The 57,671-nt window shown below is 59.9% G+C and carries 49 protein-coding genes and 1 pseudogene (2 of these 50 cut by a window edge); 24 read left to right on the forward strand and 26 right to left on the reverse strand.

Annotated elements, in window-relative coordinates:
* Nucleotides 1–90 carry the beginning of a hypothetical protein gene (locus ACOZ4I_RS14300; protein WP_424000674.1) on the reverse strand. Its footprint begins 372 nt before the window's first position, so only the first 90 of its 462 coding nucleotides appear in the window; the start codon lies at nucleotides 88–90; its stop codon lies beyond the left edge, outside the window.
* Nucleotides 80–538: a hypothetical protein gene (locus ACOZ4I_RS14305; RefSeq protein WP_424000676.1), complete on the reverse strand. Its 459-nt coding sequence runs from the start codon at nucleotides 536–538 to the stop codon at nucleotides 80–82. Before ACOZ4I_RS14305 ends, ACOZ4I_RS14300 begins: the two co-directional genes overlap by 11 nt.
* Nucleotides 539–1,068: 530 nt before the next feature.
* On the opposite strand from ACOZ4I_RS14305, the gene ACOZ4I_RS14310 reads away from it, so the two are divergent.
* On the forward strand, nucleotides 1,069–1,668 hold the full coding sequence (locus ACOZ4I_RS14310; protein ID WP_424000678.1) for a hypothetical protein: 600 nt from the start codon (nucleotides 1,069–1,071) through the stop codon (nucleotides 1,666–1,668).
* 102 nt (nucleotides 1,669–1,770) lie between these two features.
* Here ACOZ4I_RS14310 and csa3 read toward each other — a convergent pair whose 3' ends face one another.
* Nucleotides 1,771–2,430, reverse strand: a complete 660-nt coding sequence (gene csa3, locus ACOZ4I_RS14315; RefSeq protein ID WP_424000680.1) for a CRISPR-associated CARF protein Csa3 — start codon at nucleotides 2,428–2,430, stop codon at nucleotides 1,771–1,773.
* 439 nt (nucleotides 2,431–2,869) lie between these two features.
* On the opposite strand from csa3, the gene ACOZ4I_RS14320 reads away from it, so the two are divergent.
* Genes ACOZ4I_RS14320 through ACOZ4I_RS14350 form a run of 7 tightly spaced genes read left to right on the forward strand, consistent with a single transcriptional unit; the run spans nucleotide 2,870 to nucleotide 21,578 of the window.
* A complete protein-coding gene (locus ACOZ4I_RS14320; RefSeq protein ID WP_424000682.1) occupies nucleotides 2,870–3,736 on the forward strand; it encodes a hypothetical protein in 867 nt (288 codons plus the stop codon).
* Nucleotides 3,733–4,659: a hypothetical protein gene (locus tag ACOZ4I_RS14325; protein ID WP_424000684.1), complete on the forward strand. Its 927-nt coding sequence runs from the start codon at nucleotides 3,733–3,735 to the stop codon at nucleotides 4,657–4,659. The genes ACOZ4I_RS14320 and ACOZ4I_RS14325 overlap by 4 nt, the downstream gene beginning before the upstream one ends.
* The gene (locus tag ACOZ4I_RS14330) at nucleotides 4,656–7,781 is read left to right on the forward strand and encodes a hypothetical protein (RefSeq protein ID WP_424000686.1); all 3,126 of its coding nucleotides are present in this window, start codon (nucleotides 4,656–4,658) and stop codon (nucleotides 7,779–7,781) included. The genes ACOZ4I_RS14325 and ACOZ4I_RS14330 overlap by 4 nt, the downstream gene beginning before the upstream one ends.
* Before the next feature lies 1 nt (nucleotide 7,782).
* A complete protein-coding gene (locus ACOZ4I_RS14335) occupies nucleotides 7,783–8,613 on the forward strand; it encodes a hypothetical protein (protein ID WP_424000688.1) in 831 nt (276 codons plus the stop codon).
* Between the two features lie 2 nt (nucleotides 8,614–8,615).
* Nucleotides 8,616–14,135, forward strand: a complete 5,520-nt coding sequence (locus ACOZ4I_RS14340; RefSeq protein ID WP_424000690.1) for a DEAD/DEAH box helicase — start codon at nucleotides 8,616–8,618, stop codon at nucleotides 14,133–14,135.
* A gap of 26 nt (nucleotides 14,136–14,161) precedes the next feature.
* Nucleotides 14,162–19,612, forward strand: a complete 5,451-nt coding sequence (locus ACOZ4I_RS14345; protein WP_424000692.1) for a DEAD/DEAH box helicase — start codon at nucleotides 14,162–14,164, stop codon at nucleotides 19,610–19,612.
* Entirely contained in the window at nucleotides 19,605–21,578 is a 1,974-nt protein-coding gene (locus ACOZ4I_RS14350) for a hypothetical protein (protein WP_424000694.1), read from the forward strand. Before ACOZ4I_RS14345 ends, ACOZ4I_RS14350 begins: the two co-directional genes overlap by 8 nt.
* A 55-nt stretch (nucleotides 21,579–21,633) precedes the next feature.
* Here ACOZ4I_RS14350 and ACOZ4I_RS14355 read toward each other — a convergent pair whose 3' ends face one another.
* From ACOZ4I_RS14355 to ACOZ4I_RS14380, 6 genes are all read right to left on the reverse strand, one after another.
* A complete protein-coding gene (locus ACOZ4I_RS14355) occupies nucleotides 21,634–21,909 on the reverse strand; it encodes a hypothetical protein (RefSeq protein WP_424000696.1) in 276 nt (91 codons plus the stop codon).
* A gap of 226 nt (nucleotides 21,910–22,135) precedes the next feature.
* Complete coding sequence (locus tag ACOZ4I_RS14360; RefSeq protein WP_424000698.1) at nucleotides 22,136–22,462, reverse strand: DUF7344 domain-containing protein; 327 nt, start codon at nucleotides 22,460–22,462, stop codon at nucleotides 22,136–22,138.
* A 250-nt stretch (nucleotides 22,463–22,712) separates the two neighbouring features.
* Complete coding sequence (gene queC / locus ACOZ4I_RS14365; RefSeq protein WP_424000700.1) at nucleotides 22,713–23,408, reverse strand: 7-cyano-7-deazaguanine synthase QueC; 696 nt, start codon at nucleotides 23,406–23,408, stop codon at nucleotides 22,713–22,715.
* A complete protein-coding gene (gene folE / locus ACOZ4I_RS14370; protein WP_424000702.1) occupies nucleotides 23,405–24,013 on the reverse strand; it encodes a GTP cyclohydrolase I in 609 nt (202 codons plus the stop codon). Before folE ends, queC begins: the two co-directional genes overlap by 4 nt.
* A 1-nt stretch (nucleotide 24,014) precedes the next feature.
* Nucleotides 24,015–24,788 (reverse strand): 7-carboxy-7-deazaguanine synthase QueE, encoded by a 774-nt coding sequence (locus ACOZ4I_RS14375; protein WP_424000704.1) that lies wholly within the window; start codon nucleotides 24,786–24,788, stop codon nucleotides 24,015–24,017.
* Nucleotides 24,788–25,243 carry a 6-pyruvoyl trahydropterin synthase family protein gene (locus ACOZ4I_RS14380; RefSeq protein WP_424000706.1) on the reverse strand — a complete coding sequence of 152 codons (456 nt, stop codon included), beginning with the start codon at nucleotides 25,241–25,243 and terminating at the stop codon, nucleotides 24,788–24,790. Before ACOZ4I_RS14380 ends, ACOZ4I_RS14375 begins: the two co-directional genes overlap by 1 nt.
* Nucleotides 25,244–26,114: 871 nt before the next feature.
* On the opposite strand from ACOZ4I_RS14380, the gene ACOZ4I_RS14385 reads away from it, so the two are divergent.
* The 5 genes from ACOZ4I_RS14385 (at nucleotide 26,115) to ACOZ4I_RS14405 (ending at nucleotide 32,877) form a co-directional block, all read left to right on the forward strand.
* Nucleotides 26,115–29,018: a DUF6884 domain-containing protein gene (locus ACOZ4I_RS14385; RefSeq protein ID WP_424000708.1), complete on the forward strand. Its 2,904-nt coding sequence runs from the start codon at nucleotides 26,115–26,117 to the stop codon at nucleotides 29,016–29,018.
* A 141-nt stretch (nucleotides 29,019–29,159) separates the two neighbouring features.
* On the forward strand, nucleotides 29,160–30,194 hold the full coding sequence (locus ACOZ4I_RS14390) for a tRNA-guanine transglycosylase (protein WP_083870249.1): 1,035 nt from the start codon (nucleotides 29,160–29,162) through the stop codon (nucleotides 30,192–30,194).
* Nucleotides 30,191–31,087, forward strand: a complete 897-nt coding sequence (locus ACOZ4I_RS14395; protein ID WP_424000710.1) for a hypothetical protein — start codon at nucleotides 30,191–30,193, stop codon at nucleotides 31,085–31,087. Before ACOZ4I_RS14390 ends, ACOZ4I_RS14395 begins: the two co-directional genes overlap by 4 nt.
* Complete coding sequence (locus tag ACOZ4I_RS14400; RefSeq protein ID WP_424000712.1) at nucleotides 31,087–32,244, forward strand: BREX system ATP-binding domain-containing protein; 1,158 nt, start codon at nucleotides 31,087–31,089, stop codon at nucleotides 32,242–32,244. Before ACOZ4I_RS14395 ends, ACOZ4I_RS14400 begins: the two co-directional genes overlap by 1 nt.
* Before the next feature lie 249 nt (nucleotides 32,245–32,493).
* Entirely contained in the window at nucleotides 32,494–32,877 is a 384-nt protein-coding gene (locus tag ACOZ4I_RS14405; RefSeq protein WP_049914304.1) for a DUF7344 domain-containing protein, read from the forward strand.
* A gap of 28 nt (nucleotides 32,878–32,905) precedes the next feature.
* Here the strand turns inward: ACOZ4I_RS14405 and ACOZ4I_RS14410 are convergent, their stop codons facing one another.
* The gene (locus ACOZ4I_RS14410; RefSeq protein WP_424000714.1) at nucleotides 32,906–33,361 is read right to left on the reverse strand and encodes a hypothetical protein; all 456 of its coding nucleotides are present in this window, start codon (nucleotides 33,359–33,361) and stop codon (nucleotides 32,906–32,908) included.
* A 1,292-nt stretch (nucleotides 33,362–34,653) separates the two neighbouring features.
* Between ACOZ4I_RS14410 and ACOZ4I_RS14415 the strand changes: the two genes are divergently transcribed.
* The 7 genes and pseudogenes from ACOZ4I_RS14415 to ACOZ4I_RS14445 form a co-directional block, all read left to right on the forward strand.
* Nucleotides 34,654–35,025 (forward strand): hypothetical protein, encoded by a 372-nt coding sequence (locus ACOZ4I_RS14415; protein WP_424000716.1) that lies wholly within the window; start codon nucleotides 34,654–34,656, stop codon nucleotides 35,023–35,025.
* Nucleotides 35,025–35,369 carry a hypothetical protein gene (locus ACOZ4I_RS14420; RefSeq protein ID WP_424000718.1) on the forward strand — a complete coding sequence of 115 codons (345 nt, stop codon included), beginning with the start codon at nucleotides 35,025–35,027 and terminating at the stop codon, nucleotides 35,367–35,369. Before ACOZ4I_RS14415 ends, ACOZ4I_RS14420 begins: the two co-directional genes overlap by 1 nt.
* A gap of 37 nt (nucleotides 35,370–35,406) precedes the next feature.
* Nucleotides 35,407–35,703 carry a hypothetical protein gene (locus ACOZ4I_RS14425; protein WP_424000720.1) on the forward strand — a complete coding sequence of 99 codons (297 nt, stop codon included), beginning with the start codon at nucleotides 35,407–35,409 and terminating at the stop codon, nucleotides 35,701–35,703.
* A gap of 69 nt (nucleotides 35,704–35,772) precedes the next feature.
* On the forward strand, nucleotides 35,773–37,005 hold the full coding sequence (locus ACOZ4I_RS14430) for an MBL fold metallo-hydrolase (RefSeq protein WP_424000722.1): 1,233 nt from the start codon (nucleotides 35,773–35,775) through the stop codon (nucleotides 37,003–37,005).
* A gap of 30 nt (nucleotides 37,006–37,035) precedes the next feature.
* Entirely contained in the window at nucleotides 37,036–37,779 is a 744-nt protein-coding gene (locus tag ACOZ4I_RS14435) for a DUF429 domain-containing protein (protein WP_424000724.1), read from the forward strand.
* Between the two features lie 440 nt (nucleotides 37,780–38,219).
* Nucleotides 38,220–38,663, forward strand: coding sequence for a hypothetical protein (locus ACOZ4I_RS14440; RefSeq protein WP_424000726.1), 444 nt, complete (start codon nucleotides 38,220–38,222; stop codon nucleotides 38,661–38,663).
* 363 nt (nucleotides 38,664–39,026) lie between these two features.
* Nucleotides 39,027–39,374, forward strand: a pseudogene (locus ACOZ4I_RS14445) (MBL fold metallo-hydrolase RNA specificity domain-containing protein); the annotation flags it as partial.
* A 21-nt stretch (nucleotides 39,375–39,395) separates the two neighbouring features.
* On the opposite strand, the gene ACOZ4I_RS14450 reads toward ACOZ4I_RS14445, so the two are convergent.
* On the reverse strand, nucleotides 39,396–39,599 hold the full coding sequence (locus ACOZ4I_RS14450; RefSeq protein ID WP_424000728.1) for a ribbon-helix-helix protein, CopG family: 204 nt from the start codon (nucleotides 39,597–39,599) through the stop codon (nucleotides 39,396–39,398).
* A gap of 223 nt (nucleotides 39,600–39,822) precedes the next feature.
* Between ACOZ4I_RS14450 and ACOZ4I_RS14455 the strand changes: the two genes are divergently transcribed.
* Complete coding sequence (locus ACOZ4I_RS14455) at nucleotides 39,823–40,998, forward strand: hypothetical protein (RefSeq protein ID WP_424000730.1); 1,176 nt, start codon at nucleotides 39,823–39,825, stop codon at nucleotides 40,996–40,998.
* A 78-nt stretch (nucleotides 40,999–41,076) separates the two neighbouring features.
* Nucleotides 41,077–41,379 (forward strand): cupin domain-containing protein, encoded by a 303-nt coding sequence (locus ACOZ4I_RS14460; protein WP_424000732.1) that lies wholly within the window; start codon nucleotides 41,077–41,079, stop codon nucleotides 41,377–41,379.
* Nucleotides 41,380–41,384: 5 nt separating this feature from the next.
* Here ACOZ4I_RS14460 and ACOZ4I_RS14465 read toward each other — a convergent pair whose 3' ends face one another.
* From ACOZ4I_RS14465 to ACOZ4I_RS14475, 3 genes are all read right to left on the reverse strand, one after another.
* Nucleotides 41,385–42,170, reverse strand: a complete 786-nt coding sequence (locus ACOZ4I_RS14465; protein ID WP_424000734.1) for a hypothetical protein — start codon at nucleotides 42,168–42,170, stop codon at nucleotides 41,385–41,387.
* A 39-nt stretch (nucleotides 42,171–42,209) separates the two neighbouring features.
* Nucleotides 42,210–43,286: a CNNM domain-containing protein gene (locus tag ACOZ4I_RS14470; RefSeq protein ID WP_424000736.1), complete on the reverse strand. Its 1,077-nt coding sequence runs from the start codon at nucleotides 43,284–43,286 to the stop codon at nucleotides 42,210–42,212.
* 81 nt (nucleotides 43,287–43,367) lie between these two features.
* Entirely contained in the window at nucleotides 43,368–44,447 is a 1,080-nt protein-coding gene (locus tag ACOZ4I_RS14475) for an oxidoreductase (protein WP_424000738.1), read from the reverse strand.
* Nucleotides 44,448–44,526: 79 nt separating this feature from the next.
* On the opposite strand from ACOZ4I_RS14475, the gene ACOZ4I_RS14480 reads away from it, so the two are divergent.
* Entirely contained in the window at nucleotides 44,527–44,775 is a 249-nt protein-coding gene (locus ACOZ4I_RS14480; RefSeq protein ID WP_424000740.1) for a glutaredoxin family protein, read from the forward strand.
* A 50-nt stretch (nucleotides 44,776–44,825) separates the two neighbouring features.
* On the opposite strand, the gene thiE is transcribed toward ACOZ4I_RS14480, so the two are convergent.
* From thiE to ACOZ4I_RS14515, 7 genes are read right to left on the reverse strand one after another with little or no spacing between them, the layout of a single operon-like run.
* Nucleotides 44,826–45,470, reverse strand: coding sequence for a thiamine phosphate synthase (gene thiE / locus ACOZ4I_RS14485; RefSeq protein ID WP_424000742.1), 645 nt, complete (start codon nucleotides 45,468–45,470; stop codon nucleotides 44,826–44,828).
* Between the two features lie 51 nt (nucleotides 45,471–45,521).
* The gene (locus ACOZ4I_RS14490) at nucleotides 45,522–46,580 is read right to left on the reverse strand and encodes a PhoU domain-containing protein (RefSeq protein ID WP_424000744.1); all 1,059 of its coding nucleotides are present in this window, start codon (nucleotides 46,578–46,580) and stop codon (nucleotides 45,522–45,524) included.
* A 1-nt stretch (nucleotide 46,581) separates the two neighbouring features.
* Nucleotides 46,582–47,259, reverse strand: a complete 678-nt coding sequence (gene phoU / locus ACOZ4I_RS14495; RefSeq protein ID WP_424000746.1) for a phosphate signaling complex protein PhoU — start codon at nucleotides 47,257–47,259, stop codon at nucleotides 46,582–46,584.
* Between the two features lie 5 nt (nucleotides 47,260–47,264).
* On the reverse strand, nucleotides 47,265–48,212 hold the full coding sequence (pstB, locus tag ACOZ4I_RS14500) for a phosphate ABC transporter ATP-binding protein PstB (RefSeq protein WP_424000748.1): 948 nt from the start codon (nucleotides 48,210–48,212) through the stop codon (nucleotides 47,265–47,267).
* The gene (gene pstA / locus ACOZ4I_RS14505) at nucleotides 48,205–50,859 is read right to left on the reverse strand and encodes a phosphate ABC transporter permease PstA (protein ID WP_424000750.1); all 2,655 of its coding nucleotides are present in this window, start codon (nucleotides 50,857–50,859) and stop codon (nucleotides 48,205–48,207) included. Before pstA ends, pstB begins: the two co-directional genes overlap by 8 nt.
* On the reverse strand, nucleotides 50,856–51,977 hold the full coding sequence (pstC, locus tag ACOZ4I_RS14510) for a phosphate ABC transporter permease subunit PstC (protein WP_424000752.1): 1,122 nt from the start codon (nucleotides 51,975–51,977) through the stop codon (nucleotides 50,856–50,858). Before pstC ends, pstA begins: the two co-directional genes overlap by 4 nt.
* 59 nt (nucleotides 51,978–52,036) lie before the next feature.
* Nucleotides 52,037–53,203, reverse strand: coding sequence for a substrate-binding domain-containing protein (locus ACOZ4I_RS14515; RefSeq protein ID WP_424000754.1), 1,167 nt, complete (start codon nucleotides 53,201–53,203; stop codon nucleotides 52,037–52,039).
* A gap of 333 nt (nucleotides 53,204–53,536) precedes the next feature.
* On the opposite strand from ACOZ4I_RS14515, the gene ACOZ4I_RS14520 reads away from it, so the two are divergent.
* On the forward strand, nucleotides 53,537–54,541 hold the full coding sequence (locus tag ACOZ4I_RS14520; RefSeq protein ID WP_424000756.1) for a PhoU domain-containing protein: 1,005 nt from the start codon (nucleotides 53,537–53,539) through the stop codon (nucleotides 54,539–54,541).
* Nucleotides 54,542–54,626: 85 nt separating this feature from the next.
* Here the strand turns inward: ACOZ4I_RS14520 and ACOZ4I_RS14525 are convergent, their stop codons facing one another.
* From ACOZ4I_RS14525 to ACOZ4I_RS14545, 5 genes are all read right to left on the reverse strand, one after another.
* Nucleotides 54,627–55,412 (reverse strand): DUF7260 family protein, encoded by a 786-nt coding sequence (locus ACOZ4I_RS14525; protein WP_424000757.1) that lies wholly within the window; start codon nucleotides 55,410–55,412, stop codon nucleotides 54,627–54,629.
* Nucleotides 55,413–56,028: 616 nt separating this feature from the next.
* A complete protein-coding gene (locus tag ACOZ4I_RS14530; protein ID WP_424000759.1) occupies nucleotides 56,029–56,412 on the reverse strand; it encodes a rhodanese-like domain-containing protein in 384 nt (127 codons plus the stop codon).
* A gap of 38 nt (nucleotides 56,413–56,450) precedes the next feature.
* Nucleotides 56,451–56,993, reverse strand: a complete 543-nt coding sequence (locus ACOZ4I_RS14535) for an NUDIX hydrolase (protein WP_424000761.1) — start codon at nucleotides 56,991–56,993, stop codon at nucleotides 56,451–56,453.
* Nucleotides 56,990–57,403, reverse strand: a complete 414-nt coding sequence (locus ACOZ4I_RS14540; protein ID WP_424000763.1) for a hypothetical protein — start codon at nucleotides 57,401–57,403, stop codon at nucleotides 56,990–56,992. The genes ACOZ4I_RS14535 and ACOZ4I_RS14540 overlap by 4 nt, the downstream gene beginning before the upstream one ends.
* A protein-coding gene (locus ACOZ4I_RS14545; protein WP_424000765.1) for a DUF5809 family protein crosses the window boundary here: on the reverse strand, nucleotides 57,403–57,671 show its 3' portion. It continues 145 nt past the right edge of the window; only the last 269 of its 414 coding nucleotides appear in the window; its start codon lies off the right edge, out of view; it ends in the stop codon at nucleotides 57,403–57,405. Before ACOZ4I_RS14545 ends, ACOZ4I_RS14540 begins: the two co-directional genes overlap by 1 nt.

Genomic DNA, 57,671 nt, shown 5'->3' on the forward strand with positions numbered 1-57,671 from the left:
CTGGTTCAGGCGGTACCGCGAAGGCACCTCCTCGAGTCGTTTGTAGACGCCGAGGCGGTCTTCCGGATCTTCGGAGAGTTCACGCGGCATCCGCCACCCCCTCCTGTGGCTTCATCGTTGCAGGATAGTACCGATCACCAACGGTCTCTATCGAGTCGCCCTGCAACGCATCCAGATGCCCGTTTATACGATCTGGAGCAGTGTCGATGATATGCTGCGTGACTTCCTCGTATGTTGCTCCAGGGTTTTTCTCGACGTAGGTCCGGATCGTCTCGCGCTCCGTTCCATGGAGTTGATCCTCTAGCGTGTCGATGCGGTCTCGGGCGCGTTCGAGTTCGTCTTTTATATCGTTACGTTGCTCTCGCAGCTCACGATGAGATTCGTCAGGTTCGACGCAGGCATCGAACTTCTTCAATCCGGCTTCCACCATCGCTTGAATAAATTCGCTGATGCTCATCCCGTACTCTTCCGCACGGTCTGCCCAGCGATCGTACTGCTCTTCGGTCGGATATGCGGTAGCGGGCTGCGACTCAGACATCCTTCCGAGGTTCTGGACCGGTACGTGACGATCTCACTTCGGCAAATCGAAGCTGGCCGTTCTCTACCCAGTAATCGAGGGCACGGACGCCGTCAAGCTTGACTCCAAGCAGATGCAACTCGGCAGCACTCAGCGTAATCGCGATACCGAGAGGATCGCCGTTCGCGTCTCGATTTACGGTTGCTTGCCGTTGGTCCGAACCATTTCCGATGGCCTGTACTTTGGACCAATCGTCTGGATCGCCGTAGGGACTGTTCGTGCACTCGTTACTGGGAGACCAATCTGGCCAGGCTACCTGCTCTTCCGTATTGTGCCAGGTCCCAGAAGAGCCGATTTCACTCCCCACAGCCTATTTCACCTCTATTCAGGGTACATCGATCATCTTCATACATCGTTTCCATCTCCAGATTATGGCCAGTAGTATATAAAAGTGATCCACAATTTGGTCATATAGGTAGAGTACATAATAGCCACAACTGCGAATCGATAGGGGACACTAATAAAAAGGCAACGTGCGTACGATTGCGAAAATGCGTCGTATCCAGCCGAACTGGCTGAATGAAAACGATGATCTAATCCTCGAATTACTGGGAAAGAGCGGTGTTGCTCTCAATAAGCGAGGGATTGAGTTGAACCTCGAACTTAGCGACAAGTCCGTCTCGTATTCGACGATCAAGAGGCGAATCGATAAATTGGCTGAAGCAGGCTTTGTGGAACAAGCTCGCGAGGAGGGGTCCTATTATCGCATCACAGGAAAAGGAGTCAGCTATCTCACTGGCTCTCCATATGGGGCGTCCACAGCGGGAGATGAACCCGTAGAAGCAACAGAAATTGAACCACTAGACTATGAAATACTCGATGCAATACATAGCAGCGACGAACCTCCGGAGATTGACGAGGTTATTGCAGTCGTCTCCGCTAATCCGGAGCGTATACGAGATCGAATGGAGGGTCTCATCTCAGATGGAACTGTTACTGAAACATCGGAGAACCAGCTCAAATTGTCGCTGGGTGGTCAATATATACTTCAAATGTTCCGATTGGGTTCAAATGTGGAAGAACAAATCGACCGATACGGCATCGTAGATTTAGACGATGGAACGAACCAACGACAGAGTCGCGAGAGTTGAGATCGGCGAGTACGGGACAGTTGTCGATATAATCGGGTGCGAAGTGTGGGGAAATCCCGTAACAAGGGCAGTCGGTCCATTATCGAGAACATGGTCTTATTCCTAGTGTAGCCGACAATCTGATTCTCTACTACTCAGATAAATCCGTCCGCTATCAGTTGGCTCTACAGTCTTCGTTCGTCCCTGTTTAGTGGTCTTAACAAACCCCTCAGATTCTAGACTATCGACGTGTCGCGCAATAGTGCTTTTTGACTTCCCGAGCTCGGTGGCGATGTCACTGATAGATAAAGGAGTGTCTAATTCTGTGAGATCCCCAAGTAACGTTGCTTCAGCATTTGAAATATTCCCTCGAAGGTTCAAACGAGGAATTCGGCGCACGCTACTGTCAATATCACCGACTTGGAGGACGGTGTCGATGTGATTCTCGTTGGAGAACGTAGCAACCGTCAACGGAAGTAGGATCTCTCGCGCACCGCCACCGAGAACGACTATCGTTTCTCCTTCCGCCGCCTGCATGAGGTCTGCGCAGAGAAGCGTCGTTTCTACAAAATCTGTATACGGAAGATGCTCTGATTCCAACTCGAGGTCCGGGACGACCTGCGTCAACACTTCTGCCACCTCTTCGAATGCATCCTCGCTTTGGTCGGAACTATCCGCGGGTTGGAGGAGTACAACCCGATCCGACTGGTCTAGTCCTTCACTCAATACCGGTCGAACGACACGCCGACTGTCGAACCCTAGTGGCGCGAGATACGTTCTCATGCATGAGACATTAGGTCGAACCCTCGTCACTGTTCCGGAATAGCGCAACAGACATCGCGATATTAGGATAGAAATGCGGTTCAGAGGCGTCTAACTCAGCAGTTCCCTGGACGGACCTCTGAACTGTTCCAGATCAATGCAATCAATGGCGAACTGTTTCATCGACGATAATTACTTGACGCCTGGCTATAAACTGGTGATCGTTCGCACACTTTGTGCCGGGTGATGGCCACCACCGGCACAAAGAGAGGCATCTCTGTAATTATAATCTATCCGACACATTTATGGTATCGGGAGCATGATTGTCTCACGGAAGCATCCATCACGAGCAGGCCGGAGAAGGCCTGTATCCCGTAGATACGGCTATGGGAATGAGTGCAAACGAACGGCGTCAACCATCCCACACGGACGCCGCTAACAACCCAAGCACCCCAGGAGAATGACAGACCCACCCGACTCAGAGACGCCAGCACTCGCAGATTTCATCGGAACACGAGATTCGTTTCTCGTGGTTCGAGATCCACAACTCTCGAAGACTGGCTCACAGGCCCGCGCACAACTCAGGTCACTGCCGTTCCTCGCACAGTTCGGTCTCCGGCACGTCGCCCATCCCGGCATCTACGATAACGGCCTGCGACTCGTCGAATACGACCTCATGGCGAACGAGAACCTACGGGCGAACGGGGTGAGGAACGTCGAATTTCCCTTAATTCACTACGTCAGCCAAGAGATGCTGACTGGCGAGTTACGGGATAGGGAGAGAACCTTCGACGATCAGGACGTTGTGCGGCGACTCCTCCGGAAGCGACCCGAAGGAGTCCCGTATGTACTTGTTACCGACACCAGCACGCCCCGGATGCCCCGTCACACGCAGAAGCCCGGAAAGTCGTTTATCGACGAGTTCGAGTGCACCGTCACTGAGTATAAAGGGTTGCTGAAGCGCTATCTTCAGTACAATCTTCACTCGGACTTACCACTCTCGTCGACGCAGAACCTGTACTTCCACCAGATTTCTGCTCATCACAAGCAAGCCGGTCTCAAAGCTAGTACCATTCCCGCGCTCTTCGACTACACAGAAATTCCAGCGGACAGCCCGGCATGGGACCCGCTATACTACCTAATCCGGGAGGATGTCGAACAAGTGCTTGAGGACTACTCTGAGCGCATTCGAGAGGCGCTTCGTTCATGGACCGAGTGGGGGCCGACACAGGAGATCGCGAACAGCATGCTCGACGCGCTCGAGCGGGTGGACTTCGAGGAAAACCGGCTCGACGACTACCGCTACCGCCACCAGGAGAACACATGAGCACGACATACACACCAGCTAACTCAAAGCCAGACCAGCTACTCACCGGGTACATCTCGGTGCGGGCGCCTGAGCTAAAACACATCTACAACGCCATACAGGGCGCCACCAGCGTCAACGAACTAACAAACAAGTTTGGGCGTCCGACCGCGGAGGGACTCCAAACCGACCACGTGGAGGAAACGGTTCGATTCCTGAATGCGGTCGATCTAGTCGAAAGCCCGTCAGGTGACATCAGGAGCACTGTAGAACGAATCAACCAGGAGCGTTTCAGGGAGCTTCCATTCGAGGCTCGTCTACTGTATCACTGTAGCCAGCAAGAAGGACGGCAGACGCATTTTGCTGCCGTCTACCGCGCTCTACTGAGTGAAGAGAGTCGAACGGTGAGTGTAGGCCGGGACGACTTGAAAACCGTCCTGAAGCGTGAAACAGACTACGACTTTAGCTGGACTAAAAAGAAAATCGACATGTGGGTGACGCTGTGTGATCAATTGGGTCTGATAACGGAAACCGATCACGACCTCATCCTAAGTCCCTGCCGTGCTCTGCTCCACGACGCACTCGTACTCGCCCCGACTGAAGCCGACGAAGAGCCAGACTACGACACCGTCGAGGTCGAGAACGGCGATTTCCGCCGCGCGCTCGACTGGATCAATGATAACCTGTTCGCCATATACGAGGAGCGAGCAGGCACCCCTCGCGTACACCCGGCCATCGCGGACGTCCTACGCAATATGGAGAACGACGGCGTAATCTCCCTGTCAAGTCCTGGCGACTCGCAGAACGCCGTGGAAATTCCACCCGAAGACCTCGATGACGACGTTCGTGGAAATCGACGGGACGCGACACGCATCTCAATCCACTCACGTCCCGACGAAACGGCATACCAGTACCCTCTCACTCAGCACCTTACCCGACAATGAGCCAGAACGTTCAGAAACCATCGACCGGCGGAGAGATGCCTCGTCACTGGGACGACGATGAGGTCGATCACTTCATCACCTCGGAAGCCCATACGGCGAAGAAGACGCCAGAGCAGTTCAGGGAGACCCACGTCGACATCGACCGGATATACGCGGATACGCTAACTCCGTTAGGCATCTCTGGCGACTTCGTCACCCAAGAGGACGTCCTCAACTCTATCACAGCCTCTACTGTCGGAGGGCCTGATAGTGATGATGACCCCGACCCGAACCGCATCTTCATCGTCCGCGGCGAACCCGGCTCAGGGAAGAGCCAGCTCTGCGAATGGACGAAATACCAGATCAACGGCTATGGAGAGGACGACGAGGGCATCGAGGACTACGTGGCACTTCACGTGTCCCGCAGTCAGACTCGGATGGACCAAATCATCGACGTCCTCACCGATCCGCTCGAGGTTGATCCCGATGTCCAGAACATCGATGACCTCGACCCGGACGACGCCGCGAGCGCCATCGTTGAGTACATGCGTGGCATCTGGTCGACCGACCACTTCAGCGATGAGGAGGTCCGGGAACTCACCGAAAAGCGCGGCGATAAGAGCGACCTGCGCAGCATTTTCGCGAAGAACATTCAAGAGTACCAAGAGGCTCTCGAATCCCGCGACGAAAACCCCGATTTCAACCTCCTCACCCGTTCTGACTTTCGGGATTTCCGGCTCCAGATGAGCTTCAGCGGCAAGCTCACCGAAAACAAGGATCTACTCTACTCAGTCCTCAAGAACGAAGCCCACGAGTACCTCTCGCGCAACCTCGTGGGCGATTTCAAGGAACAGCTTCAGGAATACTCGGAACTGTATCAGGAGAAGGGTATTCGGCCGGTCCTCATCTGTGAGGACCTCACGACGTTCAGCGTCCTGAAGGAGCAACTCCTCGACCATATCTTTGAGCTCAGTAGCAGTCACTACGACATCGTCCTCGGTTGGACGATCGGGTGGGAGCAGGACAACATCGACGACGCGATGACTCGCTCGGACGCGGCTACGTACATGAAAGGTCGCTCCGAGGGGTATTTGACAATGACCGACGAGAACGGCGAAGCCTATTTCTTAGACGATGACGCTTCTGTCGAGCTCACTCGCTCATACCTCAACGCGATCAAGCGGCACTCTAGCGCAGACGCAGCACCGGGCAATCTCGAGGACGCGTTCGACGGATTGTACCCGTTCAACGAGCGGTTCATCCACGTCGCCTACCGCCAGTTGAATGACGAGGGGAGTAACCGCAAGACGCCCCGGTTGCTCCTCCTGCGGGTCGTGAAACACTGCCTGAAATCGACGTTGCCCCCCTACGAGGCGATGAAGTCGAACTCGTTTGTCGATCGGCCAATGCTGGACATCGACTCCGAATACCGGCCAGTACATCAGGACATCAGTCGCTGGTATGGAGTCTCTAAGAAGGGAGGTGTTGGTGTCCAAAAGGACATATTCGAGGCCTTCGACGTTTCTCCCCCGAACGAGAATGTTGAGGAATCGGGCGAGTATATCATCTTCGAGAAGGGGCAGTGGAGTGGCCTCGAGAAGAAAATTAACCCGGACCTGGACGAACGGGAGGTGAAATCTGACAACGATACGGAAGACAGCGAAGAAGAAGATAGCGACGAAGCGCAGGAAAGTGATGAATCAGAGGAATCGAAGGAAAGTGACGAAACAGAGGAAGAACAAGACTCCGGATCAGAACTCACCGAAGAACAGCGGGAGAAGCGACGGAAGGTACAGGAATTCCAAGACTGGGTAACTAACGGCGAGGAGTATCCGAGTTCTGATACACTTCACGACGGGGCTGTCGAAGCCCTCGAGCGCTGGCACGAGCCAACTCGCCTCGGGAACCCGAACGCGTCAACCCGTTACACAGGCGGTATCTACTACACCAGCGGTGACGAAATTCCGGTATCGATTCAGGGGGATCAACAGCGGCAGGCGAATATCGACATCGAACTCGAATGGGGGCCTGAGCACGCTGACCTCTACACCCCGATGCTCGAGTACGGACTCTTCGGTACGTTCGAACCCACTGACACCAACTTCGACCAGTTGCGAGCATGGGCTGACACCAATGTTGCTCAGTTCAAACGAGAGATGCGCGAGGAGATAGAAGACGCACTTCCTCCTGAACTTGACATTGAGAAGACGCTGGTGTTGGCCCAATTCTTCCTAATTAACGCCGCCGACGGGGTTGAGGAGGGGGATCTGTCCACAGAGCTACTATTTAGAGAATACGATGCCAACTGTGACTACGAGAATCCGATTGGAGAACACTTTGATAGAGACAGTGCATTCGGGCAAGCGTTCAATGGATTAGCCACCAAGAGCTCCGATGTTTCTGACCTGGTTGAGGGATTCTTCCTCCTGAAGGAAAAGGTCGTAGACTATAGCCGTTTATCTGAGGCACGCCGAGAGGTCGCATCTAACTTCGAAGACTATGTCGACGCTGCGATGATGATTGATGGCGCTGAGCTACCAGCCGCCTACAAAGTTGGAACCACACGGAGGCAAGCAGGTACCTCACTTGGAACCTACGAGAAAAGTAACGATGAGAAAGTTACCGGCCTGCTCGATAGAATATCAAACTACGCAGCGGAACTCCAGCGTCTCACCGCTGAGGAAGACGCGTCACACATACAGGAAGCTCTTGGGCCCGTCGAGCGCTGGTACGACAGTAGTCATACAGTGAATGATCTCGCTGGATGGTTCGAGACCCTGCACAAGTGCGCCGGTGCAATGGATGTCCCAATAAAGTCGAGTTACGAAGACGCCTACGAAACGCTCACTGAGTCGCCTGAGAAGGTGAAACTCACGGCCTTCCAGGAGGACGTTGAGCGGTTCCAAAATATGGACGGTGTCGACGGTGTGACACTCATCGCACGCCTGCATGACTTCGCTCGCAGTCAACACGAACAAGCAGCCTGGGAAATCTACGAGGCCCTCGATTCCCTGATCGACGACCTTCAGGACCAGGAGCATTCGACCGGTGTCGACCTCGAACACAGGGTCAAGCAACTCAGTGAGTTCACCGAGTACGAACAGAAGCGGCAGGAAGTCACCGACATCACGGAGAACCTATAAAATGTCCAGCACTCAGTCACTACCCACGGTCGTCAGGGCGCTCGAAGACAAGGCCAAGGAGCACAAGCAGGCGGAGAACACCCAGTTCCACGTCTCGGTGGCGCGGCACAACATTAGCGAGGTTAACGGGGAACTCGACGATCTCGTCGAAAGTCTAGAAGACCTACGGTACTACAAGACCGTACTCGAGAAGGCCTTCGAGGGTTCTGTTCCAACGATGACCAGCAGTGCCGTACAGGCCGCCGAGAAGGCAGTCAAGACGACACAGGACGATCTGTTGGAGAATGTCCAGAGTGGCGAAGTAGGCGATGACGAAGCTGACCTCGACTCGGACGAGGACCAGAGCGATCTCGAGGTTCAGTTGACCTCCGAGGTCCAAAAGCAAATTCAGCAGATTCAGTCAGCGAAGCGGCAAGTCGATAACGTCAGAGAGACCATCGAAGGCGAACTTGAGGCCGAGCAGGAGGAGTGGAACGAGAAGATCAACGCTGCCGAGGAACTCCAGAAGATTCTGGGGGGCCAGAATGGCGACTTCTCGCGCACGCTCAACCACATGCATAAGCTCCTAAACCGGAAGCTGATGAAGTCGACCGGCACAGGTTCAGCATTTGTGTCCAAGTGGGAAAACGCAGTCAGCAACTGGGAGGAGCACCAGTCACTCCAGAGCTTCGAGGATTTCCAAGAGAAGCACAACCTCTCCGACTCGACCGTTGAGGACGTAAAGACGCTTAGCAAGTCTCAGCAACTCACGCTGGCTGATGTCTCCCTCGACTCCCTCGAGGAGATGAAGCGCGTCGACGAACTCGAATCGGCGGTCGAGCTGAGTCTCTAACCATGAAAGACCCCGTCACCCGCGCGGAACAGATGCAAGAGGCCTACCACGACTACTTCATCGGTCGTGGTGGGCGAGCAGCGCGCAGCGTCGCCAATCGACTCGTCGACGGCGAGGACGACCTCACGGGGATGCGGGGGCCGTACCTCCAGGCGCTCGACATCCCGAACTGGAGCGGCCGTTCATGGGAGGCCTTCGCCCGGTCGGCACGCCTCGAGCCGCACATCCGTCGTGCTTTCACGAAGATCGGCTTCGAGCGGCTCTATGACTTCCAGGAGCGCAGCATCGAGGCCATCCTCGACGGCGACGACACCGTCATCACCGCCGCAACGGGACGGGGAAAGACCGAAGCGTGGCTCATCCCGATCCTCAACCGTATCCTCGAAGACAAGCGGTACGGCGAGGATGGCAACGACACAAGCGTCAAGGCCACGCTCATCTACCCGACGAAGGCGCTCGCACAGGACCAGCTGAAGCGCCTCCTCCAGTACCTCTACCTGATCAACAAGCAACTGACATCAGAGCAGCAGATAACGGTCGGTATCTACGACGGAGACACACCCCGGAACGTCGGTGAATCAGGGTCCGAGGGATACCTCAACGCGACGTTCCGACACTTCGAGTGTCCAGGGTATAACGACGAACTCGACAAATGCCAGGACTGCGGTGGTGGTGTCCGAATCCGGAACACCGGTTCCCGGTTTAAGCTTATTCCGGAGAAGGCCCACTGCGAGGACGACGACCCGAACGACGTTCCCCTCGATTTCCTGCGACTGACGAAGAACGACATCCTCGAGAATGGCGTCGACATCCTACTGACCAACCCGGACACGATTAACTACCGGCTCATCAACACCAACGCGGAAGACGAGCACGAACGCTTCGTCTATGAGCCAGAGTTCCTCGTCTTCGACGAGGTGCACACTTACGACGGGATCTTCGGGAGTTACACGTCGACGCTGATGAAACGGATTCAGTCGCTCCGCGAGGATCGGGGCGTCGACGACCTCCAACTCATCGCGAGCAGCGCGACCGTCGAGAACGATGTCGAGTTGTTCCAAAAGGTCAGTGGTGCCGTCGATGTCAATCAGGTGAGTGAGTCACCGCGAGACCTCGACGGTACCGTCCCGACGGAGGTACCCGAAGAGCTGACGTCGCACAGTCTGTCCGTCGACCGCATTCTGCGTGCGACGGCCGGCCCCGACGACGCGGTTCCGGGGCTCGACGCGTTCGACTACACCCTGAACGATGCGTCGAGCTACGACCGCGATAGGCGGGAGACGCTGGTGAGCGACGCGCTCTTCGACCATCTCACCGAGGTCGAGGACGACGCGGGCGCACAGGTCGTGCGCTACGTCCACCAGCTGCTGTACGACGAGCCGCTTACGCGCTCGCAGTTACACGACGAGTTAGCGGCGACGCTGAACCTCAGTGGCGAGGAAGCGTCGACGCTGGTGTCGAACGTCCGCACGCTCGGTGAGTTCTCCGGGATGCTGGAGAACCGGAGCCACGTGTTCTCCTGGCCGATCGACGGCTTCTACGCGTGCCCGTCGTGTGACGCGATGTATCGGTCACCGCAGGACGACTGTCGCGAGTGTGGGTTCGACTTCGTCACCCGGTCGACGTACTGCCGCCACTGTAGTGACGAGCATCTCGTCGGCTGGTACTGCCCGAGCTGTGACCAGCTGGAACCGTACACCCCGACAGAGCACGGGTCGGTCGACCAGGACGAGACGCACGTCTGCCGACGGTGCGAGGAAGCGCGCGACGACGTCGTCCAGATGGTCCGCACGACGTTCCAGCCGCTCCTCGAGTGCCTCGATTGCGGGCACCATACCGAGCGAACGACGACGCGCGAGTGTCCGGAGTGCGGTTCCAAGACGATCAGGACCGACGACGAGACGTTCACCTGCGTCAACCCACAGTGTGAGTCGACTCACGAAGTCAAGCGTACCTGCGACCACTGCGACGGGACCGACTTCGACCTCGTCACTACGGAGGGACGGTTCGACTGCCCGGACTGTGGGGCGTCTTACGAAAGCGCCGAATGGGCTCCGACCGAGTGTGTCGACTGCGGTGCGTCGCTCACGTCGACGCGGTACCTCCCGTGGGTCTGCGACAGTTGCGACCGGCTTCACTTCGAGGACGACCCCGGCCAGTGCGACTGCGGAGAGATCACGCTCGTGAAGCGCGGACTCTTCGAGATTCGCCACGACCAGCACTGCCAGTCGTGTGAGACGGCCTTCCTCGGCGACAAGGGCTGTGACTGCGACGACCCAGATGTTCACCCGCGGACCGGCCACCACCAGGCCTACAAGACGATCGACACCCGCGGCTGGATTCACACGATGAGTTCGCAGCGGTCGGCCGTCCCGTGTCCGCACTCCTACGCACGGTACGAAATCGGTCGTCGGTTCGACGAGCTGATGCGGGGCCCGAGCAACCTCGCTGTGACGACCTCGCAGTACATGCTGCGCGCCGTCGCCGACGAGGAAGGCCAGCAGGCCGCGAAGCTCCTGTCGTTCGCCGATTCTCACCGCGACATGAAGGAGCTCAGCCGAGACTTCTCGGAACCCGAGGTCGAGACGCTCCTCGACCAACTACTGATCGAGAGCGCCTCGTCCGACGACGAGAACCCGTGGGTGCCGTTCGACCGAGTTCTTGAAAACGCAGACGGCATCGTCGACGAGGTCAACGACGCACTCGAACCCCCGCGGGTCGCGAGGAGCGTCGAGTTCGACCTGAAGTCGCGGCTGAAGGACCAGCCTCGGCAGCGGTGGGACGACGACGACGCGCTTCGGGACCGACTGACTCGGCGTGCACTCAGGCACACCTATAGCCAGCGTTTCGGCGAACGAGACGGGTCCCTCGCCGAAGAAGGACTGCTCGACGTCCGATTCGCGCCCGGACTCGACGAACTCGACAGCGACGAGCGGGCAATCGTCCGCGAACTCGTCGAGAACGGCAACGGCTACCGAGTCGAGAGCCTCGACGACCCGAACCCCAACCGACCCGCCGAGGATGTCGTCGATGAACTGGCCGAGAGGGGCATTCTCGCCTACGGGCACTCAGAGGAGTACGTCTCGTTCGACCCCTCTGCGCTCGTCGTCACCGTCGCCGGCGATGGGGACGGTATCCGGTTCGACCCGTCCACAGAGCGGTACTACACGACGCTCCAGCACCAGTTCGGCTTAGATACCCAGTCGGCTGTCCGGTCGGGGACGTCGCTCTCGGAACGAGCGTCGGTCTCGCACCCACGGTTCACGCAGCGAGCCCACCGCGCCGAATACTCGCAGACGCGAGTCCTCATCTCCGAAGAGTACCTCGGAGCGACGGACAAGCGGAAGCGACGGGAGTTGGAGTACCTCTTCCGCGAGGAGAACTACCCGCACCACCTCTCCTCGGGCCCGACGATGGAACTCGGCGTCGACATCGGTGACCTCGACGCGCTCCTGCTGTACGGGACACCCCCGAACATGAACGCGTACCTCCAGCGAGTCGGGCGTGCAGGCCGGAGTTCGCACTCCTCGATGGTTCACTCGGTCAGCCAGCGCAACCCCATCGACTACTACTACTACGACCACCCGAGCGAGCTCATCGATACGGAACCGACGCCCGTGCCGCTCAACGAACACAACGAGGAAGTCCTTCGTGTCTCGCTCTCGTGGGGCATCTTCGACTACGTTGCGGCCAACTTCACTATCCCGTGGGACGTCAGCCGCCACGGCCGAGCACGCTCGATCGATGGTGGTGATACCTACCACCGCCACAGCATGCTCGATGCGACTGAACGCGAAGACGCCAGCAAGTTGACCCACGTAATGTCGCTCGACGCAGATACGCTGTCGCTCGGGCGTGACGACTCGAAGCTCGAGATTCTCAGTGAGGTCGTGGACGACCACGAACGCGACATCGCCGACTACCTCGAGTCGCTCCTCGATTACCGCTACTGCGAAGAGTGTGAGCGACGGTATGCCGCCGATGACGAGCGCGAAACGTGCGGAGGAAGCGACTGTAATGGCGTAATCCGTTACGCTCGGGACGAGTTCGGCCATCTCGTCAACGAAGTGCTTACGAACTTCGACGATCGATACATCACGGGATACCGTGACTACAAGCGGGCACTCGAAGACGAGCGGTCTAACCTGAAGCGACGGAACAACAAACTACAGCGTGAGATGCGGCGCGCCGGGACGGACGAGCGCCGACGTATCAAGCGGGAGCGCCGTGGGCTGAAGAACCGTATCGAAGTGCTCGAGGACTACCTGTCGGACTTAGGTGGGTCGAGTTACTTCGACTTTCTCAGAGAGTCTCGCGAGAGCAAGTACGACTTCTCTATGAGGAGCGTCGCAACGACGGCGGGTCTGACCCTGGTTGACGAGGGATACAACCGACGGAACGTCGGGGATCAAGAGAGCGGCCGCGCGATGCAGATGGCGTTGTCCGAGCTCCACCCCGGCGCGGCCTATCTTGACGGTGGCAATACGTACACGGTGTCCCGAGTTCGACTCGACGACAAAGCAGGGTCGGACCTTCGTGACGTCGTGAGTGGAGCAACCGATGGTGAACACTTAGCCGAAGAACTCGTTTGCCCGGCGTGTCACGCCACCTACGATCTCGACGCCGATGGATGCGACTGTGAGACCGATGCACCGCTCAAGCGGCGTCGACTCGTGATGCTTGACTCGGTCGACGCCTACCACGATAACCTCCAGCTGACCGAGGACGGCGACGAAGCACGGTACCTTCACGACGAACCGAACAACCCGGTGCAGAACACCTACGCCGAACGCGAAACGTCAATACTCGAGTTTACCCCCGACCGAACGTTCGAACTCCAGACTGCCGACGGGGAGCGGCTCGGGACGCTCGCGTACGGTGACTATTCGGTCCTACTGCACACGGAGAGCTACAAGACGAAGTACAAATCCGGCGAGGTAGACCCACAGGAAACGCTTTTCGAAGTCTGTGGTGAGGAGAACTGCTCTGGCGTTATCTACCAGGACGATGTCGACCGTCACCGGTGCAGCGCAGATCCCAATCACTTCCCTGAGGGCCGCGGCGTTGATTCCGAGTTCATCCGACTTGGGTATCAGTACGACACCCAGGGAATTCGGGTCGAACTTGAAGAGCGGGACCTGTCACATACGCTCGCTCACGGGCTTCGAGTCGCATTACAGTACCTCGGTGGTGTCAATATCCGTGATCTCACCGAATACGTCGGGGAAGATCACGTCGACGTCTTCGAATCACAAGAGGGGGGTTCCGACATCGCTCGACTCCTCTTTGAACAGATCGACGGCGAATTCCGCGCATTCGGTCGTGCGGTTGGCCTCATGAGAGACCAATTCGACTGCGATTGTGAGAATGGGTGTCCGTCCTGCCTGTATCAGTATGGCTGTGACGTCAGGAACGACCCGCGTTCCTTCGACCGTGACCGACTCCAGAACGAGCTCGCTCGTGGTGACGTGTCCATTCGATCCATCGAGACCCTCGAAACGAACGAACCGCTCACCGACTGACCAACATCCCACATAAACTGCCACCGATGAACTTCGACCCAATCGCTCTTGCCAATTCGATGCGAGAATCGTACGCTGAACACTACGCCGGCTCTCAGCCACAACGGGCCGTGAAGAATCTCGTCTCCCGGTACCACGAGGGATCGGGAGAGTCGCTGGAGAGTGACCTCCCGGAGTTCATCCGGACGAAGGGGCCCTATCTCCAGGTATTGGACCTACCCCGGATGAGTGACACTCCGTGGGAAACGTTTGCCGACGACCACGGACTCCACGACGACATCGCCGAGACGTTCACGGCGGCCGGCTTCCGGTCACTGTACGAGTTTCAGGAAGATGCGGTCGAGTCAGTTCTCGAAGACCATCACACGCTACTGACCGCGAGTACCGGCCGTGGGAAGACCGAAGGGTGGCTCATCCCCATCCTCCAGTTCATCACAGAGGCGAAGGCTGGGGAACACGAAAATCACCCGCCAGATAGTGTCAAGTGCGTCCTCACGTACCCTACGAAGGCGCTGGCACAAGATCAACTGAAGCGGTTGATCGACTACCTCTTCACGCTTAACCGGGGTCGCGCCCCCGGTGACCAGGTAACGGTTGGTATCTACGACGGCGACACCAAGCGACGGGATCCAGACGAACTGTCGTACCTCCAGACGACGTTCCAGTATTTCGACTGCCCGTGCGGGGAATGCGACTCGTCCCTGACAGTTCGTCAGCGTGACGACGACTCGTTCGTGGTCGAGCCGATGGTAGATCATGAGGACGACATCACGTTCGACTTCATCCAGGTGACCCGGGACGCGATCGTCGAGTCTCCATCCGACATCCTACTAACCAATCCTGACACGATCAACTACCGGTTGTTCAACGTCAACGAGGGCGACGAGCAGTGCCGTTTCGTCGCCGAACCGAAATACTTCGTTTTCGACGAGATTCACGAGTATTCCGAGCTCTTCGGTTCCTTCACTTCGACACTTATGCGGCGGTACATTCGAGAACGCCAGGAGCTCAACGGGTACGATACCGAGGACGAGGACGACCTCACCATCGTCGGTGCGTCCGCAACCGTCGAGAACAAACGGACGGTTTTCCAGCGCATCAACCCCTTCGTCGATCCCGATGTCGAGGTAATCGAGGAAGAGGAACGGACAATTGACGCCCCGTTCCCGACCGACATCCCTGACGACTACCTCTCATCAGAAGTATCGGAAGACGAACTTCGAAGTGGAGAGACGACGGCTGCTGCCCAAGCCCTCGATGCTGCGGGAGTTTCAGGGGACCAAGAGGATGTCGACGATGCACTCTACGAGCTCCTCGTAGAGGAGGACGGCGGTCCCCTGGAGTTCGTCCGCGGTATCTACGCGGCGCTCCGTGAGAAACCGCTTCGGCCCGTCGGTCTCCGTGACCGTCTCGTCGACGAGACTGGTCTCACAGAGAACCAGGCAGAGACAGTGGTGGCGAACTTCATGACGATCGGAGAGGTGGCGGGGATTCTAGAGCGACGGGCACACCTGTTTAGCTGGCCGCTCGACGGTTACTACACGTGTATCAATTGCGGAACGGTGTACGATACACCCCAGTCGTCCTGTACCGAGTGTGATCACCACTTCGTGACGAAACTCTCCCTGTGCAACGAGTGTGGCGAGGAGTCACTTGAGTCCTGGTTCTGCCCGAACTGTGAGCGACTCGCACCACACACTGTCACGTCAGAGGAAGGCCGTTTCGAGTATTTCCAGCGGGAAGAGTGTCAGTGTGAAACCGTCGATGGTGAGACGCCAGAGATGGTGCGTGTCTACTGGCGGCCGTACTACGAATGCACTGACTGTGGTGAACGCCAGAAGATCGATCATCAGCACGACTGCCCAGTCTGTGACGCCGCACTGGTCCTCGACGATTCGATGGAGAACCACGTCTGTACCAACCCTGACTGTGATGGGGAACTAACTGTCGAAGAGGCTCAGGAGCCCGAATGCCACTCCTGTCACTCCGCCGCTCTGGAACCGCTCGCAGACGAGGATGTTAAGTATTGCACCGAATGCGGCGAAGTGTATGAAGATCCGGAGGGCCAGGAGTGTACCGCCGAAGACTGCGACGGCGACCTTACACCGAAACGGTTCCTCGGATGGACGTGTGGCGATCCCGGGTGTGACGAAGTGTACTTCGGCCGCACTCCGGCGTCGTGCAGTTGTGGCAAGCGGAAGTTCGTCCGGTCGGCGTTGTTCGATGTCAGTATGGTCGATGAGTGCCAGTCGTGTGGACACGAGTTCCTGCCTGATGGCCCTCACAACTGTAACTGCGATACTCCTGAAATCAGCCGGCGAGCGAGGGGGTATGGGAACTTCCGCATAGTCGACGACAACGGTCGGTTACGAGAAGCGAGCCAGTTCCTGGGCGGACTCCCGTGCTATCACGAAGACACGAGAGAGACGTACTCGAAGAACCGTCGGTACGAGCCGATGCTCCGCGGTCCGGCCAACGCTGCGGTAACCTCCAGTCGCTATCTGCTTCGATCCCTGGCTGACCGCGACGAGCCCGATACCTTCTCAGAGTCGAAGGTGCTCTCGTTCGCGGACAGTCAGTCCGACATGAAGGAACTGGAGCGGAACTTCCGCGAGCCCGAAGAATCGTTCTTCTTCGACCAGTTGTTCGTCGATAGCATCAGGTCTGAGGCCGACGAATCGGGCTGGGCACCACTCTCCGACATCGTTGAGCGCGGAGTGAGTGACGCACAGCAGTACGAAGAGGAGTTGACGGGAGAAAATGGGAACACACCGAGGATGTACGAATCTCTGACTGGGTACGACCAGTCCGTCAGCGAGTACCTGAAAGAGGAGATGATCTCTCGTGCGTTCAACGGCAAGTACAGCAACCGTTACCGCAGTAACCGGCTGAGTGAAGAAGGCCTCGTCGACCTTCGGCTGACTGTCGACATAGAGGACCTTGACGAAGGCGAGCGCGAACTACTTGCCGAAGCGGTCAACCAGAACCATCGCTACGAACCCAGCCTCCTCGACGAAGTTGAAGATGGACATGATACTCTTGCTTCACTCGTCGACCAAGGGGTTCTACGCCGCGTCGAGGACGATGGGAGTCGGTACGTGATGGTCGCCGAGGAGGTGGTTGAGTGTGCGGTCGTCGACGACGCGACGCCTACGAACTTTAGCCCTGATGAGGAAGAGTACGCGACGACTCTCGATGTCTCTCTCGGGGAGGCTCCCGATGATGTCGTCGAATTCTCAGCGACCATCGAGGAGCGTGCCGAATTCTCGCATCCACACTACTCTCTGACGGCACAGCAGGTCTCGACATCCGATCCGATGATGCTCCTCGCGCGGGCGTACTACGGCGAGACCGACCGTGATGAACGGCGAAAACTCGAGTATCAGTTCCGTCAGGGACGGTATCCGCATTTCCTCTCGTCGGGCCCAGCGATGGAACTCGGCGTCGACATCGGCGACCTCAACACGCTTCTCCTCTACGGGACGCCACCGAACGCCAACTCGTACCTCCAGCGAATCGGCCGTGCGGGACGATCTTCAGGTAATTCGCTGATTCACTCGGTTAGTCAGCGCAACCCCATCGATTACTACTACCACGAGCACCCCGAGGAACTCATCGCTGCGGATCCACAACAGGTTCCGCTTAATGAAGTGAACCGAGAGGTCCTCCACCAGTCGCTCACCTGGGCCGTTCTTGACTGGGCCGCGACGACCCGCTGGGTGCCGTGGCGTCGCGAACAGAGTGGGCTCGAAGACCTCGTTGTCTGCCAAAATGACCCGACTCCGCGGACAGACTCTCGGCCAAATGACGTGATTCGGTTCACGGGACTCCTGTCGTCGACGAACTTTGAGGTCCAGAGCTTCGACGACGACGCGCCACTCGAGGCCCTTCGGTCACTGCTCAACGAGAACCGAAGTGAAATCGAACAGTGGCTACGAGACGTCCTCTCGTTCGGAGTCTGTTCCTCGTGTGGCCGGAAACATGCGGCAGGCTACGGCGGAGTATGTCAACGGGAGGGGTGCGAGGGTGTGGTCGAATCAGTTCTGGATGAACACGGCGACCTTATCGAATCGATCCTCTCGGGGAACGGTGAAGAGCCGAGTTTCGAGGAGACCATCATCGACATCTATCACGACCAGCAGGACGCTATCTACGATGACATCGACGACCTCGAAGACGAACTGGACGACCTGAGACGGAAAGAGCGTAAAACCCGAGACCGCGACGAGAAACGACGACTCCGGGAACAGCGAGATCAGGTCGACCGTCAGCTCGACCAATTGTATGACTACCTCGACCGGCTCGAAGACATGGACTACGGTAGTTACCTGAGTCAGGAAAGTCCCGCCGCTTTCGGCCTTCGATCAGTCGGGGACTCCGTCGATTACCAACTGTTCGGTGAAGACTTCGAGCGTGTTAGCGATGGGTCGCGCGACCGGCGCATCGCGCTCTCTGAACTCCACCCCTGCGCTGCATATCTCCATGACAGCGAGACGTATGTAGTGACTCAGTTGTCCTGGGAGCCACTGGAGTCAGCACAGATTAGTGATGATCTTGAGGACGCGGCAATCTGCCCGACGTGCGCCGCCGAGTACGACAGCGACACAGCTAACTGTGAGTCATGTGGCACGCGACTGAAGCCGCTGATTACGCAAGTCCCCGAGCGAGTGACTGCGTATCAGCACGACCTCCCCCTCAGCTCAACACCAAGCACAAAGCAACTTCGCCCGTCGACGGTCTATCAGAACGATAGCGAACCACAGAACACCTACGCTCCCGTTGAAACTGATGCCGGTGATTCGTTTGAACCGACGTTCGCACGAAATATCGTAGACGAGAACGGGACCGTTCACGGTCAGTTCGAATACGGTGACGTCACCCTCCTCGCATCGACGAACAAATACTGGGCGACCTACAAAGACGGCGGTTCAGACCCGCTTCCCAACGTGTTCGAGATGTGTGGTGTCGATGGGTGTAACGGCGTGGTTGCGAGGGCAGGGGACTCGGCGTACTGCACGAAAAATGTTGAGCACCCCGCTGAGGAGAGCGTCGCTGTACGGCCCGCAACGAAGTTCGCAACCAAGGCGGCTCGTGTCCGGTTCGACAGTGAAGAACTGGAACATGGCTTCGCTCACGGACTCCGAGTCGCGCTCCAGTACATCGGCGGTGTCAGTGTGAGACAGGTCCCGGAATCTATCGAGGATGAAGGGACACTCGTGTACGACTCTGACGAAGGTGGGGCCGGAATCACCGTCTTGTTGACCCAGGACGATGGCGAGAAGTTCGAGAGAGCCGTCCGACTCATGCGCGAGGCATTCTCACCGGCCGAGTCGAAGTGCAACTGTGAGAACGGCTGCCCGTTCTGCATCTTCCAATACGGGTGTGTGGAGCAGAACGATCCTGACTCGTTCGACAAGGAGGAACTCCTCGAACTGCTGTCGCACGACCTACACCTCGAGCCACGAAACAATGAGTGACATAATCGACATCGCAACCGACCTTCGGACACGGTCACCAGAACGTGTCTGGGGGGTATCAGCTGGGAGTGTCTACTCTGCCCTCTCTGCAAAAGCAGTTAGTGAGCCACTGGAAGAGCGACTATCCCCTCACGTCCGCGCAGAAACACTCCGAACAAACGACGAACGAGACATGAGTGATGTCGTTGATATACACGAGTGGAGTCTCGAAGAGTTCGGTCTCACTGACGGCGAGAGGCTCACACTGCTCGGCTCCGTAGTCGCTGCATCGGACAATCCCAGACCGCTCATTCGAGCGACGGTAGTGGCGAGGATTCAGTCTGCCGAAACGGTGTTACGTTCGTGCAGCGAGATCGAGGAAAACGTCCCTCGGCGTGAATTCAACAGTCTGCTTGCTGACGAGTGGGACGAGGTGGTTCTCGGTCCCCTCCTCGGTTCACTCGGGTTCGCTAGGATCCATCCGGACAGCGTCGAATTCTCCCTCGAACGCATCGAGACCGCACTACATGCACAGCAGAGAACGTCTCGAGAGGTAGCGATCTCAGAAGCCTACTCCCGTATTCTCCCCAACCTCACAAGTCTCACGGATGAATCGTGTATCGAGGATCTAGTCAAGCAGATAACTGGTGAGAGTCCGAGCGGCGAACTATCTGGAACAGTAGTCGCGGCGGTACTCGCTAATTCGACGACGACTTTCGTCGTCGAAGATGAGATTAGCGACGCGATTCTCGAACAGCGCCAGGAGCACCAAACAGAGTTCGACACCCTTCGGTCGCTCCTCACACCAGCAGCTGAATCAGACGTGTCGCACGTCGAAACGGATCATCCAATCGAAATCGACGATGTGCCCGATATAGCCCAACTGGACGATGAGACCCGCTCACTGGTACTCGACATCGTCGCTACTGTTTCCACCCATCCCGACCTCACAGAATTCGCCGTTGGGTTTCTTACCAGCCAAGGCGCGAGTATAACGCCATACACGCTTTACCAGGCACTTTCATCGGTTCCGGGAGTTAAGTGCGAAGTCTCCGATGGCATTGTCGATTTCGAATCAGTTCCCCGGGAAGTGTCCGGTGACGACTTGCGAGCGGAATACACGACCTATCTCGTCGAGGAGTGTTCGGCAGTCAAACACAGAATAGACACCCTATCGGACGCCTCAGTTGCGAGTACCCCGACACCGGTCGCAGCCGAGATGGTGGTAGCTGAAGAGTATGAGTCACTCAGTAGTGGCGACGTCACGCCGGTCTACTTCACACATACGCTACCTGACCCGGACGCTCTCGGTGAGAAGAAGATGGATGACTATGTCGGAGATTCACGGGGACTCGGTCGAGAACGAGCACGCCTTCGTCGCTGGCACGACGAGCGGCCGTCAGGTTTGCGGTCGTATACAGCGATGACGGACCGCCTGTTCAGCCATGGACTGGAACACGACATCGAGGACAAGGTTCTTCGGATTATGACACCATTCGACGACGATACGTTCAACGAGTACGTCGCCCAGATTCGGCGTCTTCTCGACCACGGATTCAGACTGCGACTGCTTACACGGCACACGAAGGAACCATGGGAGTGGCGTCGACTTCAGCGGAACTTACTGAGCGAAATCAAAGAACATCGAGACCGAGTCACCGTCCGCACGTACTCCCGGTTCAAGGAACACCAGCGTGTGACCCCTGATATGGACTTCCAAGACCTCGGTGAGTTCGGGATTCACGGGAAACTCCAGACCGTCGGTGCACCCGAGGAAGGTGCTGCGCTCCTTGGATCAGCGAATTTTATGGAGAACAGCTACGACTGGAACCCGGAATGTGGGGTCTATACCGAGCGAGCGCAGTTCGTCGACGCCGCAATCGAGTTCTTCGACATAGTATGGGACATCTCTTCGGCGGATGAACTGTCAGTCGATCGATTGCAGGAGATTCCGGATCACCCGCTGATTCCAACCTACTACAGTTGATCAGTATACTCCAAGTTATTCAGTACGCTACTCGTTCGTGTGATCGAACTCTCGCCTACTCACACGAACAATGAACAGGTCCAGTGTTTCCCTCTTCCCCCTTAGATTCGATTTCACAGGTAAAGAACTCGCCTTCGGGATACAATATGAACCGATCTTCGTCGATGTTCTCGACGGTGGCCACATCCTCAATCTGCCAATCAGCGTCCTCATTACCGTCCCACGTGTAGTAGTCGTCCTCCCCCTCTACTGCGAAGTCCAGCATCCCAGACCCACTACCGACGATATGCTGGACCCGATCTAATCGGGTCGACTGCGTGATCCTGGCCATGAATAACTCTCATTCAGCGATGATAATCAATGTCCGCCACTTCAGAGAAGGGAGTAGTGCCACCGATGGAGCTGGCAACTCCCAAGCATCCCAGGTGGAGGACGACGGGCACTGCCACCACCGCGCATCCCACTACGCGGCGCTTCGTCGTCCGACTGGACTAACGGGAGAGACAATCATAGATATTCGCAGACTAGATACCTTGGTTTAGCATCAGGTTCTGCGCTTAGACAACCCTCCCAGTCGAGAGGACGAACTGCACGAGTGTCGTGAGGACAATATACTGTTCAATCGACTCTTCTACCGTCACTGTCTTTCGCCGTTCGTCGTACTGAACGAGGCCCCGCTGGTCTATTTTCGGGAGATGCGTCTGTATCAACCCGTTGTACGCGGATTCGTAATCAGCAGTCCCGACGTTCCTAGGTGGACTCCCTGTCTCGACGCCTCGGATGACACGTGCTAAGTGGCGCACCTCAATAGTGGTCCCCGGCTCGAACAGAGCGAGGTACTGTAGTGTGAGCAAACGTCGTCGGTTGCCGAGGAAGCTGAGCACGTCAGCGACCCCTGGAGAGTTACTATCAACTGCGCTCAAATGGACCACCTCTTCCTCGAAGCTTTCGGAGGCAACGATGCAACACGACCGTCGAACTTTTGCGAATCGTCGTCGTTAGTACACATGCTGTCTATTCAGGCAGCGCGGGGTCGGTGTCTTCACCACCGGGCCCACTCTTCGTGGACCGCCCGCGTCAAGGAAGATTAGCGGCGGAAACGACTTAACCGTAGGTAAATCGGCTCAGCGGCGTCTATGACTCAGTATAGTCTGGACGCTCGGCGTATTCAATCGGGTCTCGCTCGCCCAGGTTCTGGAATGCCTGGAGGCGGAACGCACACGCGTCGCACGTACCGCAGGCCGGTGCTTCGTCGCGATAGCAGCTCCAGGTGTGTTCGTAGGGGACATCGAGTTCGAGGCCGCTTTCAGCGATGTCCGTCTTCGAAGCCTCGACGAACGGCGCTTCGATGCTGATCTTGGTCTCTGGTTTCGTACCGACGTCGACGACCTGCTGGAATACCTCGAAGAACTCTGGCCGGCAGTCAGGATACCCAGAGAAGTCCTCGCTGTGCGCACCGATGAACACGGCCTCACAGTCGTTGGCTTCCGCATACGACGTCGCCATTGACAAGAGGTTCGCGTTCCGGAACGGCACGTAGCTTGATGGGATCTCGTCACTCTCCATGTCCGCATCCTCGACGTCCATCTCGTCGTCAGTAAGACTCGACGCGCCGATTTTTGAGAGGTGGTCCGTCGTCAAGTGGAGGAAGTCGGCAGCGCCGAAGGCCTTGGCCTGAGCCTTTGCACACTCGTACTCCTTCGTCTCTGTTTGCTGTCCGTAGGACGTGTGTAGCATGTACAGCTCGTAACCAGCGTCCTGAGCGACAGCCGCTGCCGTTGCACTATCCATCCCTCCGGATGCCAGAATGACGGCCCTCTTCTCACTCATTGTTGATCCTCCGTACGGTTGACCGCTGCTTGGAACCGCTCACGTTCGGCCTCACTTGGTTCGCCGATGGTCGCTCTGGTGGTGGTCGTACTCTCGGTTTCGATGCCACGCATCGCTTCGCAAAGGTGCGTTGCGTTCATTTCTACAAGGACCGTGCCTGCGTCGAGTTCTTCTTGAAGACCCGACGCAATGTCGTTTGTCAGCCGTTCCTGCATAGTGAGTTGCCGTGACTGCCAGCGGACGTACCGCGTTAGCTTGGAAAGTCCTACCACTTCGTCGGTCGGCCTGTACGCGATGTGTGCCGTACCGAAGAACGGGAGCAGGTGGTGCTCACACAGGGAGTATACGGGAATCCCAGTTTTCACCACTAGGTCAGTTGTCTCGGCATCGAAGGTGCGCATCGTCGGCTTCGCGGTCTCCCGTTGACCTTCGGTGAGTGTTGCGAATGCGTCCGGAACGCGTCGCTGCCAAGTTTCAGCGAGCGCATCGCTGTCCGGATCTTCACCGACAGCCTCCAGCAGGAGTCGAACACCTCGCTGGGCCTTCTCGTGGTCGATGTCCGTTTCAGCGTCTTCGGTCGCAAGTTGCGAGTGCGTGCTCGTCATGTTATGTTTCGGGAGCGTCGTTCCACAAATCGACATGTAACCGCGGCGTGTACCGGTAGCCGTATTCCATTGCGAGGTCAGCAACCTCATTTCGTCTTGCGTCGAGTTCATCCCGGGTCGTCCCCTCCGGCATCAGTAGCACGTCAGAGTCTGGAATGCGACTTGCTGCTGTCGAGCGGATGTCGGCGAGGAGGGATTCAATCTCGGGCAAGTCGTCGGGACCAGTGACGACGAACTTGAGTTGAGTGTCGTAGTCGTCGACAAGCGCACCGAGTGCATCGAAGTCGGTGCGGCGGTCCTCGTGACGATCTGCCCACTCGCCGTCTCCCTTGGGGTCCTTCTCGGCAGTAGGTGTACTAGATGCGAGTTTCGGGCTAATGCTTGCTAGGTCGATCGGTGCGTCGCGATGGATGGTACCATTGGTTTCAACGGTGGTGTGGTAGCCGAGATCGTCGAGGCGCTCGAGGAGAGTGACCGCTTTGTCATGGATGAGCGGTTCACCACCAGTGAGGACGACGTGATCAGCGTCGCCGTGTGACTGGATCTCCTCGAGGATGTCGTCGATGCTCATGGTACCGTGGGTGGGCTCCCAGGAGGTGTGGTAAGAGTCACAGAACCAACATCGGAGATTACAGCCGCTCGTACGTACGAATACCGACGGGGTTCCTGTGAGTTTGCCTTCGCCCTGAAGCGAATAAAAGAGTTCGTTGATCGGCAGCGCTGCGCCGTCGACATCATCCGCTGTTTGATCGTCGGCAGTGGAACTGACGGGCATTAGTGAGTTCCCCCGGCACAGAGTTCCGATGTCTCTCGAACAGTCACCGAAACGTCCGAGACCGAGTCAGGGAGCGCCTCGGAGAGTTTCTGCTCTAGGAGGAGACTCATCACTTCTGCGGTCGGAGGGTGTTCGAGAACGATGAGTGAATCACTGTCTCCGCTTTTCTCGAAGGCCTCAATGAGAGGGTCCCCCTGTTCGAGAAGAAATCGGTGGTCCCATTCCGATATTACCCGTGTAATATTTCCTTTGTCAACGACCCAACCTTCCTCAGTAAGCGCCCCCGTTATCTCTACCGAAATTTCGTAGTTATGACCGTGCGGCCGACTACACTTGCCATCATGGTGAAGCAATCTATGGCCTGTGCTGATGCGAATCGGGTTGTCCTTTCCTACGACTAGCATCCGCTCATCGCACTCAGCGAGATTAGAGATCGATTCCGGGTCGGAGTGCATATTAAACAGGCTCTCGCAGTATTCACTAAGTATTATCGGTAGCATACTCCCAGATGGTCAAATCACTGGGAAATTTATATTGTAGTTGCCATATTAATACCAAAAGTGGCGGAAATCTCGTCAGTTAGGTACATAGAGACAATCCAACCGGATTGGGATGATCTTCCGCTAGCTTGCGAGTTGCTTGAGCTACGGCATCGTGAGCCGAGCGAGGATTTGAGGACCTTAGCTCTAAACAGAGGTGTCGTAGGGGCCAGAAAATTTCAGCACGTGACTCGACTTCTGCACCTACTCGAACTATTGGAAGGCGGTGAGCTGACTGACCGAGGTCGATGGCTGGCCGAAGCGTATGAACCCGCTATGCAGCAGAGTCGACCAAGAGCAACGCTAGGTATCGGGGTGAAGGATTCTCTCTCACGTCGTGAGCAGGCTCTCCTCTGGATGGTTATTTATCACGAACACCGTCTGCCAATGCTGGCGGTTCTCCACCAACTTTCTGTCGAGACCGTTCCCGTAACACAAGACTCACCGGCAGCACAGAGACTCGCAGAGCGAATCGATCATCTCTATCCCGGTGTCGATAGTGAGAGTTCCTGGGTGCCGCGTGCAAAAGTCCACTACAAGTGGCTAGTTCACTTGGGATTCGCGAAGATTCGCTCAAACAGTTACGTATTGACAAGTAATGGCGACAGTGTCCTTGAGCAAGTTGAGGCAGAGTTCCCAGACCATTGGGATTCTATACAGGTCCACACAGGCCCGACATTGTCGGACTTCGGTTAGAGAATGTCATTTACCAGCATACCTCTGAGGGAGGTACTTCAAACGGATTTATAGGATGCCCACCCATCGGTACTACTGGTGACTATCTAACGTGCGGTTCTACGTTCCCGAGTGGGACGACGCAGTCGACGCCCACTACGATTTTGAGCACGACGAACTCTCTACGCTGGACCGTCAAGAACGCGATTTGGATTACATATGGGACATTTTCGACCCGGAAACAACGCCAGTCGATGGGGTTCTCATCTCCCGGGAGCAGGTTGAAGAAACGGATCGTAAGGCCGAACGACTCGCAAAACACGGCGTCTACGACGACCCGGTTCTTTCTGTCCCAAATTGGCTGCCCACGATTAGTGACTGCGGGGCTTGGGGCTACAAATCACTCCCCTTCCCGCCGTACGGGAACCAAGATATGCTTGACTTCTACGAAACGCTGGACGTCACTGTCGGCGTCACCATCGACCATCTCGTCCTCGGGTCGGGCAAGGACAAGGGGCGACTCTACCTTGATGAACGAGCGTTCGACGAAGAACTCAGCAAAAGCGATGTCCCTGATGCCATCGCCGATGTCGTCGACGTAATGGTCGATGAATGGCCGGAAAAATGGCCCTCATACGTCGACGAGTATGAGCCGACGATTCGTACCGGTTCCGGCACAGATGTTGAGTCGTTTGTTGCAGAGGACTTCCAAGGAGATATTGACACAGTTCTAGGTCGTCTCGCAGAGGATCCACGTGCGGTCTATCGTAAACACGACGCCGAGTTCCGCTACGACCTGACGCTGCGGAACGCCCAAGAGATGTATGACCTCTACCAGCGTCGTGACTACCCGTTCCGACTGATGGTTGCCATTCAGGGCTGGAACCCCGCAACATACAGTAAGGCCGCTGAGGAGGTGCTTGATATTGGCTACGACTACCTCGGAATTGGGGGCGTTGCAGGTAGTCCAACTCACGACGTCCGTGGAATCGTTAAGAGGGTCGGAAAGACGATCAAGCAGTTCGAACGGGAACACAACACACGTATCGACTCACACGTCTTCGGCTTCGCGAAGACTGAGGCGTTCGAGACGATCGGTCGCTCGGGGATGACTAGTTTCGACAGCGCCAGTATGCTTCGTTCGGCGTGGACGGGTGGGCAGAACTATCGTCTTGATAACGGCGAACGCTACGATGCCATTCGAGTTCGCTATCCATCGAGCCGAGACGATCTCGACGAAGCTGTCGAGAAATCCCTACGCGGTCGTGAAACACTGGTGGCCCTCCGAGCATACGATGCAGGAGATTCGATTCGTGATGCTCTCGAGAGTTGGTACGAGCGGGCCGAGAAGGTACTACCAGCGACGAGAGAATACCTGCGGGAACACCGCCACGAGGACCAGTACGACGAGTCACTCCTACAGGACATAGAAAGGGCGTTCCGAGAGGATTTCGAGTATGGCCGTGAGCTTCAGGCAAGCTTCAGCGATAATCTACGTAGTAAGCTAGTCAAACTCCTGCGGAAAGATACCTCGGCTGCCCCAGTACCGTTCGAGGAATACGACAAACTGCTTAGCACGGCGGTAGACGTATTTGAGGCGTTCCCACACGCGAAGACCGTTTTGGACGAGCCGTATGTCGTCAGTGACTATGACCGAGTCTGGGCGATTGTCAGGGATTACGCTACTTGGATCGGTGACGACGACCTGCTCCAAGAGTATCAAGACACCCTTCGAAGTCGTCCCTGGGAGAAATGTGACTGTCCGATCTGTAGAGAGCACGGTATCGAGGTTTGCATCTTCCGGGGGAACGATCGGAATAGGAGACGAGGGTTCCACAACACACGACGCTTCTACGATGAATTCGAAGAAGACCTTCCGAAGATCCTCGTCGCGACCCAGGGTGATGCGGCCCTCAGTGGCTACGAAACTGTTGAAGACTATCTGCGCGACAAACACCCCTCATTCTGGACCCAGACACACGACCTTCCGGTCGCAGAGATTGGTGTACTAGATGCGAACGGCGTGAGTGAGTGGTGGGAAGAAACCCCGTCGCTCGTCTCGTTCGCCCCAGATCGTATGGCAGCAAACGTCGGCGAACAAGCAGCGAGGTACCAACACCTCTTCGTACACACACTGGACGGCGAACTTGACGAAGACGCCGTAGCGGCTGCTCGTGAAAACGGTTGCAAGGTTCACACCAATAGCAACCCCCGAGAGTTGCGGGATCAAATACTCGAGGTCTGCGGGCAGAACTATGCCGCCAGTGACGACTTCGTGCCTCATCCACCTGAGATCGATACCAAGAACGGATTGAACATCCTTGTCATCGACCAATGTTCAGGATCGAAGGAGATACCAGACGACGCACCCATCTTCGGTGAAGAGGAAACTCTTCAGTTCTCTCGCGAAGACCTCCTCGCTCGTGATAATGTGCCAGGTATCGCGGCACGCGACCTGTACACTGGACGCCAGCAAAACCACGTCAAGAATGCAGTTAGATGGCTCATGCGACAAGGCCACGACATCGACCGCTACTTCGTGAGTGCAGGATTTGGCCTTGTCGCAGAAGACGAGTATCTCCCACCCTACGAGGTAACGTTCAGTTCGATGAACGTTAGCGATATTAGAGAGCGATCTGCGAAACTCGACATTCAAAAAGACCTACGACGCCTCCTCCAAGAGGCCGACTACGATGTCGTCTTCTTTACCCTCGGGAAGGACTACTACACCAGTATCGACATCGACGAAATGGTTCAGGAAGTGCGTTCCGACCGGATTGGTGTGGTGTTCAACCGTGAACTTGTCGAAGACCAGTTTGACAATATCGAATCCATCCCCGCCCGGACAGAAGACGCAAAAGAACATGGCACGATCGTTGTCGGACTCAAGGGACACTATATGAAGAACTTCGCTCGATACATCGACAGCGTCGATACTCTTCGCCCGGAAACTATCGAAGAACTATGTCGACGAGTAGAGGAAGTACCACCACAAGCGGAATTCGAGTCTGAGTGATCTTCCACTACCAGATGGAATCATCCGTGTTCTTTCGATCCTAAGAATTGTTCTCCTGTTCCGAGGATATGTTTCAGATGAGTGATTAGATCATATCGCCCCATTCACTAAATAAGAGGACAGCCTATCCGAGCGGGAGGCATGTTGTATCGACGCCGGAAACTCGACCTCCCCCGAGGGGAACTAGACACCCCTGTTCTCTTTCCCGTCCGAAACATCGGGAAGCGGTCGAGTGACAATACACCGACGTACGTCGGCACGATTCCAGAGTTCTCGGCAGCGATGATCAACGCGAGGTCAATCCGCAACCGAGACCCAATGTGGCAGAGAATATCGAATGGTGTAACGTTACGAGAGGAAATGGACGTCCCCGAGGACACTATCGTTTTTGCGGACAGTGGTGGGTTCGATTTCGCCAACGAAGAAGTGGACACTACCCCAGTAAAAACGCTTGAGACCCAGAGTCAATTGGACGCGGACATCCTCGGTACAGTCGACATTCCTCTCTCAAAGGACAACCGGGCAGCAGAAAATCAACGACGAATCGACCAAAGCATCGAGTACGCACTCAAAGCGAGCGACCACCACGATGGAGATGGACTTCTCTTCGCGAGTGTCCACGGTTACGATCCAGAGACGATTCGGAATAACATACAATACCTGGAGAAGAACGGCGAATTCGATGGGTATGCCCTCGGAAGTATGGTTCCGATACGAACCGATTATAAAAAAGTAACAAAACTTATACTATCTGCACGAAACGCGACAGACAAGCACCTGCACGTGTACGGGCTCGGGGGTCTCGTCTATCAACCACTTCTGCTCTACTTGGGGGTCGACAGTTTCGACTCTTCGGCCTTCATCCGCAGTGCAGGCAACCGGAACTACTTGATTCCGGGCTTTGGTGGGGAAGAACTGCGGAATATTGAGGAATTAGACAGGCTCCCCTGTCCCTGCCCAGTGTGTGGACAAAGGGAACTTGACGAGATTCGTGAAGACCGAACTGCCCTGACCCAGCATAACCTCTGGGCACTTGCGACCGAACTGCGTCGCTTCCGGTATGTCGCCGAATCTGGTCGAGACATCGAGGAGTATCTCGACTTGCGCTTCAGTGGGAACGAGGTTACCAAGCGCGCATACGAAACCGCCAAGCAACAGGTGCGGAGGCTCACATGAGCGACGAGAGGCCGACTGTAAGGCCAGTCACTCTCAGCCGGATGGCTGAACTGACCCACGCCTGTGAAGGAGTTAGCAGGTCCACTGAGGATCTCGAAGACGAATTGGACGTCAGTCACCGCCGTGCGCGTGAAACGATCCTCGAAGCGAAGCGCATCTCCTTGCTCGAGGAAGATAACTCTGGCGAGGAACCAGTCTACACGACGACTGATGTTGGTTTGTCGTTCCTCAGTGCGATTCGTGACGAAGATTGGCATCAAGTGAGCACAATCCTCGAGACACGAAGCCCACATTACGGAACCTTCATCGAGGTTCTCGGAGACCTCGAAAACGCTGGTTTAGACACACTCCTGGCTCAGTTAGAAGAGGCTCGAGAATTCAGCCCATATTCGTATAACCAAACGAGTGTGGAGGTGCTCGGTGATTGGGCTGAGCGGCTGGTTCGGGTCCAACGAAACGCGTTCACGGGAAACTACTACTTGACAGATCAGGCGGCGATACCCACTAACTTCCACTACCTGCTCTTGGGCGTGTACGACGACCTCGAAGAAAGAGCGGGCGTCGACCTGCGCCAGCGCTACCTGTCGATTCCACGTCTCCGCGAGGAGACTTGTGAACGACTCGGCTGCACTCGTGATGATTTCAACCAAGCGCTGCTCGATCTCTGCCAACAGAATGTCGGTAAACTCGAGCTATCGGGGGCACCGATGGATACGGCTGCAAAGGATGCCGCCCTCGGTATCAAGCGTATTGCGCTCTCCGAAGAGGACGGTTTAGTTAGCACTTCGCAGTCCACTCAGCAGGTCATGGCCGGTGTCGAACAGTACGGTAAGAAATACTACTACCTCGCGGTGCACGACCGCGACATCGAATACACACAGGAGGCTACATAATGTCCGACGCATTCACGATCACCGACGAGCAGCAAGACTACTCACAGTACGACTTGAACGCGAACCCCTTTCCGTACAGTCCAGTACCTTCCGAAGATCCCGAGATATACTGTGGCCAGCAGCACGTCTCGGATAAGATTAGCTCGACAGTCTCGTCGATGCTCTCTACCGGCAAGTCCAAGCACCTGGTAGTCACGGGGAAGTACGGCAACGGAAAGTCACACACGCTCAAGTATACCCGTTCACTCCTCCGCGACCGCGATGACGTCGTCGTAGGATACGTTGCCCAGCCTGGCGAAGGATTTCTCGACATCTACCACGAATTCATCTACGATCTGGGCTTCAACCGACTCCAAGAGCTCGCGTACGAGTTCCTTGCATCGGTGGCGAGAGATGTCACCGAGGCGAACCCTATCGGTGCTAGTGCGATGGAGTCGCTGATAGACGACGGCGACGTGCTGCTCTCGGAAATTGTCCCCGAGGCAATTCGCCGCCTCAGCGATGTGACGAAGTTCGCCGACTTTGCGCGTGCCATCATCCACATGGTGTACGAAGACACGAATCTCTACGCATGGCAGTGGCTCACCGCAGAAGGGATTCGATACGAACAGCGCAAGGAGATGGAAATTCACAGCGCACTCGACGACGACACGATGGGTGTTCGGGCCTTCACTGCACTCAAAAATATGCTGCTCGAACTCGGCTATACCGGTATTTTCGTCTTCGTCGACGAGTTCGAGAGCATCGCAAGGCTCTCTCCCAAGGACGAGCAGGCGACGCTCAACAGCATCCGACACCTGATGGACCAGAACAGTTCGGGCCTCTGCATGCTGTTCGGCTGTGCTCCCGAAGTCTGGCAGGATGTCATGAGCGAGTATCACGCGTTCTCTGAGCGCATCGGCGAGGAAGTGGCTCTGAAGCCTCTCACGAACGACCATCTGAACGATCTTGTGTCGAACTACCTCAGACGAGAGCGTAACGGATCGAACGAGGGTTCTTCGATAGCCCCGTTTACTGATGAAGGGTTGGACGAGATTCTACAACGTTCGCAGGGTAATGTCCGCCAAGCACTCGCTATCTGTAGCCGAGTGTTAGATGCTGCTGTTGAGGAGAACCAAGAGATGGTCACTCCCGAGTTCGTTCAAGAGTCGATGTGAATGAAAACGCCGAGGACTGAGCGAACATCCAACTAGTTATGGGGTTTCTTCCCCTCAAAACTACTCGACCGCGTCGAGTACAGGGCCGCCTCGAAAGAGGCGATACACCCACGGGCCTAGCGTGGGTGCTCTGACCTCGATGCGGTCAGACCAACCCGACCGCATGATCCGATACGTTCCCACGCGTTCTGAATCCTACGCTCGCTGGACGCATCGTAATCAGAAGACAACCAGAGAGGAGGACCCTCGATGACGTCTGATGATGAAGACGAACAACACGGCACCAAGCCGTTTAGAGAGGGGCGCCAACATTTCGACGATAGTGCTGTGGTGATCTCGGAGAGGGCCAAATTGTGGACTAACCCTCGTCGCCAGCACGTCGTACTGCAAGTATTAGCTGCTCCGAACAGGGAGATGTCGCTCAAAGCCCTTGCGCAGAATATTCGAGACCATATCGATGAATTCTCGGATCAAGATCCGGATTACGACGACGTTCGACAGACGCTGCGCCGACGTCATCTTCCCCGCCTCGCGAAACACGATGTCGTCAGGTTCGAGGACAATACGATCTGTCCCGGTCCAGAGTTCGGGGCAGCAGTAGAGCAGTTAGTTCGCAACGATCCCCGGATCTAACGACAGCGCAGGACACCAAACGCAGTCACTAGACATCCAGTCCGTCCAGCGCTAACGATCGAGCTTGTTTTTCAGCACCGCAGGCGTGGGCGATGTCTTCCAGTGTCGCATCGGAAGGTAGGCATGATGGGGGAATCCAAGCGGCGAACCCGCGAACACCCTCAAGAGTCTCGTCGATCTGGACCCTACCTTCTGACCCAGGCCCACGCCAGCGAAGATTCGCATGGTTCAGGTGTTCAAGAGCGAGGATTATACCCGGTAGGATGTGATTGCATATTCTCTCCCCATTACTCAATTCCATATCTTCTGCGACTGCTATTTCGCCCGGTACGTTCTCAGCGATTGCCTCTGCGACGTGTTCAACTTTTCCGAAATCTGCGGCTCCGAGGGTCTCGTACACCCCTATCGCTTTCGGAGTTAACGTATCTACTCGATTGAGCCTCTGCAACTCGTCCAGTTCGACCCTATCTTCTGGAACGAACACCACGATACCCGGTTTGTGCGCGTGTTTACGGCCGAAAGACACCCGACCGAGAGACCTCGCAGTCATGATTGCCGACGGTACATGTGCTCGCGAGAGATATTGAGCGGCGGGCTGACGCAGGTGTGCTGGGTGGGCATCACCCCTTGCAACTCGCTCAGCCGCAGATTCCAGCCTGTTGAGGACCTTTCTATCGACTTGATTTGCGTGACTCATCTGTTCTACCATGATGTCACTTATCGTCCGGTAAAAACCTGAGCACCCCCTCAGCCAACGTCTGAAAAGCCTCAATCGGTCTTGCATGGCAGGGTTCTCGAGACGGCTTAAACGGATTTGTATTTGTACGGACGTGAATATATGCTTCAGTTGAATCAGACACTCCCAAGCTATGATAGAATACTGATAAAGTTGCGGTCGTAGGTCATCTGAGAATGAGCCATCTGGCGTCTGAACACCACCACCACCACGAACCTTGAGCTCTGGTACTGCCTTAATGGCGTGAGACCCGGGTAACTTGTGGACTCTATCCCACCCTCACGCCGGGTGGTACCTGTGGTACCGCTCTTCTAAGAACAGGAAACTGTGGTAACAGGCTATAGAAAGCGTGAGAGGATTTTCCCTATTTGTCCGGGATCAATCTCAAAGATTCTAAGCGACGAATGGGTCCTAAGACAGTATATTTGAATTCTTTTCTTCTTATTCGAGTTGGATATTCCATCCGCCAGTTAGTATACCTTCTCGGGATGATATTTTTGTGTGCAACTTGCCCACACTAGGTTGAAAACCGACAGACAGAGTCTTGATTCCCAAATAAGAATGGTGATATGACTTATTCTCGTATGAAATAGTAATATAGACTGAAGGTCTGCCCGTATTTTCCATCAGCTACGTTATTGTTTTGCACACAATCTGCACACAGGGATAACAAAATCGGGAGACTAGGCCCGTCCCAAATTATAAAAAATGGAACTTGTATACCATAATAGAACAAATAATAGATTTTTATCATTTCCAATCCAGTGGAGGGGATCTCGATAGGAAACACTGGAGACATACATGATCTCTATTTTACTATTTTGTAGCTCAACAGTGAGTAAGCACGTCTCTCAGAGTCTTGTTCGAAGGTGATCGAGTTCTGTTGACGCCACCAGATTTCGGAACGGCGTTATTGTATCGTTGCGAGGTATAGGATCGGTATGCAGTCGATTGGGGACTGTGGGCGCCGCTGTTAATTCCATTTCACCTACTAACAGTAGTAGAGGATCGATTTCGATACTCCACTACAATCACTGACAATGACACAGGTAACGCAATCACCAACCCCCGACGGGCGACAGTACGATTATCCAAAGGCGAAGATATACTCCGTCTTGGGCGATACCGAACACCGGATCATCCTACGAGTTCTTGCGGATGCCGATGAGCCGCTATCGCTCGAGGAACTCACTCGTGCGACACTCCTTGACGAGGAATTTGACCGGGAAATCAGTGCATCGGTGCTGAGGGGGCTGATGTTGGATATTTTCCTACCCGTTTTAAAGTCTGCCGACGTTATCGAGGCCGACACAGGTTACAACAAGATCGGACCAGGGGCCCATCTCGAAGCGTACCTTGAGATAGCTACAGCTGTCGACGAACTCTACGACAGGCACTTCGGAGGTCGCTGATGCTTGCGACGCCTGTCGGACTCTACGAGTTGTCGGATGTCCACCTTGATGTGGACGAGTTCGGAATCAACATCGACGATCCGGTCGTTCTAATCGGGACACGATCTACCGGTGCAACCCGACGCAAGCGAGGGACAAAGACGGTAGTCGAACTCGGCCCCGTCCGCTATCCTGCATCGATCTTTCAAGAGGATGGCTGTGATGCCCTCGACAACTCAAACGATATGTTATATGGTTCTGTCGTGGTATCAGAGGACGACCTCTCAGACGATGCGGTCTCCGCTCTCCGAGAGAGTGGTGGTTCAGTGTTTTCTGATGTCACTGATCCAAATGCGCTCTACTGACTTCAGACCAGATTTTCAATCGTGAGCGTCCGTCAACATGGGAATTAAAGAATTCGTTTCCACCATCGATGGCATATTCGACCGATTCGAGGTCGCAAACAGCCCCCTTTTCGATCGGGAACGACCGCTGGACGAACTGTTTGACGATCCGGTTGTAGTCATTCGCTGGTCCGCCGGGTCCAGAGAAGAGATACCGGACATCTCTCCCGTTCTAAAGCTTGCTGACAGAGAAGACATGGTACTCGTGGATCGGACCCTCGAATTCCCCGTGGACGAAACCTCAAGCGAAACGCCACAACTGAGTGAGCGCTTGAAGTTCGAACATCGCTTGTGATTGAGGTAGATCGAGCAGTTGTCACTGCGAACCGACGAAGAAAAGCGTTCGGTCAGCGTAACTCCGGTAATGGATATTCAGTTTCTCGGAGGTGCTCGCGAGGTCGGCCGAAGTGCCCTTCTCGTGGACAATTCTCTTTTACTTGATTTCGGGATGCTGACGGACAATCCCCCTCAGTTTCCGGTAGAAACACCGAAACCAGATGCAGTCGTTGTTTCACACGGGCACCTCGACCACGTCGGTACGATACCGTCTCTGCTTTCCGGTGACTCACGGCCACCGATTCATTGGACGCCACCGACGTACGAGTTGGCGCTGACTCTCGCACGGGATACACTCAAACTGCACGGAGGATCCTACAACTGCCCCTTCACCGAAACCGACCTCAAACGTGTTACACAGGTCTCGAGAACGCACGGGTACCAGGAAAGCTTCGAAGATGCCGGCTACGACGTGACGTTCTACAATGCAGGACACATTCCCGGAAGCGCTCACGTGCTCGTCGACGACGGAGAAACACGACTTCTCTACACCGGAGATTTCCACACTGACGATCAGCGTCTGGTCTCGGGAACCACCGCACGACCTGACGCCGACGTTGTCATCTGCGAGAGTACCTACTCCGACGTCGAGCACGAAAATCGAACCGAGGTTGAGAAACGATTCGCCGAGAGCGTTAAGACAACGCTCTGGGAGGGAGGGACGGTCGTCGTTCCTGCATTTGCGATCGGACGAACGCAAGAGATGATGCTCATCTGTGACGCCTACGACATTCCCTGTTACGTCGACGGAATGGGAAAGCAAGTAACAGAGATGCTCCAGCAGTATCCCGAGTTCGTTCGGGATGAAGACGCGTTTCGACGAGCAAAATCTCACGCCCGGTTCGTCACCGGGCGGAACGGCCAGCGGAAGCGAATTACAGACCAGAAAGCAGCGATCATCACTACCAGTGGAATGCTGTCTGGTGGCCCCGCTATGACCTATATCCCTGAAATTCGGTCGAACCCGACGAACAAGGTCACGATGACGGGCTATCAAGTTGAGGGGACGCCGGGGCGAGACCTCGTAGAGACAGGTAGCGCTGAGATTGACGGGCGCGTAATGCCGGTCAGCGCCAAGGTAGAGCAGTATGACTTTTCAGCACACGCTGACCGCAATGGACTCTTTGAGTTTCTCGACCCGTACGAAGATTCACCCATCCTGATAAACCACGGTGACCGTTGCGAGCGCTTTGCTACTGAACTTCAGGAGGCCGGCTTTGAGGCAACTGCGCCTGAAGTCGGCTCTGTGGAGACCATTTGAGTAATCAACCTAGACGAGAATCCGACTTGTATGGGTACCTTCGTCGGTGTGGACTGGGGTGGGAAAAGATGGGTTACTGTCGAGGAACATGATGGGACACTCAGTTTTGCGACTGAACCGTCTTTTCAGGCAGTGTGCGACAGACATGACGACGCTGACCTACTCCTCATAGACATCCCAATTGGACTTCCCGGTGACTCGAATATGAGTCCCAGGGACTGTGACGAAGCAGCCCGCGAACTCGTTCACCCGTCTCGGAAAGCATCGGTTTTCGATGTGCCAGCACGCCAAGCAGTACAAGCTGCGACCTACGAGAGCGCCCGTGAGAAGAATCTCAAAGTCGTAGGTGAGGATATTGGCCCACAGACGTGGGGTATCATGGAGCGGATTCACGAAGTTGACCTCTTCATGCGCGAATCAACACCAGAAGTCTCCGTTCGAGAGAGCCATCCAGAGGTCTGCTTCGCTACTCTCTCAAAATCTGAGTCGGTCATGTCCGACAAGAGCGATGCCGAGGGCATGGAGAGACGGTTATCGATCTTAGAAACCGTGTCTCCCTCGTATCGGAATGCCTTCGAAGGACTGGAGGAGGAGATCAGGTCGAAGGCTGCTTGGAAGCGACGAATCGGTGTGGGAATGCTCGATGATGTTGTCGATGCACTCTCGCTTGTCGCTGCTGCACGTCTGTGTTCTGAACGCGGATTTGAGGTCCTAGGCGGTCAAACTGATAGTGAAGGCTTGCCGATGGAAATCGTCTATCCGGACCATGAGTAAAGGCTTCAGTCGTAGAGAGCGGCAGCAATCAGAGTAGCTGGCTCTGTTGAAACCCTCTGGGCTCGACAGGAGTGGCGTGCTGAATAGAGAGCGTGTATTCATCAGATTTCGAAATCTATGATGATCGCGACGTGTTCGAGCCATTCCCGTTCTAGGAGCAGGAGTTCGACGGGATCGGCGAGTAGATGCAGCGGTTGACCGAGGAGGCCGATAAGGCCGGACAGCAGCGGAACACCGTGGATAGTGGGCGATAGTCGTCGGTCGGCGAATACACCGATGCCGGCGTCGAGCGGGCTGAGAGCGGGACGAGGCAGACGGAGTGGGACGACGCCATCGTAGCGATCATCTCAGAGATAATCTCGTCTATCCTGAGAATATCTAGATAATCTCTAGAAAAGGGTTAAGACGATAGTGTTCCAAAGACAATATAGATCATCTCCATGAAGACCGAGATAACGATCACGATAGAGGAAGACGATGAGGTTCCGGTCGCGGTCCGGGAGTTTGTTGGAGAACAGCTGCATGGCGATGGTGCGGCCCTCGAAGACCAGGACGAATCAGAGGAGGAACCCGCCGACGAGGAGTTGGAGACCCAATCCTACGAGGAAGTGCTGGACGACCTTCCGTCCGACGAGCACCGGTACGTGTTCCGCGCCCTGGTGCAGAACCGGGGGCGAGCGCGACGGGTGATCCACCGGGCGGCGAACCAGTTCGAGGACTCTCCGTTCAATGAATTTGATCCGGACAATCCAGGATCCGAGCGCGGCCGGGTCGGCCAGATCCTGTGGGAACTCGAGCGGCTCGACTACGCATACCACGACGGGAACAAGTGGTTCCCCGAATCGGAGGAGTTCACCAAGTCGGCGCTCGAGGCGGACTGGTAAGAGTGGGTTGGGAGAGAGCTCGCTTCCGCGGATAGGTCCGTACGCTAATCAACCGGTGTAGAATGCCGGTGAAATAGTAAGTATACTCGGTACGTTACCGAGCGAACAGTGAGTAACGAATACGGGGTGGATACCCCTGACGGACCACGCAAGTTCGTCGCTGACACGAATGCCGCCGAGGAGACACGGACATATAGCCACACCATACGCAACTGAGACCTCGTCAGTTACCGACTCGGCATCGTTGAGGAGGGACTCGACAACTACGCAAGATACTGTCGCGACTCTCGAACGTAACCGGCGAATCGGGTAACAGGGTGGGATCACGATCGCCGGTAGACTACTTGTACATCTTCGTTTCCGATGCTCTCGGGCGGTCCGGCGATGACGTACATCCCCGCGATCCGCGCGAACCCGACGAACAAGATCACGATGACGGGCTATCAGGTCGAGGGGACGCCGGGGCGGGACCTGCTGGAGACGGGCAGCGCCGAGATCGACGGTCGGATCATGCCCGTCAGCGCGCAGGTCGAACAGTACGATTTCTCGGCACACGCCGACCGTGACGGGCTGTTCGAATTCCTCGACAGCTACCGAGACGTGCCGATCCTGGTCGCCCACGGCGACCGCTGTGACGCGTTCGCGTCGACCCTCCGAGAAGACGGCTACGACGCGGACGCGCCCGAGCTCGGCGAGACGGTCAGCGTGTAGGTCGAATCGGCAGCGGGCCGCTCACGCCGACTCGTCGCCAGCGTCCGCGCTCTCGTCCGCGGCCTCGGCCGCGGCTCGCTCTTTCAGCCACTCGTCGAGCAGGTCGCGGATCGCCGCGTCGCGGTTGTCGCGGTGGTCGGCGAACGCCTTCTCGTCGATCGCTTCGAGCAACTCCTCGTCTAGTTCGACATCGACCGATTCGAGGTCGAGAAACGCTTCGTCCATTGAATAGCGGGGAGTATGGCGCCCAGCGAAATATATCCTCGTCAGACACCCGTCGGTCGGTCGCGTGACGCAGGCCCCGAAAGGCGACGACACGGGGGCGTGGTGCCGCATCCGGCCGGTGCGCGCCGTGCCTTCATTACGCACCCGTGAGTACCACCGGGTAGCAATGGTCTCGCTACGGTCTCTCATCGGACGCCGTCGGCTAGACGCACTCCTCGCATGGGTGGTTACGGGACTGTTCGTCGCTGGCGTCGGACGGTTCGCCGTCGCTGGCGACTGGGACTGGGCGATACTCGCAGCACTCCTCGCCGCGGTGTCGGTCACCGTCCCGCTTGCGACCCGGGACCTCGAACGGACGTTTCCCGCGGAGCTGCTCGGACTGGTGGCGCTGCCGGTGGCGGTGCGCTTGCTGGGTGGCCTGCCGCAGGTCACGCCGTTTCTCGCGGTCGGCGGGCTCGCCCTGCTGGTCGCCGTCGCCCTCGACTCGTTTACGTCACTGGAGATGACACCGCGCTTTGCGACGGTGTTCGTCGTCGTCGTGACGATGGCGTTCGCGGGCGTGTGGGCGGTCGGCATCTACGCGGCCGACGCCCTCTTCGGGACCGCGTTCCTCGACGGACAGACCGAGTTGATGTGGGACCTCGTCACCGCGACGACCGCCGGCGTCGCCGCCGGCATCGTGTTCGAACTTTACTTCGAGCGGTCGGAGCGGATCGCCCGACTGCGCGTCGCTGAGCCGGACAGGTCGGCGACGGACCGGGCGGGAGCGTCCCGCCCCGAGGGCGGCCAGCACCACCGGATCGCCGTCCGGGCGATGCAGGCCGTCCTGGCTGCGATCGCCGCCCTCGCGCTCGTTCGGGGGAACACGACGCTGTTCGTCAACAGCGCCGGCCCGCTCGCCATCACTTTCCTGCCGGCCCTGCTCCGCCGGGAGTACGGCTACGCGATGGACACCGGACTCGCGGTGTGGATCACGCTGGCGGCGACGCTACACGCGGTCGGCGCGTTCGAACTGTACCAGTCGGTCGGCTGGTACGACAGCCTGACGCACACCGTCTCGGCGACGCTGGTGGCGGGGATGGGCTACGCGATCGCCAGAGGCGTGGAACGGCACTCCACCGCCGTCGGCTTCAACCCGAAGTTCCGGGCGACCTTCCTCGTCCTGTTCGTCCTCGCGGTCGGCGTGGCCTGGGAGGTACTGGAGTTCGCAAGCGGCGGCCTCGCGTTGACGGTCGGCGGCGAAGCGGTGCTCGCCCAGTACGGGACGAGCGACATCGTGAACGACCTCGTGTTCAACACGCTCGGCGCGGTCATCGTCGCGGTCTGGAGCACCGCCCACTTCGAGGGGGTCGCCGCCAGACTCGCCGGCCGGGTCGGGTGGCTGGCCGGCGGTGACTGAGACGGCCAGCGGTCACCGAGGCCGGCCGAAACTGGCCGTCGCCGAAAGCGATTCGGTGTCGCGAGCGGACTGACACGTATGGAACGCGCGCACCTGGACTTCGACCGCTACTTCGAGGTCGTCATGGAGACCGACGAGGCGCAGGTCGCTGAGATGACCGTCGAACCGGGACGGGCGGTCGGCGGCCCGGAGAACTATCACGCCGACAGCGACCAGTGGCTGTTCGTCGTCCGTGGGAGCGGCGTCGCGACCGTCGACGGCGAAGAGCAGCGACTCGACGCCGGCGACCTCGTCCGCATCGAGGCCGGCGAGCGCCATGGCATCGAGAACGACGGCGACGAGCCCCTGGAGACGCTGAACCTCTACACGCCGCCGCGATAGCCGTCTCAGGACTCGGTTCGGTCGGTCGGAACGGACAGTTCGTAACAGGAACCGCTCCGAAGGACGAACCCCACACCCGAGTCCGCGAGTGTCCGAGCCAGACTGCCAGTGACAGTCGACTCCCCGTCGGACTGGAGCGCCGTATCAAGCGTCTCGACCTGGGCATCATCGACCGACAGCGGTTCGAGCGCCACACACCGGTCGTCGTCCGTCTCCTCGACCACATACGTTACTTCGGCTGGCTTGTCACCGGTGACTTCCAGCGTGAACGTGTAGTACGACCCGTTGTAGACGTACACCGATTTCGTGGGTTCGAAGCCGCCCTCATCGGAGTCGTACCGGTGCTCACCTGATGCTATCGCGTCGACGGCGGCGCGGCGGTCGCTGTCCGGGAGGTCGGCCACGCGAACCGTCGACTTGTTCCCGGGCCCGTCGACCTCAGTCACGCTGTACTGGTTGACGTATCCACCAAGTCCGCTGGCCCGCTCAACGACCGCGTACGTCGTGCCCTCAAACGCGAAGCAGTCGAAGTCGCGAAGCACATGCGCCCACTCGTGGGCCGTCACATCCCCCGAAGCGTCGCGGGTGGCCGCTTCGAGGTCGTCGGCTGCTTCCGAAAAGACGCCAACGGTCGCCGTTTCGGGTACGGCCGCGGCATCGGCCGGTGACAGCACGACCGGGGCTGGCGTCGCTGTCGCCGTGGCTTCCGTCGAGGGGTCGTCACTAAGTCCGGAACAGCCGGTCACGAGCGTACAGGCAACGGCACCGAGGACGGTCCGGCGGGAGGGCATGGTCGTCGGTTTCCGGGCGAGCGGTAAATGCTTTCAGCGTCAGTCGACGCCGGCCTCGGCGTCCATCGGGTCCTGGATGTCGCCGACGACTTCTTCGAGCAGGTCGGTGACCGTCACCAGCCCGACCACCTCGCCGTCTCGCATCACCAGCGCGACCTCCTGGCTCTCGGCCTGGAACTGGTCGATGGCGTCGCTGACGCTGGTGTCAGCGGCCAGCGTCATCGGCGGCGAGGCGACGGCTTCGAGGTCGATGCCGTCGAGCAGGCCGCCCGACCCGTCCTGTTCCTCGCGCTCGTCGACGAGCGCGGGGATGTAGACGATCCCCAGGAAGTCCTCGAAGTCCTCGCCGACGAGCGGATAGCGGGTGTGGGGCGTCTCGGCGATGCGCGTGGCGTTGGTCTCGTCGTCGTCGGTCGTCGACAGGGCGACGATGTCCTCGCGGGGGACCATCACCTCCTCGACGGGGCGGTCGCCCACCTGGAAGGCGGCGAGCACCTCCTCGCGGCGTTCCTCCGAGAGGTCGCCGCGGTCGAGGACCGAGCCGAGTTCGTTTCGCAGTTCCGCGCGGGACTCGAAGGAGTCGACCTCGGTCTCCAGCCACGCGCCGGACATCTCGACGCCGAACAGGCCCAGCGTCCACTTCGCGACGCCGTCACCGACCTTGATGATCGGCGAGATGAGCAGCGCGAAGTAGTACAGCGGGGTCGCGCCGTACCGACAGACGAACTTCGCGCGTTCGACGCCGAGGTACGTCGGCGTCTGCTCGCCGTGGGTCAGGTGGACGAGGTTGATGATGAGGAAGGCGATGGCCGCGCCGGCCCCGACGCCCGCCAGTCCGGAGGACTTGAAGTACGGCTCGAAGATGGCCGCCAGCGCCGGCTCGGCGACGATCCCGACGGCGATGCTGGAGGCGGTGATGCCCACCTGACAGCTCGTCAGGTAGATCTCGAGGTCGTCGGTCATCTCCCAGGCCCGCCGCAGGCCGGGTTCGTCGAACTCCGACTCCGAGTACTGTCTGGCCCTGGTCAGGGCGAACTCGATGGCGACGAAGAAGCCGTTGGCGAGGATGAGGGCCAGTCCGGCGAGCAACCTGACGGCGAGTTGCACTGTCTGCATGTACCGACGGGGTTCGACGGCCCCATAGGAAAAGGTGCGGCAAGCGTCAGCCGTATCGGAGGTCGCGACGGAACGCGGGCGTCAGTTCCCGTCGCCGTGGCGTCGGCGAGCGAGCCAGCGGCCGATCACCAGCGCGGCCCCGCCGGCGACAGCGACCGTGGCGACTCGGCGACCGGTCGAGCCGCCCGACCCGTCGGCGTCCGCCGTCGCGTCGACCACCGGTTCCTCGCCGAAGTCGTACTCGACGCCGGTGAGGTCGGCCGAGACCGTCCAGAGGCGCTCTGCGGCTCCCTCGTCGGTGGAGGCCGGACTCGATTCCTGGAACTCCGGCGCGCCGCGCATTCCGAACAGGCCGCCGGGACCGACGTACTCGCCGCCGGAGACGTCGTCGGCCGTCGCGGCGTAGAGCATCGGGAGCGCGCCTCGCTCGGCGGACTGGGCGAACACCGCGTTGGCGACGCGCATGGCAACTGCCCGGGCCGTCGACCCCGTCTCGCGCGGCCCGCGGAACTGGAGGTCGGTGTCTGCGTACCCGGGGTGGCAGGCGACGCTCACCACGTCGTCCCACCCGTAGCGCTCCAGTCGCCGCTGGAGTTCGTAGGCGAAGAGGAGGTTCGCGAGCTTGCTCTGGGCGTAGGCGTCCCACCGGTCGTAGGACGCCTCGGACTGCAGGTCCTCGAAGTCGATCTCGCCGCGCTCGTGGAGGCCGCTGGACTGCGTGACGATTCGGGCCTTCTCGTCGGCTGCGTCGAGCAGGTCCAGCAGGCGGCCGGTCAGCGCGAAGTGCCCGAGGTGGTTGACGCCGAACTGCGTCTCGAAGCCGTCCTCGGTCTCGCTCCGGGGAATCGCCATCACGCCGGCGTTGTTACACAGCACGTCGACGGCGTCGTAGTCGTCGCGGAGGCCGTCGGCGAACGACGCCACGCTGTCGAGGTCCCCGAGGTCGCACTCGCGCACGTCGAGCGACGCGTCGGCCACCGCCGCCCGTATCTCGTCGGCGGCCGCCTCGCCGCGGTCGACGCTCCGGCAGGCCATCACCACGGTCGCGCCCTGCCGGGCGAACGCCTTCGAGCCTTCGAGTCCGAGTCCGCTGTTCGCGCCCGTCACGACGACCGTCCGGTCCGTCATGGAGGGCATGTCGGCGGCAGTCCAGTCCGTCATACCTCCGGTTGTGGCGCGAGACACTGAAACCCATCGGCGACGGCAGGGCCTTTGGTCGCCGGCCGCGTAGGCCCCGGCGATGAGCGACGTGCCGGTCACCGTCTACACGCGCGAGGACTGTCACCTCTGTGAGGAGGCCGTCGAGACCATCGAGCGGGTCGCTGACGACGAGGGCGTCGCCGTGGCGCTCGACCTCGTCGACGTGGACGCTGACCCCGAACTGCGCGATGAGTACGGCGAGCGCGTCCCGTACGTCTTCGTCGACGGCTCGCCAGCGTTCAAGTACCACGTCGACGAGCGACGGCTGCGAGAGAAACTGCGGGGCTGACGGTCCAGTGGATCAGTTCTCCGACCGACCCTCAGTACCCCGACCAGCCGTCAGTTTTCGGAGCGAGCGCGCTCGACCGCCGCGGCGAGGTCGGCCGTCGCCGCCGCCGGGTCGTCGGCGGCGGTAATCGCGGTGATGACGGCGACGCCGTCGGCCCCGGCCGCGACCACGTCGGCCGCGTTCTCGGCCGTGATGCCGCCGATTCCCACGATGGGCACGTCCACGGCGTCGGCGATGGCGGCGACCCGTTCGGGCCCGACCGCGCGTTCGTCCTCGGGGATGTCGTCTTTCGAGCCGGTAGCGAACACCGCGCCCACGCCGAGGTAGTCGGCCCCCGCCGCTTCGGCGTCGCGGGCGGCCGCGACGGTCGAGACGGAGCGACCGACGATGGCGTCCTCGCCGAGGAGGTCCCGCGCGACCGGAACCGGCAGGTCGTCGTCGCCGAGGTGGACGCCGTCGGCGTCGAGCGCCTGCGCCAGGTCCACCCGGTCGTTGACGACGAAGGCGACGCCGGCCTCGCGAGTCAGTTCCCGCACTCGCCGGCCGAGTTCGTAGCGCTCGCGCGCCGAGCGGTCCTTCTCGCGGAGTTGCACGACGCCGACGCCGCCGTCGATGGCGGCGGCGACGACCTCGGCGGTGTCCCGGCCCGCGGAGAGCGAGGCCTGTGTGACCAGATACACGTCCCAGTCGACCATACGCGGCCTCCGACGGACGGCAGTAAGTCGGTTCCGAATCGACGGGCCGTCTCAGCTCTCGGACTCGGCCGACGGTCCCGACGCGCCCGCGCTCTCCTCGGCGACGGGGTCGGTCAGGCCGCCGTCGCGGACCGCCATCCGCAGACCGAACTCGGCGATGTTGCCCCCGTGCTGGGCGGTCCGCGAGAGGCTGTCGAGCACGCGCGTCAGCCGGTAGTCGGCGTCGGTCGACTCGAACAGGTGCTGGTCGAGGTCGCCGACGCGGTCACAGACCGACCGGCGTCGCGAGAGGGTCTGTCGCGCGGTGTCGACGTGAGCGTCGCCGATGACCACGCGCACCGCGTCCTCGACGACGGCGCGGGCATCCCGCGCGAGATCGGCGAGGTCGGCGGCGAGGCCCTCGTCCGGCGGCTCGTCGAGCCGTTCGGCGACGAGCCCGATACGCTCGGCGTGGTCGGCGACGCGTTCGAGTTCGTTCGCCGTCGCCCAGAGACCGAACAGCTCCGGGCGCGTCAGCCCGAGCGCGTCGATCTCGTCGAGGCGGGCGAGCCCGCGCTCGAAGTAGCGGTCGATCATCGCGTACAGCCGGTCGGCCTGCTCGTCGCGGTCGCCCCAGCGGTCGCCCGTCGAGCCGCTGGTCAGCGTCGCCGTCGCGTCCCGGTGCATCGACAGCGCGACGAACTGGAGCTGGCGGACCGACTGGGTGACCGACACCTCGCTCGCGTCGAGCAGGGTCTGGACGGTCACCCGCGTGTCGGTCGCCTCGGTCACGGTCACGCCGGTCAGGTTCCGCGCGACGCGCTCGACGGCGCGGCGCTGGGCGTCGGAGAGCCCCTCGGGCGCGTCGAGGACGACGGACTCGACGCCGGCGGCGTAGGCCGCCCGGAGCGTCTGTTCGATCCCGTCGGGCTCGTCGGACCCGATGTCGAGCGAGACGCGGCTGGTCGTCTCCGCCTCGGATTCGGGCGTCTGGATGACGAGCAGGCCGTCGATGTGCGTGTGGAGATTCACCGTCGTGCCGGCCGTGCAGTCCTCGGACTCGGCCCACTCCTTCGGGAGCGAGACCGTGTACGTGCCGCCGCCGACCGTCTGTATCTTGCGTTGCTCCATGTCAGTAGAGGAGTTCGGAGTCGGTCTCGACCATGTACAGCGTGCGCGCCGCGACGTTGACGGCGTGATCGCCGACGCGTTCGAGGTCCCGGACCGTCAGCAGCAGCCGCGAAACGTCGTCGAGTAGCTGTTCGACCGACCAGAGGTCGTCGCCGTCGCCCTCTCGCTCGATGAGGTCGCGGGCGACGGTCTCGCTGGCCTGCTGACAGAGCGCGTCGAGGTGGTCGTCGTCGGCCGCGATGTCTCGACAGGCCGCCACGTCCTCGCGCTCGTAGGCGTCGAGGCTCCGCTCGATCATGCGGGTGGCCTCGCGGCCGATCGTGTCCACGTCGACCTCCGGCGCGAGCCGGCGATCGGTCGCCAGCGCGTACGCGCCGAGGTTCGTCGCCAGGTCACCGACGCGTTCGAGGTCGGTGATGATCTTGAACGACGCGGCGACGAAGCGCAGGTCGGAGGCGACCGGTTGCTGGAGGGCGAACAGGTCGATGCAGTCCGATTCAAGAGACAGATACAGCTCGTTGATCTCGTCGTCGCCGTCGATGACCTCCCGGGCGAGGGGCTCGTCGTTCGTCTCCAGCGCCGTCAGCGCCGCGTCGAGGCGTTCGACGACCAGGTCGCCCATGTCGACCACGTCGTCTCGGAGGTCGTCCAGCAACTGCTGGTACGACTCGCGCGACATCTGAGTCACCCGAACTTGCCGGTGATGTAGTCCTCGACGCGCTGGCTCTCGGGGTTCTCGAAGATCTTGTCGGTGTCGTCGTACTCGACGAGCTCGCCGCCGGTGAGGAAGACGGCGGTCTGATCGGAGATACGGGCCGCCTGCTGCATGTTGTGGGTGACGATGACGACCGTGTAGTCCTTCGAGAGTTCCTCGACGAGGTCCTCGATCTTCGAGGTGGCGATGGGATCGAGCGCCGAAGCCGGTTCGTCCATCAGGATGACCTCAGGGTCGACGGCGAGGCAGCGCGCGATACAGAGGCGCTGTTGTTGCCCGCCGGAGAGGCCGAGCGCGTTGTCGTCGAGGCGGTCGTTGACCTCGTCCCACAGCGCCGCCTGCTTCAGCGAGCGCTCGACGAGTTCGGCCTCGGCCTCGGTGTCGTCGCGGCCGAACAGCCGCGCGAGCAGGCCCTTGTTGATGTCGCCGTGCTTTCGCGGGCCGTAGGAGATGTTCTCGCGGATGGACTTCGGGAAGGGATTTGGCGACTGGAACACCATGCCGATGCGCTTGCGCAGTTCGACGAGGTTGGCGTTCGGGTCGTAGATCTCGGTCCCTTCGAGTTCGACCGAGCCGTCGATGCGCGCGGCCTTGATGCGGTCGTTCATGCGGTTGAGACACCGCAGGTAGGTCGACTTGCCACAGCCAGAGGGGCCGATGAGGGCCGTGACGCTGTTCTCGGGGATCTCCATCGAGACGCTCTTGAGCGCGTGGTCGTCCCCGTACCAGACGTCCAGGTCTTCGACGGAGAGTTTCGCCCGGCCGTCGAACTGGTACTGCGTCCACTCCTCGCGGACCCGCTCGTCGCTCTCGCCGGCGGTCGTCTGGATGCCGGGTGCGTCGCCGTCGGTGCGCGCCTGTGTGCCGGTACTCGCCTGTGCGTCGGTGCTCGTCTCGGTGTTGATGCTGTCACTCATAGTCGAGTTTCCTCCGGAAGTAGGTCCGCGCGGTGATGCCGACGGCGTAGAACGTCAGCACGACCATCAGAAGGATGAACGCCGTCGCCCACCCCATCTGCGGCGACCCCGACACCCCCGCCGCGATGACGGCCCACACCTGCGTCGGGAGCGACGCCGAGGCCGTCAGCAGGGCGTCGTTGACGACGAACGGCGGGCGCGCGACGAAGCGGAAACCGCCGATGACGTCGACGGCGTTGGTCGCGTTGAGCGTCGACCCCAGCACGAGGATGAGCGGGGCCGTCTCGCCCGCGATGCGGCCGACGCCGAGGATGACGCCGGTGATGACGCCGGGCATCGCCGCGGGCAGGACGACGCTCTTGATCGTCTCCCACTGGCTCACCCCCAGCGCCGCGCTGGCGTCGCGGTACTCGTTCGGGACGGACTTGATCGCCTCGCGAGAGGTGATGAGCACGAGCGGCAGGAGCATGAAGCCCAGCACGAGCATCCCCGCGAGCAGCGACTCGTCGCCGCCGAGGCGGGGGATGAGGAAGGCCGCGCCGAACAGGCCGAAGACGATGCTCGGCGTCGACCAGAGCGCGTTGGTCGCGATCTCGACCAGCGCGGTGAACCGGCCCTGTTCGGCGTACTCGGTCAGGAACACGGCCGCGCCGAGCCCGAGTGGCACGGCGAACAGCGTCGCCCCGACGACCAGCCACACCGTGCCGACGATGGCCGGCATGATGCCGCCCGGTTCGAGGCCGAGCGGGATGTAGGCCTGCATCACCATCGGCCACGAGAGACTGCCCTCGTTGGCGACGGAGACGCCGAGGACGGTGAACGAGACGCCGGTGACGGCGACGTGCAGCCCCACCAGTGCGACGAAGCCCGTCGCCCCGACGAGGCCGAGGCGCGTCTCCTCGGCGAGCAGTCGTCGTGCGATCGTCTCCTCGCTCTCCCGTCGGGCGACGGTCGTCAGCACCGCGACCGCGAGGGAGGCGACCGCGCCCAGCAGCGCGACCGCGGGGACGAGGTTCACCGGGCCGACCAGCGGATTGACGCCGGCGACGGGCTGGAGGAACAGTGCCGCGGTCAGCAGGCCGAGCCCGCCGAACACGCCGAGCGTGAACAGCGGGGCCTCGTCCTGTGCGCTGGCCGCGAGCGAGTCACCGTCGCTCGCCAGGACGCCGGCCAGCGGGAGGACGGCCAGCGCGCCCGCGGCGACGGTTCCCGCGACGACGGCGGCGAAGCCGAGCGTCCCGCCGAGGGGCAGCCCGAGCGGACGCGGACCGAGTACGAGGAAGAAACCGGTCAGCGCGACGAGACCGAGAATCGCCGTCGGGACGGCCTGCCGGATCGAGCCGACTCGACCCGACTGCGTGCCGACGCTCCGAAGCGACCCGAACGAGCGGAAGAACGTCACCGCGAGCAGGAGCGCCGGTGCTACAAGGAGGAGCGTGCCGACCGTCGCGTCGGGAGTCACCGTGATCGCCGTGTCGATGGTCTCGCCGGATCGGTTGACCTGGACGACGTAGGTGAAGGCGTACCGGAGCGTCGACCCCGTGGCCAGCACCCCGACGAGAACGGAGACCAGCGAGCCGACGAGCGCCAGCGGGAGGACCCGAAACAGCTGTCGTACGCCCGTGTTCCAGTCGCTCGTGCCGGCCGGTGAGCGAGCGAACTGGACCGCACCGACGAGCGCCGGCGACAGCACGACGAGCAGGGTCAGCGCGCCGACCGTGATGCCGTGGACGGCGTAGCCGACCCCTTTGAGAGTCACGAACAGGACGATGGTCGCCATCACGGCGACCATGAGGAAGGCGTTGAGGTTGATGACGAGGAACGCGCCGTACTCGCGGCCGCGAGCACCGAACCCGGCGCGGCACTTCGCCGCGGACCAGGCCGACAGCAGCGTCCCGAACAGGAGGAAGACCGGGACGACCGCGCTGCCGGTGAAGCCGCCCGAGAGTGTCTGGGGGTTCCACTGCCAGCCGACGCCGATGACGCCCGTGACGATCACCAGCCCGAGCGTCGCGACGACGAGCGCGGGCGACACCGTCGAGCCGACGTCCTCGCGCGGGAGGACGGTCACAGCGAGCAGGAACGCGCCGGTGGCGAACGCGACGACGGCCCACAGCGGCGAGCCGAACCCGACGAGCGCTCCGCCGATGACGGTCCCGAACGCGAGGCCGATCGCGCCGAAGACCGACCCGGCGAGGAGCCCGGCGCTCATGTTCGGTTCCGAGTCGACGACGCCGAACCGGGAAGTGACGCCGGCGGCGACCAGCGCCAGCGCCTCGACCAGCAAGACGACGCCGAGGAGCGTCGCCATCGTGACCGGGAGGGCGACCGCGAGGACGGTCAGCGAAAGCGTACTGACGACGAGGCCGATCCCGATGCCGCGCACGCGCTGTGACGTGACGGGAGCGACGCCGGTGTAGGAGGCGAGACCGGAGAGTCCGACCGCGCCGACGACGACCGCGAGCAGGGTCGCGAACGCTCCGGTGAGTGCGCTCCCGCTGGCGTCGAGCGGGACGAGGCCGACGAGGGTCACCATCCCCAGGGCGAAGCCGACGACGCTGAGCGCGATGGCCGCGTCGAGGCCCCGGTCGTAGACGTTCGATTCCGCGCTGACGAGTTGGTCGGTGGTCGCGTAGGCGTCGCTCATTGGTTCCCCTTCAGTTTCTCCTGCATGCGTTGCTCGATGAACTGCGAGACGATGCTCATCCCGGCGACGATGACGAACAGCATGACGCCGGCGACGAACAGCACGTCGATGGTGCTCTCCGAGGCGCTGCCGTACTGGGTGGCGATGAGGCTCGTCAGCGTCACGTTCGCGTCGAAGATGTCGAACAGCGGGTTGGCGAACTGCGTCCCGGCGGCCATGATCGCGGCCACGGCCATCGTCTCGCCGATGGCCCGCCCGAGGCCGAGGATGACGGCCGCGGAGATGCCCGAGAACGCCGCCGGGATAGAGATGCTCTTCATCGTCTGCCACTCGGTCGCGCCCATCGCGACCGAGCCGTCACCCATCGACTGGGGGACGCTCGACAGCGCGTCCTCGCCGACGGAGACGACCGTCGGCAGCGCCATCACGCCGACGACGACGCCGGCGATCAGGAAGCTCGCGCCGTCGTCGAGGAAGTTCGTCTGGATGAAGCCGTTCAGCACCTGGAAGCCGATGAACCCGTAGACGATCGAGGGGATTCCGGCCAGGATCTCGACGCCCGGTTTGATGAACTCGCGCAGTCGGTCGCTGGCGACCTCCGCGATGAACAGCGCGCCGAAGAGGCCGAGCGGGCCGGCCACCGCGCCCGCGATGATGGTGACGACGACCGTCGCCCAGATCATCGGGATCAGGGAGTAGGCCCCGCTGAGCGGGTTCCAGTACGTCTCGGCCGTCGGCAGCACGCCCTCGAGCCAGAAGAACCACCGTGGCTCGCCGCTCTGGACGGGGATCAGGAGGAGTCCCAGACCGTGTTCGAGAAACGCCGGGAGCGCGCTCACGAACAGGAAGAACGTGATGAAGCCCACGGTCAACACCGTCAGTATCGTCGCGACGAGCGTCAGCAACCGCGCGATTTCGGCCTGATAGGTCACCCATCCCAGTGCGGTGATAAACAGGAACGCCAGCAGCATCGGCAGCGCCAGCGCCGGCCGAAAGAGGAACACCAGAATCGTCGCGACCAGCGTGAGCGCCGAGCCGCCGACGGCAAGCAGTGAGCCGTCTACCGACACCCCGCCCGACATCGTCTCGCCTTCCGTCGTAGATAGTTCGTCTGTCATTGTATGGAAAATCGACCAACGCGGTCGACGATCGATCGGCTACGACCAGCCGCGGTCGCTTAGGCCTGGTCGGGCAGCTTGTTGCGCTCTTCTTCGAGGCGGCGCTCGCCGAGCGTGAAGTAGTTGTTCGGCGCGACGAACGTCTCCTGACCGAACTCGGAGAGGATCATGTTGATGAACGCGCCCTCCTTGTTGGAGGTGCCCTGCCACGTGTACATGTGGAGGTCACGCGAGAGCGGGTACTTCTTCGAGTCCAGCCCGTTCTGCGGGTCCTCGTACTTGTACGTGGTGCCTTCCCACTCGAGAGCGATGGGGGCGAGGCCGTCAGTGTTGATGAACGCGAGCGCGAGGTAGCTGATCGCGTTGTCGGCCTGGGCGATGGCCTGGGCGAGACGCTGGTTCTGGCCGTAGCGGTTGGCGACGGAGGTGTCCTCTTCGGGGTTGCCGAAGACGTTGGAGACGAACGAGGTTCGCGTCCCCGAGCCCTTGACGCGGCCGAGGACCTGGATCTCCTTGTCCGGGCCACCGAGTTCGCTCCAGTTGGTGAGTCGGCCCTTGTAGAGGTCCTTCAGCTGCTGGCCGGTGATCTTCTCGACGCCGGCGTCGGCGATCTCCTGGGAGACGACGAGCGGCTGGCCGTCGACGGCGATGACGTGATCGATGAAGTCGTCGTAGGAGTCGCGGTCGGGCAGTTCGTCCTCGACGTTCCCGCTGGAGTTCCCGAGGTCGAGCTGGCCGTTCATGACCTTCTCGACGCCGGTCCCGGAGTGCGAGAGCGCGACGGAGACGGGGAACGGCGGATCGCCGTTCTGGCCTGCCTCGAAGCCGTAGAGACCGGCCCAGTAGTCGGCGAGGTTCTTCTCCGTGTCGATGTCGTACTCGCCGTGGGGCCAGTACTCGGAGTCGCTGGCCGGACGGTTGGCGTTCCAGTAGGAGGCCGCGGTGTTGGCGACGGGATACACCGTCGAGGAACCGCCGGATTCGAGCGGGCCGGAGCCCATGGAACTGCTTCCTTCGTCGGTGGACGCGGTCTCTTCCATCTCCGTGTCCGTCTCGGGAGCGGCAGTGTTCGCACTGCCGTCCGAGCTGGTGTCCGTGCTGGCACCACCGTCCGAACTGCTTCCACTGGAACAGCCGGCGACGGCCGCGACGCCGGTCGCACCCGTTGTCGCGATGAACTTGCGTCGTGATACCCGGTCAGACAGCCGCTCTGAGTCGTGCGCCATCACCTGACTGGTCGGGGAAGGATAGTAAGTAAGCTGCTAAGATACCTCTATTGTATGCCGTAGAATTATATAGAAGAACCATGTCCAACGTTCACAAACTCGTTCGACAATATCGGTATGTTTCGCCACAGATATATCCTCTACTGCACGAAATCGACCGAATTGCAGAGCTGTCCACTGGCCGACCAATACGGCCGACCCACCCCCACTATAGCAGCAATAATTTCCGCATATCGGCCGAATTACCGGCTATTTTGACCCAAATATTAGCTCCCCAATACAATATATAGATATGAGTGGATTTATATCATCCCCGGCGTGATTGACGCTCACATGGAGACACGCAAGGTGCAGGTGACCGGCGGATCGACGTACACCGTCTCCCTCCCGAAGGAGTGGGCGACCGAGAACGACGTGAGTGCCGGCAGCGTCGTCGAGTTCCACGCCGAGCGCGACCTGCTGTTGCTCGCGCCACAGCAGGAGAACGGCCGCGTGGAGGGGTCACTCGACGTGGACGGGCTCGAAGACAAGCACGAACTCACGCGTGCGGTGATGACGATGTACGTCAGCGGCTTCGACATCATCGAACTCGAAGCGTCCCGGATCACGGCCGAGCAGCGCCGCACCATCCGCGACGCCACCCAGGGCCTCGTCGGCCTCGAAATGATAGAGGAAACGACCGACCGCGTCGTCCTGCAGGACCTCCTCGACTCCTCGGAGCTGTCGGTTCACAACGCCATCACGCGCATGCGCCTGGTCTCGCTGACGATGCTCTCGGACGCCGTCGAGGCGCTCATCGAGGACGACGACGACCTCGCCCAGGACGTGATGCAGCGCGACGACGACGTCGACCGCCTCTGGTACATGGTCTCGCGCGTCTTCCGCACCGTCCTCCGCAATCCGACCGCCGCCAACGAGATCGGCTTCCCCCGCGAGACCGTCTTCGACTTCCAATCGAGCGCCCGCCAACTGGAGCGCATCGCCGACCACGCCACCAAGATCGCCAGCCTCTCGCTCGAAATCGGCGAGATCACCGGCGAAACCGCCGACCTGCTCCATCGCCTCGAATCGGAGGCCCTCGCCGTGCCCGAGACCGCGATGGACGCCCTCCTGGCCGAGGAGTCCGACGAGGCGGTCGAACTCGCCAACGACGCCCGCGCCCGGATTCCCGCCGTCGACGACACCGCAAGGGAGGTCGACGGGGAGATCCGGGAATTCGACCCGCAGAGCGCGCAGGTCCTCGGACTCGTCGTCGACTCGCTGTCGCGAACCGCCGACTACGGCGGCAACATCGCCGAGAGCGCCCTCCAGAAGGCCGCACCGCGTCCCCAGTCCTAACGGCAGATACGCCCTCGCGGACGTGTCCAATCGGTCGTCTTCTCGCGACTTCGCCACGCCGAGGCCACCGGCCGCGCTCAGCCCCCTACTGCAGACAGTACCGCCGCTGTCGCTGCACCGTTTCGAGACACGCGACGACGTCGGCCAGCGCCGGACACGTCACCGACTCCTCGGCGTAGAGATACTGCGCCAGGCTGGTCTCGTCGATCCCCGAGAGCGCGGCGGCCGACCGGTCGTGGAGCCGGCGCTGACGTCGGGCCGCGACGGCCTCGCACTCCGCTTCGATGTCGGCCAGCTCGTCGTCGATGGCCGAGAGACGCGTCGAATCGACCGTCCGTCTGGCGTTCGCGCCGAGGACAGTCGCCCGACGCTCGCAGTCGTCGAGGCGCTCCCGAACCGCCGCCAGCGAGTCGCGCTCGCGTTCGAGCACGGGAAGCATGGTCTCGCGCTCGTCCTGTGCCCGCTCGCTCGCGGCCAGCACGGCCTCGTACACCTGCGGCGTCAGCCGCGTCCCGTCGGCGATCTGGGCGGCGAGGTCCGCACCGAACTCCACGGCCACGTTCGCTTCGAGCGTGTCGTCGTACTCGGCCTCGAAGTGCGGCACGTCCATCACCGTCTCACGGTAGGCCGCCCGGACGGACCGCAGGCCCGCGTCGGGCTTCGTCGCCGTCGCCAGCATCGACGCCGCACCGCCGCCCGATACGCCGACACCGCCGGTCGACGGCGATGAGGGCTCGATCGCGCGAACGCGCGACCGGAAGCGTCTGAACGCCGTCAGTTCGGCCTCGATACACTCGATTTCACGGTCGACCACGCCGAGGGCGGCGTCGATGCGAGGGTGGCTCGTCTCGGGACCGTCGGTGTGAGACACGGGTGAGTCGAGTTGGAATTTGCCGGCCCTGATATAGTTATTTTCTATGTTGTCTATATAGTTCGTGGTAGTAGTGAGTATCGCTACAGACGAGACCGAATTCGAGACGCCAGCCACGACACTGACCGAGCGTGCACCAGCCCAAAGTGTGACGCTCGTAACACTATTATACATGACAGTATGTTAACTAGACGTATGTGTGCAAGCTCGCCCCGGACGGGGTCCGAGAGTCATTCGAAGCGACCCACAGACTGCCCCCTCTGCTCGCTTCGCGCAGACAGTCAGACCGACATCTACACACACCTGCTGGTTTCACACCGGAAGAGCGCCATCGCCAGCGCGTTACTCGACGCGAACCGGGCCGAATAGGCCCGGTGGAGTCGTCGGCGCGGGAACGGACCGCTTTTCTGCCCTCGCACGCTATCTGTGGTCGGTGGCGATGACGAGCAGTTACCCCCGCTGAGCCCCTTGTGACGACAGTCTTTCCCGAGCCACCGTTCCTACCGCGACACCGGTGACATCGCGAGTCACAGCCGTCGCGTATCGACACCTGGCAAAACCCGTTCAGCGGCGCTGGGATTCACCAGCGACTGCGATACCGATTTCGTCGGATCGGTCAGAACGGCGCGTCGGGACCCTCGTCGGAACCCCCGTCGGCAGCCGCGGTCGTCCCAGCCGAGGCGGACGAGTCCGACTGCTCCAGCGGGCCGTCCCAGCCGTCGAGGCCGGGCGCGAAGCTCACGACTTTGCCGTCGAACCCCTCGTAGGACGCGATGAGGCGAGCGGCCTGGACGCTCGATTTCCCGTGGGGACAGACCGTCACCACCCGGTCGTCGCCGTCGAACCGTTCGACGTCGTCGACGATGGTCGGGAGCGGGACGTTCTCGCTACCTGGGATGTGTCCGCGCTGGAACGATCCGGGCGAGCGGATGTCGATCACGCGCGCGTCCGCATCGTCTACCAGCGACCGGAGTTCGTCAGTGCCGATTTCGCCGTCCATATCCAGTGGGTCGGGGTCGACGCCTAAATCGGCACCGACTACAGCAGGCCGTCCGCCTGCGCGAGCAGGATGCCCTCGATGGTCGCATCGTTGGCGGGTTCGCGGCGCGCGACCTGGAGCGCCTCGTCGATTGGGACGGTCGTCACCGAGAGGAACTCGTTGTCGTCGAGGTCCTGGTCGACCGGTTCCAGCCCCTCGGCGAAGACGATGCCGCGACGGTGACGGAGCACGCCGGTCGAGCACCAGAACTCCTCGACGAGCGAGACGCCGGCGGCCTCGAAACCCGTCTCCTCGCGGAGTTCGCGCGCCCCGGCGGTCGTGTAGGACTCGTCGTCCTCGACGATGCCGGCCGGGAGTTCGAGACACTGCTCGCGGATGGTCGGGCGGTACTGGTCGACCATCACGAGTTCGTCGCCGGTGGACGCCACGACGACGACGGCGGCGGGCAGGTCGGCCCAGTAGTAGTCCTTCTCGGAGCCGTCGGGCTGGCGGACCCGGTCGTAGCCGCCGGTGTACCAGCCGGTCTCGTACTCGGACTCGCTCTCGAGGACGGGCCACTCGTGGGCCGGTTCGCGGGTCATACCTGCTGTCGGACCGCGACGTGGTAAAACGTGGCGTTGTCCCGGACGACGACGCCCGCGTCGGTCGCTGCGTCGGGGTGTTGCAGACGGAGCGCGTCGCGCTCGTCGAACGGCGAGTGCGTGAACGCGCCCTTGAAGCCGACCGGCCCCCGCCAGTACGGCTCGGAGCGGCCGGTCTCGTTCGGCGTCGCCGCGTCGAGGGCCGCCGTCGTGTACGGGTAGCGCCGGGGCGACTGCTGGCTCCAGTTCACCGCCGTCCCGTTCTCGACGCTGTACTCGCCGTCGGCCGGCGTCGCGACGACGTAGTAGGGATCACCGCTCTTGAGGTAACTCGGCAGGGCACCCAGCGCCAGCAGCAGGACCGCGACGGCGAGCAGGCCCAGCAGCGTGTTCCGGGTGACCGGTCGCATCAGACGACCTCTCGGTAGATGCGACCGAACGCCTGCCGGCGGAGTGTCCCGACGGCCGCTCGGCGCTCGCTCTGGAACGTCGCCGCGACGGCCCGCTCGGCGAACGGTGCGGCGTGCCAGACGACGTTGTCGACGTTCTCCGCGCCGACGAGCGTGATCTCACACGCCGTGTCGGTTCGCCAGGACTCGAACTCGTCCATCGTCCCGACGCGGACCGCGAGCGACTCGGCGAACAGCACGTCGCGCGCGGTCTCGACGACCTCGCTGG

Origin of the sequence: Haloarcula salina (assembly GCF_049603855.1) — an archaeon.
Classification (GTDB): domain Archaea; phylum Halobacteriota; class Halobacteria; order Halobacteriales; family Haloarculaceae; genus Haloarcula; species Haloarcula salina_A.

What these genes read in the sequence shown, in the direction of transcription:
- ACOZ4I_RS14440 (WP_424000726.1), top strand. Translation starts at nt 38,220, where the DNA reads ATGAAGACCGAGATAACGATCACGATAGAGGAAGACGATGAGGTTCCG.
- ACOZ4I_RS14355 (WP_424000696.1), bottom strand. Translation starts at nt 21,909, where the DNA reads ATGGCCAGGATCACGCAGTCGACCCGATTAGATCGGGTCCAGCATATC.
- ACOZ4I_RS14350 (WP_424000694.1), top strand. Translation starts at nt 19,605, where the DNA reads ATGAGTGACATAATCGACATCGCAACCGACCTTCGGACACGGTCACCA.
- ACOZ4I_RS14400 (WP_424000712.1), top strand. Translation starts at nt 31,087, where the DNA reads ATGTCCGACGCATTCACGATCACCGACGAGCAGCAAGACTACTCACAG.
- ACOZ4I_RS14430 (WP_424000722.1), top strand. Translation starts at nt 35,773, where the DNA reads ATGGATATTCAGTTTCTCGGAGGTGCTCGCGAGGTCGGCCGAAGTGCC.
- folE (WP_424000702.1), bottom strand. Translation starts at nt 24,013, where the DNA reads ATGACGAGCACGCACTCGCAACTTGCGACCGAAGACGCTGAAACGGAC.
- ACOZ4I_RS14520 (WP_424000756.1), top strand. Translation starts at nt 53,537, where the DNA reads ATGGAGACACGCAAGGTGCAGGTGACCGGCGGATCGACGTACACCGTC.
- ACOZ4I_RS14530 (WP_424000759.1), bottom strand. Translation starts at nt 56,412, where the DNA reads ATGGACGGCGAAATCGGCACTGACGAACTCCGGTCGCTGGTAGACGAT.
- ACOZ4I_RS14390 (WP_083870249.1), top strand. Translation starts at nt 29,160, where the DNA reads ATGTTGTATCGACGCCGGAAACTCGACCTCCCCCGAGGGGAACTAGAC.
- csa3 (WP_424000680.1), bottom strand. Translation starts at nt 2,430, where the DNA reads ATGAGAACGTATCTCGCGCCACTAGGGTTCGACAGTCGGCGTGTCGTT.
- ACOZ4I_RS14470 (WP_424000736.1), bottom strand. Translation starts at nt 43,286, where the DNA reads ATGCAGACAGTGCAACTCGCCGTCAGGTTGCTCGCCGGACTGGCCCTC.
- pstA (WP_424000750.1), bottom strand. Translation starts at nt 50,859, where the DNA reads ATGAGCGACGCCTACGCGACCACCGACCAACTCGTCAGCGCGGAATCG.
- ACOZ4I_RS14535 (WP_424000761.1), bottom strand. Translation starts at nt 56,993, where the DNA reads ATGACCCGCGAACCGGCCCACGAGTGGCCCGTCCTCGAGAGCGAGTCC.
- ACOZ4I_RS14405 (WP_049914304.1), top strand. Translation starts at nt 32,494, where the DNA reads ATGACGTCTGATGATGAAGACGAACAACACGGCACCAAGCCGTTTAGA.
- ACOZ4I_RS14345 (WP_424000692.1), top strand. Translation starts at nt 14,162, where the DNA reads ATGAACTTCGACCCAATCGCTCTTGCCAATTCGATGCGAGAATCGTAC.
- thiE (WP_424000742.1), bottom strand. Translation starts at nt 45,470, where the DNA reads ATGGTCGACTGGGACGTGTATCTGGTCACACAGGCCTCGCTCTCCGCG.
- ACOZ4I_RS14465 (WP_424000734.1), bottom strand. Translation starts at nt 42,170, where the DNA reads ATGCCCTCCCGCCGGACCGTCCTCGGTGCCGTTGCCTGTACGCTCGTG.
- ACOZ4I_RS14475 (WP_424000738.1), bottom strand. Translation starts at nt 44,447, where the DNA reads ATGACGGACTGGACTGCCGCCGACATGCCCTCCATGACGGACCGGACG.
- ACOZ4I_RS14425 (WP_424000720.1), top strand. Translation starts at nt 35,407, where the DNA reads ATGGGAATTAAAGAATTCGTTTCCACCATCGATGGCATATTCGACCGA.
- ACOZ4I_RS14375 (WP_424000704.1), bottom strand. Translation starts at nt 24,788, where the DNA reads ATGCCCGTCAGTTCCACTGCCGACGATCAAACAGCGGATGATGTCGAC.
- pstC (WP_424000752.1), bottom strand. Translation starts at nt 51,977, where the DNA reads ATGACAGACGAACTATCTACGACGGAAGGCGAGACGATGTCGGGCGGG.
- ACOZ4I_RS14340 (WP_424000690.1), top strand. Translation starts at nt 8,616, where the DNA reads ATGAAAGACCCCGTCACCCGCGCGGAACAGATGCAAGAGGCCTACCAC.
- ACOZ4I_RS14435 (WP_424000724.1), top strand. Translation starts at nt 37,036, where the DNA reads ATGGGTACCTTCGTCGGTGTGGACTGGGGTGGGAAAAGATGGGTTACT.
- ACOZ4I_RS14335 (WP_424000688.1), top strand. Translation starts at nt 7,783, where the DNA reads ATGTCCAGCACTCAGTCACTACCCACGGTCGTCAGGGCGCTCGAAGAC.
- ACOZ4I_RS14540 (WP_424000763.1), bottom strand. Translation starts at nt 57,403, where the DNA reads ATGCGACCGGTCACCCGGAACACGCTGCTGGGCCTGCTCGCCGTCGCG.
- ACOZ4I_RS14480 (WP_424000740.1), top strand. Translation starts at nt 44,527, where the DNA reads ATGAGCGACGTGCCGGTCACCGTCTACACGCGCGAGGACTGTCACCTC.
- ACOZ4I_RS14460 (WP_424000732.1), top strand. Translation starts at nt 41,077, where the DNA reads ATGGAACGCGCGCACCTGGACTTCGACCGCTACTTCGAGGTCGTCATG.
- ACOZ4I_RS14305 (WP_424000676.1), bottom strand. Translation starts at nt 538, where the DNA reads ATGTCTGAGTCGCAGCCCGCTACCGCATATCCGACCGAAGAGCAGTAC.
- ACOZ4I_RS14310 (WP_424000678.1), top strand. Translation starts at nt 1,069, where the DNA reads ATGCGTCGTATCCAGCCGAACTGGCTGAATGAAAACGATGATCTAATC.
- ACOZ4I_RS14450 (WP_424000728.1), bottom strand. Translation starts at nt 39,599, where the DNA reads ATGGACGAAGCGTTTCTCGACCTCGAATCGGTCGATGTCGAACTAGAC.
- ACOZ4I_RS14515 (WP_424000754.1), bottom strand. Translation starts at nt 53,203, where the DNA reads ATGGCGCACGACTCAGAGCGGCTGTCTGACCGGGTATCACGACGCAAG.
- ACOZ4I_RS14330 (WP_424000686.1), top strand. Translation starts at nt 4,656, where the DNA reads ATGAGCCAGAACGTTCAGAAACCATCGACCGGCGGAGAGATGCCTCGT.
- ACOZ4I_RS14320 (WP_424000682.1), top strand. Translation starts at nt 2,870, where the DNA reads ATGACAGACCCACCCGACTCAGAGACGCCAGCACTCGCAGATTTCATC.
- ACOZ4I_RS14395 (WP_424000710.1), top strand. Translation starts at nt 30,191, where the DNA reads ATGAGCGACGAGAGGCCGACTGTAAGGCCAGTCACTCTCAGCCGGATG.
- ACOZ4I_RS14325 (WP_424000684.1), top strand. Translation starts at nt 3,733, where the DNA reads ATGAGCACGACATACACACCAGCTAACTCAAAGCCAGACCAGCTACTC.
- ACOZ4I_RS14420 (WP_424000718.1), top strand. Translation starts at nt 35,025, where the DNA reads ATGCTTGCGACGCCTGTCGGACTCTACGAGTTGTCGGATGTCCACCTT.
- ACOZ4I_RS14490 (WP_424000744.1), bottom strand. Translation starts at nt 46,580, where the DNA reads ATGGAGCAACGCAAGATACAGACGGTCGGCGGCGGCACGTACACGGTC.
- ACOZ4I_RS14380 (WP_424000706.1), bottom strand. Translation starts at nt 25,243, where the DNA reads ATGCACTCCGACCCGGAATCGATCTCTAATCTCGCTGAGTGCGATGAG.
- queC (WP_424000700.1), bottom strand. Translation starts at nt 23,408, where the DNA reads ATGAGTGAGAAGAGGGCCGTCATTCTGGCATCCGGAGGGATGGATAGT.
- phoU (WP_424000746.1), bottom strand. Translation starts at nt 47,259, where the DNA reads ATGTCGCGCGAGTCGTACCAGCAGTTGCTGGACGACCTCCGAGACGAC.
- pstB (WP_424000748.1), bottom strand. Translation starts at nt 48,212, where the DNA reads ATGAGTGACAGCATCAACACCGAGACGAGCACCGACGCACAGGCGAGT.
- ACOZ4I_RS14415 (WP_424000716.1), top strand. Translation starts at nt 34,654, where the DNA reads ATGACACAGGTAACGCAATCACCAACCCCCGACGGGCGACAGTACGAT.